The sequence below is a fragment of the Marinobacter sp. 1-4A genome, from assembly GCF_016597725.1.
In the GTDB taxonomy this organism is placed as follows: domain Bacteria; phylum Pseudomonadota; class Gammaproteobacteria; order Pseudomonadales; family Oleiphilaceae; genus Marinobacter.
Genome location: NZ_VCGY01000002.1, coordinates 630,790 through 688,460, shown reverse-complemented (window position 1 = coordinate 688,460; position 57,671 = coordinate 630,790). Strand labels below are relative to the sequence as shown.

General features: G+C 54.7%; 51 protein-coding genes (2 of these 51 only partly in view). 16 read left to right on the top strand and 35 right to left on the bottom strand.

Annotated features, from left to right (window positions below; all coding sequences use genetic code 11):
• On the bottom strand, positions 1–185 hold the start of the coding sequence (locus tag FE845_RS06855) for a histone deacetylase family protein (RefSeq protein ID WP_200362685.1). It extends 871 nt beyond the left edge of the window; only the first 185 of its 1,056 coding nucleotides appear in the window; its start codon is at positions 183–185; the stop codon falls past the left edge of the window.
• A gap of 159 nt (positions 186–344) precedes the next feature.
• Here FE845_RS06855 and FE845_RS06850 point away from each other — a divergent pair, with 159 nt between their 5' ends.
• From FE845_RS06850 to FE845_RS06840, 3 genes are all read left to right on the top strand, one after another.
• Positions 345–635, top strand: a complete 291-nt coding sequence (locus FE845_RS06850) for an encapsulin-associated ferritin-like protein (protein ID WP_200362683.1) — start codon at positions 345–347, stop codon at positions 633–635.
• A 15-nt stretch (positions 636–650) separates the two neighbouring features.
• Positions 651–1,364, top strand: a complete 714-nt coding sequence (locus FE845_RS06845) for an SGNH/GDSL hydrolase family protein (protein WP_200362681.1) — start codon at positions 651–653, stop codon at positions 1,362–1,364.
• Between the two features lie 108 nt (positions 1,365–1,472).
• Positions 1,473–2,999, top strand: a complete 1,527-nt coding sequence (locus FE845_RS06840; protein WP_200362679.1) for a flavin-containing monooxygenase — start codon at positions 1,473–1,475, stop codon at positions 2,997–2,999.
• Between the two features lie 20 nt (positions 3,000–3,019).
• Here FE845_RS06840 and FE845_RS06835 read toward each other — a convergent pair whose 3' ends face one another.
• Positions 3,020–4,087 (bottom strand): transporter substrate-binding domain-containing protein, encoded by a 1,068-nt coding sequence (locus FE845_RS06835; protein ID WP_200362677.1) that lies wholly within the window; start codon positions 4,085–4,087, stop codon positions 3,020–3,022.
• A 334-nt stretch (positions 4,088–4,421) separates the two neighbouring features.
• Here FE845_RS06835 and FE845_RS06830 point away from each other — a divergent pair, with 334 nt between their 5' ends.
• Positions 4,422–5,729 carry a DEAD/DEAH box helicase gene (locus FE845_RS06830; protein ID WP_200362675.1) on the top strand — a complete coding sequence of 436 codons (1,308 nt, stop codon included), beginning with the start codon at positions 4,422–4,424 and terminating at the stop codon, positions 5,727–5,729.
• 91 nt (positions 5,730–5,820) lie between these two features.
• Here the strand turns inward: FE845_RS06830 and FE845_RS06825 are convergent, their stop codons facing one another.
• Both FE845_RS06825 and FE845_RS06820 read right to left on the bottom strand, forming a co-directional pair.
• Positions 5,821–6,546 (bottom strand): OmpW/AlkL family protein, encoded by a 726-nt coding sequence (locus FE845_RS06825; RefSeq protein WP_200362673.1) that lies wholly within the window; start codon positions 6,544–6,546, stop codon positions 5,821–5,823.
• Positions 6,547–6,703: 157 nt separating this feature from the next.
• Positions 6,704–7,174, bottom strand: coding sequence for a winged helix-turn-helix transcriptional regulator (locus FE845_RS06820; protein ID WP_200362671.1), 471 nt, complete (start codon positions 7,172–7,174; stop codon positions 6,704–6,706).
• 141 nt (positions 7,175–7,315) lie between these two features.
• On the opposite strand from FE845_RS06820, the gene FE845_RS06815 reads away from it, so the two are divergent.
• Positions 7,316–8,428 carry an NADH:flavin oxidoreductase gene (locus tag FE845_RS06815; protein ID WP_200362669.1) on the top strand — a complete coding sequence of 371 codons (1,113 nt, stop codon included), beginning with the start codon at positions 7,316–7,318 and terminating at the stop codon, positions 8,426–8,428.
• A gap of 97 nt (positions 8,429–8,525) precedes the next feature.
• On the opposite strand, the gene pntB is transcribed toward FE845_RS06815, so the two are convergent.
• Together pntB and FE845_RS06805 are read right to left on the bottom strand one after the other, a co-directional pair.
• Complete coding sequence (gene pntB, locus FE845_RS06810; RefSeq protein WP_200362667.1) at positions 8,526–9,920, bottom strand: Re/Si-specific NAD(P)(+) transhydrogenase subunit beta; 1,395 nt, start codon at positions 9,918–9,920, stop codon at positions 8,526–8,528.
• 12 nt (positions 9,921–9,932) lie between these two features.
• Positions 9,933–11,510 (bottom strand): Re/Si-specific NAD(P)(+) transhydrogenase subunit alpha, encoded by a 1,578-nt coding sequence (locus tag FE845_RS06805; RefSeq protein WP_200362665.1) that lies wholly within the window; start codon positions 11,508–11,510, stop codon positions 9,933–9,935.
• 157 nt (positions 11,511–11,667) lie between these two features.
• On the opposite strand from FE845_RS06805, the gene FE845_RS06800 reads away from it, so the two are divergent.
• Both FE845_RS06800 and FE845_RS06795 read left to right on the top strand, forming a co-directional pair.
• Positions 11,668–12,306 (top strand): MarC family protein, encoded by a 639-nt coding sequence (locus FE845_RS06800; RefSeq protein WP_200362663.1) that lies wholly within the window; start codon positions 11,668–11,670, stop codon positions 12,304–12,306.
• A 9-nt stretch (positions 12,307–12,315) separates the two neighbouring features.
• Positions 12,316–12,879 (top strand): gamma-glutamylcyclotransferase, encoded by a 564-nt coding sequence (locus FE845_RS06795; protein ID WP_200362661.1) that lies wholly within the window; start codon positions 12,316–12,318, stop codon positions 12,877–12,879.
• A gap of 119 nt (positions 12,880–12,998) precedes the next feature.
• Here the strand turns inward: FE845_RS06795 and FE845_RS06790 are convergent, their stop codons facing one another.
• Positions 12,999–13,916, bottom strand: a complete 918-nt coding sequence (locus tag FE845_RS06790; protein ID WP_200362659.1) for a DMT family transporter — start codon at positions 13,914–13,916, stop codon at positions 12,999–13,001.
• Between the two features lie 123 nt (positions 13,917–14,039).
• Here FE845_RS06790 and FE845_RS06785 point away from each other — a divergent pair, with 123 nt between their 5' ends.
• From FE845_RS06785 to FE845_RS06775, 3 genes are all read left to right on the top strand, one after another.
• A complete protein-coding gene (locus tag FE845_RS06785; protein WP_200362657.1) occupies positions 14,040–14,987 on the top strand; it encodes a LysR family transcriptional regulator in 948 nt (315 codons plus the stop codon).
• A 118-nt stretch (positions 14,988–15,105) separates the two neighbouring features.
• Positions 15,106–16,497 (top strand): D-arabinono-1,4-lactone oxidase, encoded by a 1,392-nt coding sequence (locus tag FE845_RS06780; protein WP_320159672.1) that lies wholly within the window; start codon positions 15,106–15,108, stop codon positions 16,495–16,497.
• 37 nt (positions 16,498–16,534) lie between these two features.
• Entirely contained in the window at positions 16,535–17,827 is a 1,293-nt protein-coding gene (locus FE845_RS06775) for a DSD1 family PLP-dependent enzyme (RefSeq protein WP_200362653.1), read from the top strand.
• 68 nt (positions 17,828–17,895) lie between these two features.
• Here the strand turns inward: FE845_RS06775 and FE845_RS06770 are convergent, their stop codons facing one another.
• The 3 genes from FE845_RS06770 to FE845_RS06760 form a co-directional block, all read right to left on the bottom strand.
• On the bottom strand, positions 17,896–20,397 hold the full coding sequence (locus FE845_RS06770) for an acyl-CoA dehydrogenase (RefSeq protein ID WP_200362650.1): 2,502 nt from the start codon (positions 20,395–20,397) through the stop codon (positions 17,896–17,898).
• 128 nt (positions 20,398–20,525) lie between these two features.
• Positions 20,526–21,416 (bottom strand): prenyltransferase, encoded by an 891-nt coding sequence (locus FE845_RS06765; RefSeq protein WP_200362648.1) that lies wholly within the window; start codon positions 21,414–21,416, stop codon positions 20,526–20,528.
• A gap of 11 nt (positions 21,417–21,427) precedes the next feature.
• The gene (locus FE845_RS06760) at positions 21,428–22,375 is read right to left on the bottom strand and encodes an AEC family transporter (protein WP_227714121.1); all 948 of its coding nucleotides are present in this window, start codon (positions 22,373–22,375) and stop codon (positions 21,428–21,430) included.
• Between the two features lie 147 nt (positions 22,376–22,522).
• Here FE845_RS06760 and FE845_RS06755 point away from each other — a divergent pair, with 147 nt between their 5' ends.
• Complete coding sequence (locus tag FE845_RS06755; protein WP_320159670.1) at positions 22,523–23,716, top strand: PatB family C-S lyase; 1,194 nt, start codon at positions 22,523–22,525, stop codon at positions 23,714–23,716.
• Here FE845_RS06755 and FE845_RS06750 read toward each other — a convergent pair.
• Both FE845_RS06750 and FE845_RS06745 read right to left on the bottom strand, forming a co-directional pair.
• Complete coding sequence (locus FE845_RS06750) at positions 23,709–24,089, bottom strand: hypothetical protein (RefSeq protein ID WP_200362644.1); 381 nt, start codon at positions 24,087–24,089, stop codon at positions 23,709–23,711. The genes FE845_RS06755 and FE845_RS06750 overlap by 8 nt on opposite strands.
• Before the next feature lie 53 nt (positions 24,090–24,142).
• Entirely contained in the window at positions 24,143–25,567 is a 1,425-nt protein-coding gene (locus FE845_RS06745; protein WP_227714120.1) for a succinylglutamate desuccinylase/aspartoacylase family protein, read from the bottom strand.
• A gap of 183 nt (positions 25,568–25,750) precedes the next feature.
• On the opposite strand from FE845_RS06745, the gene FE845_RS06740 reads away from it, so the two are divergent.
• Entirely contained in the window at positions 25,751–25,909 is a 159-nt protein-coding gene (locus FE845_RS06740; protein ID WP_200362641.1) for a YqaE/Pmp3 family membrane protein, read from the top strand.
• Between the two features lie 49 nt (positions 25,910–25,958).
• Here FE845_RS06740 and FE845_RS06735 read toward each other — a convergent pair whose 3' ends face one another.
• Positions 25,959–27,614, bottom strand: coding sequence for an MBL fold metallo-hydrolase (locus FE845_RS06735; RefSeq protein ID WP_200362638.1), 1,656 nt, complete (start codon positions 27,612–27,614; stop codon positions 25,959–25,961).
• Positions 27,615–27,803: 189 nt separating this feature from the next.
• Between FE845_RS06735 and FE845_RS06730 the strand changes: the two genes are divergently transcribed.
• Positions 27,804–28,229, top strand: coding sequence for a thioesterase family protein (locus FE845_RS06730; protein ID WP_200362636.1), 426 nt, complete (start codon positions 27,804–27,806; stop codon positions 28,227–28,229).
• On the opposite strand, the gene FE845_RS06725 is transcribed toward FE845_RS06730, so the two are convergent.
• The 5 genes from FE845_RS06725 to FE845_RS06705 form a co-directional block, all read right to left on the bottom strand.
• Positions 28,215–29,507, bottom strand: coding sequence for an MATE family efflux transporter (locus tag FE845_RS06725; protein ID WP_200362869.1), 1,293 nt, complete (start codon positions 29,505–29,507; stop codon positions 28,215–28,217). The genes FE845_RS06730 and FE845_RS06725 overlap by 15 nt on opposite strands.
• Before the next feature lie 310 nt (positions 29,508–29,817).
• Positions 29,818–30,315: a thiol peroxidase gene (gene tpx, locus FE845_RS06720; RefSeq protein WP_200362634.1), complete on the bottom strand. Its 498-nt coding sequence runs from the start codon at positions 30,313–30,315 to the stop codon at positions 29,818–29,820.
• Positions 30,316–30,413: 98 nt separating this feature from the next.
• Positions 30,414–31,634, bottom strand: a complete 1,221-nt coding sequence (locus tag FE845_RS06715) for a Bcr/CflA family multidrug efflux MFS transporter (RefSeq protein WP_200362632.1) — start codon at positions 31,632–31,634, stop codon at positions 30,414–30,416.
• A 219-nt stretch (positions 31,635–31,853) separates the two neighbouring features.
• On the bottom strand, positions 31,854–32,765 hold the full coding sequence (locus tag FE845_RS06710; RefSeq protein WP_200362630.1) for a LysR family transcriptional regulator: 912 nt from the start codon (positions 32,763–32,765) through the stop codon (positions 31,854–31,856).
• Between the two features lie 46 nt (positions 32,766–32,811).
• Positions 32,812–33,963: an alpha/beta fold hydrolase gene (locus FE845_RS06705; protein WP_200362628.1), complete on the bottom strand. Its 1,152-nt coding sequence runs from the start codon at positions 33,961–33,963 to the stop codon at positions 32,812–32,814.
• Positions 33,964–34,130: 167 nt separating this feature from the next.
• Between FE845_RS06705 and FE845_RS06700 the strand changes: the two genes are divergently transcribed.
• Complete coding sequence (locus tag FE845_RS06700) at positions 34,131–35,024, top strand: acyltransferase (protein ID WP_200362867.1); 894 nt, start codon at positions 34,131–34,133, stop codon at positions 35,022–35,024.
• A gap of 15 nt (positions 35,025–35,039) precedes the next feature.
• Here FE845_RS06700 and FE845_RS06695 read toward each other — a convergent pair whose 3' ends face one another.
• From FE845_RS06695 to folE, 10 genes are all read right to left on the bottom strand, one after another.
• Positions 35,040–37,073, bottom strand: a complete 2,034-nt coding sequence (locus FE845_RS06695) for a ribonuclease R family protein (RefSeq protein WP_200362625.1) — start codon at positions 37,071–37,073, stop codon at positions 35,040–35,042.
• 70 nt (positions 37,074–37,143) lie between these two features.
• Complete coding sequence (locus FE845_RS06690; RefSeq protein ID WP_200362623.1) at positions 37,144–38,862, bottom strand: diguanylate cyclase domain-containing protein; 1,719 nt, start codon at positions 38,860–38,862, stop codon at positions 37,144–37,146.
• 175 nt (positions 38,863–39,037) lie between these two features.
• Complete coding sequence (locus FE845_RS06685; RefSeq protein WP_200362621.1) at positions 39,038–39,487, bottom strand: DUF411 domain-containing protein; 450 nt, start codon at positions 39,485–39,487, stop codon at positions 39,038–39,040.
• Positions 39,488–39,628: 141 nt separating this feature from the next.
• On the bottom strand, positions 39,629–42,256 hold the full coding sequence (locus FE845_RS06680; protein WP_200362618.1) for a heavy metal translocating P-type ATPase: 2,628 nt from the start codon (positions 42,254–42,256) through the stop codon (positions 39,629–39,631).
• Positions 42,257–42,262: 6 nt separating this feature from the next.
• Positions 42,263–42,694 carry a MerR family transcriptional regulator gene (locus tag FE845_RS06675; protein WP_200362616.1) on the bottom strand — a complete coding sequence of 144 codons (432 nt, stop codon included), beginning with the start codon at positions 42,692–42,694 and terminating at the stop codon, positions 42,263–42,265.
• A 223-nt stretch (positions 42,695–42,917) separates the two neighbouring features.
• Complete coding sequence (locus FE845_RS06670; protein WP_200362614.1) at positions 42,918–43,238, bottom strand: hypothetical protein; 321 nt, start codon at positions 43,236–43,238, stop codon at positions 42,918–42,920.
• Positions 43,239–43,306: 68 nt separating this feature from the next.
• Positions 43,307–45,475 carry a putative bifunctional diguanylate cyclase/phosphodiesterase gene (locus FE845_RS06665; protein ID WP_200362865.1) on the bottom strand — a complete coding sequence of 723 codons (2,169 nt, stop codon included), beginning with the start codon at positions 45,473–45,475 and terminating at the stop codon, positions 43,307–43,309.
• A 192-nt stretch (positions 45,476–45,667) separates the two neighbouring features.
• The gene (locus FE845_RS06660; protein ID WP_200362612.1) at positions 45,668–46,105 is read right to left on the bottom strand and encodes a CoA-binding protein; all 438 of its coding nucleotides are present in this window, start codon (positions 46,103–46,105) and stop codon (positions 45,668–45,670) included.
• Positions 46,106–46,140: 35 nt separating this feature from the next.
• Positions 46,141–46,515 carry a dihydroneopterin triphosphate 2'-epimerase gene (gene folX, locus FE845_RS06655; RefSeq protein WP_200362610.1) on the bottom strand — a complete coding sequence of 125 codons (375 nt, stop codon included), beginning with the start codon at positions 46,513–46,515 and terminating at the stop codon, positions 46,141–46,143.
• Positions 46,516–46,539: 24 nt separating this feature from the next.
• Entirely contained in the window at positions 46,540–47,109 is a 570-nt protein-coding gene (gene folE, locus FE845_RS06650) for a GTP cyclohydrolase I FolE (RefSeq protein WP_200362608.1), read from the bottom strand.
• Between the two features lie 210 nt (positions 47,110–47,319).
• Here folE and FE845_RS06645 point away from each other — a divergent pair, with 210 nt between their 5' ends.
• Positions 47,320–48,243 carry an alpha/beta fold hydrolase gene (locus tag FE845_RS06645; protein WP_200362606.1) on the top strand — a complete coding sequence of 308 codons (924 nt, stop codon included), beginning with the start codon at positions 47,320–47,322 and terminating at the stop codon, positions 48,241–48,243.
• Here FE845_RS06645 and FE845_RS18790 read toward each other — a convergent pair.
• Positions 48,240–49,307 (bottom strand): sensor domain-containing diguanylate cyclase, encoded by a 1,068-nt coding sequence (locus FE845_RS18790; RefSeq protein WP_200362604.1) that lies wholly within the window; start codon positions 49,305–49,307, stop codon positions 48,240–48,242. The genes FE845_RS06645 and FE845_RS18790 overlap by 4 nt on opposite strands.
• A 206-nt stretch (positions 49,308–49,513) precedes the next feature.
• Here FE845_RS18790 and FE845_RS06635 point away from each other — a divergent pair, with 206 nt between their 5' ends.
• Positions 49,514–50,596, top strand: coding sequence for a patatin-like phospholipase family protein (locus tag FE845_RS06635; protein WP_200362602.1), 1,083 nt, complete (start codon positions 49,514–49,516; stop codon positions 50,594–50,596).
• 19 nt (positions 50,597–50,615) lie between these two features.
• On the opposite strand, the gene znuB is transcribed toward FE845_RS06635, so the two are convergent.
• The 6 genes from znuB to FE845_RS06605 form a co-directional block, all read right to left on the bottom strand.
• Complete coding sequence (znuB, locus tag FE845_RS06630) at positions 50,616–51,440, bottom strand: zinc ABC transporter permease subunit ZnuB (RefSeq protein WP_200362599.1); 825 nt, start codon at positions 51,438–51,440, stop codon at positions 50,616–50,618.
• The gene (znuC, locus tag FE845_RS06625) at positions 51,427–52,215 is read right to left on the bottom strand and encodes a zinc ABC transporter ATP-binding protein ZnuC (RefSeq protein WP_200362597.1); all 789 of its coding nucleotides are present in this window, start codon (positions 52,213–52,215) and stop codon (positions 51,427–51,429) included. The genes znuB and znuC overlap by 14 nt, the downstream gene beginning before the upstream one ends.
• The gene (locus tag FE845_RS06620; RefSeq protein ID WP_200362595.1) at positions 52,208–52,699 is read right to left on the bottom strand and encodes a Fur family transcriptional regulator; all 492 of its coding nucleotides are present in this window, start codon (positions 52,697–52,699) and stop codon (positions 52,208–52,210) included. The genes znuC and FE845_RS06620 overlap by 8 nt, the downstream gene beginning before the upstream one ends.
• A gap of 76 nt (positions 52,700–52,775) precedes the next feature.
• Positions 52,776–53,234: a chemotaxis protein CheW gene (locus FE845_RS06615; RefSeq protein WP_200362593.1), complete on the bottom strand. Its 459-nt coding sequence runs from the start codon at positions 53,232–53,234 to the stop codon at positions 52,776–52,778.
• 11 nt (positions 53,235–53,245) lie between these two features.
• The gene (locus tag FE845_RS06610) at positions 53,246–54,298 is read right to left on the bottom strand and encodes a chemotaxis protein CheB (RefSeq protein WP_200362591.1); all 1,053 of its coding nucleotides are present in this window, start codon (positions 54,296–54,298) and stop codon (positions 53,246–53,248) included.
• Positions 54,298–57,671, bottom strand: partial view of an Hpt domain-containing protein gene (locus FE845_RS06605; RefSeq protein WP_200362589.1) — the 3' end only. Its footprint extends 4,132 nt past the window's final position; 3,374 of the gene's 7,506 nt are visible here — the last part of the coding sequence; its start codon lies off the right edge, out of view; it ends in the stop codon at positions 54,298–54,300. The genes FE845_RS06610 and FE845_RS06605 overlap by 1 nt, the downstream gene beginning before the upstream one ends.

Genomic DNA, 57,671 nt, shown 5'->3' with positions numbered 1-57,671 from the left:
ACCCGCTTTACAGGGTCCAAACCAAACTCTTCTGGTTCAATCACCTCGCCCAGAGTTTGTGACCTCACTCTGGCCAGAATGGTCTCCGCACGGGATGGCTTTTCATGGGGTTCGATCAGGATTCCGCCATCCAGCTCGGTTTTAGCGGAGCGTAGGCTGTGCAAAGGTGAGAAAACAGTTTTCATAGGGTGCTGTCCGGATCAGTTTGGTGTTCGACTTTGCCATAGCTTTTGCGGTGGCTCAAACTAAGCTAAGGTGTTTTGGTGGCGTATTTTGGTCTATTGTCAGAGCGTACAAATATGCTGAGAATTACCTCATTCACTATTGGATAAAAGGTTTCTTTTATGGCGAACGAGAGTTATCACGAACCTGTTGGCGAATTGACTGATGAAACCCGCGAGATGCACCGGGCCGTAAGCTCCCTAATGGAAGAGTTTGAAGCGGTAGATTGGTACAACCAGCGGATGGACGCTTGCAAGGATCCGGAACTAAAAGCAATTCTTGAGCACAACCGCGATGAGGAAAAGGAACACGCCGCCATGGTGCTGGAGTGGATACGCAGAAGAGATCCGGTGATGGACAAGCACCTACGTGAATTTCTGTTTACCGAAGGCCCGATTGGCCACCACGACTGAACGGGCGTAGTCGCTATGTTGTACCCCTTGTCGACGCTTGCGCTGGCACCGGTGCTTATCGGCCAGGGGCGCTATGTACGCCGGGTAACGCCGAGCTTGCAGGAGCCTGAAGGGGACCGTCAGGGTAGCCTTGGCGAAGGACCGGAACTTCGCCTGCTTATTCTCGGGGACTCGGCTGCCGCCGGGGTGGGCGTGACTACTCAGCAGGATGCGCTGGCGGGCCAGTTGGTTCGCGAGCTTGCCAGCGATCACCGCGTTATTTGGCGCTTGTTGGCAGAGACTGGCCACAAAGCGGCCGATGTTCTGGCCGCGCTCAATGCGTCGCCTCATAACCATTATGACGTTGTGCTGGTTTCTGTTGGTGTTAACGATGTGACTGGCCGCACTGGTAACAGGCAGTGGCTTACTGCACTCAATGAGCTGTCGGACCGATTAATTAATGGCATGAGCGCCACCCGCGTTATTTTTACCGCTATTCCTCCGATGCATCTTTTTCCAGCCTTGCCGCAGCCTTTACGCTGGTATCTGGGTATACGGGCCAAACAGCTGAACACGTTGATGGAGAACCTCTGTAATAACTGGAACTCTGGGGTGGGCAGCCTTGAGTATCTTTGCATTTCCTTTCCTTTAGAGCCCGGTTTCATGGCTTCGGACGGCTTTCATCCAGGATCGGATGCCTACGGAATGTGGGCCGAGCACGCTGCAGCCAGTATTCGCAAGCTGGCCTAATATCAGGGGTTTTAGACCCCACCTGCCAACCACTATCGGTACCCGGTTGCGCTATCGTGATTCTCAATGTGTTAACTGAATAACGACAGCGAAATCGAGAGGCCGGCTATGAGCGAACAGCACTTTGACGTATTGATTATCGGTGCCGGGGTGTCTGGTATAGGTATGGCTTGTCATTTGAAGCGGGAGTGTTCGGGCAAGACGTTTGCTATCCTGGAGCGGCGCCAGTCACTCGGCGGCACTTGGGATTTGTTCCGTTACCCCGGTATTCGATCCGATTCCGACATGTTTACCTTTGGCTACAATTTCCGCCCGTGGACTGGCGGTAAGGTGCTGGCGGATGGTGCATCCATCAAAAACTACGTTAGTGAAACCGCGCAAGAGCATGGCATTGGACAGCACATCCGTTATGGCCTTGCGGTAAAAACCGCAGACTGGTCGAGTGTGGACAAGCGCTGGAAGCTTACGGCGCTGAATGAAACAACAGGCAAAACCGAAAGCTATACCGCCAGTTTTATGATTGGTTGCACCGGCTACTACAATTACGATCAGGGCTACAAGCCCGATTTTCCCGGCGAAGCGGATTTTAAAGGACAGGTTGTCCACCCGCAGCACTGGCCCGAAAACCTGAATTACACGGGTAAAAAGGTTGTCGTTATTGGTAGCGGCGCGACGGCGATTACGCTGGTGCCCACGCTGGCCGAAAAAGCCGAGCATGTAACCATGCTGCAGCGCTCGCCCACCTATCTGATGCCCCTGCCATCAATAGATAAGGTAACGCTTGGTATTCAGAAGGTGTTACCTGAAAAAGCCGCGTACCGGCTCACTCGGGCTCGTAATATCACCGTTGCCCGGCTGCTTTATCAACGCTCCCGTAAGAACCCGAAATTCATGCGTCGGCTGTTTTTGGGCGTTATCAAGCGCCAAGTGGGTGATCAAACCGACATGCGCCACTTCACTCCGGACTACAACCCTTGGGATCAACGCTTGTGCGTGGTGAAAGATGGTGACCTGTTTGGTGCATTGAAAGCGGGCAAGGCTTCCATGGCGACGGACCACATTGAGCGCTTTACTGAAACCGGTATCCGCCTCAAGTCTGGTGAGCATCTGGACGCGGATATCATCGTTCCTGCAACGGGCTTGGATATTCAAATGCTTGGGGGCATCAAACCGAAAGTGGACGGCCAGGAAGTGGTTCTAAAACACAAGGTTGTCTACAAGAATGTGATGGTGGAGGGCGTTCCCAACGCGGGTATGATTTTCGGTTACACCAATATCTCCTGGACCCTAAAAGCAGATATTGCCAGTGAATACCTATGCCGACTGATAAATTACATGGACCAGCACAAGGTGCGTGTGGCGGTCGCCAAAGATTATGAAAACAGCTTGGGTGAGGATACGGTGATGGGTGCCTTGGACGCAGGCTACGTTAAGCGTGCAGCGGATCGCCTTCCCCGTCAGGGTACCCACGCCCCGTGGAAAGCCGCGCAGAATTATCTGGCGGACGTGAAAATTCTGCGGTTTGATCCGATTGAAGATGGCTACATTGAGTTTGATGGCAGGAAATCCAAGGCCCGCGGAAGCGAGCCCCGTGGTTTTCTCCGGCCTTTGCGCTCAGCTCTGTTTGGATCCTGAGTGTAGAGGGCATAGAGAGTTCAATCGGTACCTAGATAGCTTGCCCGGGTGTCTGCCCAGCTATCCTCTTCTGTTACCCGAAGGATCTGCTGGGATATCGGCGCCCTCAGAGAGCTGCCGTCCGGAAGCGCCAAGGCGTAGAGTTGCTCCGCAAATACACCGGGAAGAACCGTCAGTTTCTGTTGGCCAAGTTGCAGGTTTCGGTATTGCATCAAGGCCCGGTCGTACACAATGGCATCGGTTTCGCCTTCGGCTACAGACACCATGGCGGAAGTGAGATCCGGGTAGGTTTGGTAGCGAATCCGTTGCTCTTCTAGATAGCGCTGGCTGGCGGTATTACCAATGGTAGCTACTACCTTGCCGGGCAGGTCATCCGTGCCTTGAATGCCTGAGCGCAAGTTGCTCACGGTCAAAGAGGATGTGATGGCGGCGGTAAAGCTGGCCACCATAATCAAACCTGCAAACATCCAGATCAGGCCAATCAGCCGGCCTGCGAGAGAAACTGGCGCCTTGTCGCCATAACCTACCGTTGTCATGGTAACCGCTGCCCACCAGAAGCTGGAACCAATGCCTTCTGCGGCAGACCCTCCGAATTGCTCCGGGTTGCGGTGCCGTTCCACCAGCCAAAGCACAAAGCCAACGCCTAATAGAAGTGCGCCCAACCCGAGGACAACGCTGAGAAACTTCCAGCTTATTAGCGCTTTCAGACTGCTCAGCAAGCTTGTTTCCGGAACCGGCGGGACCGCAATCGACAGGCCGGTCTGATAGAAGGGGTGACTGAAATCGAAACGGGCTTCCCGATCGGCCGTCATGGTCAGAGCGCCCACGGCCACATCAATATCACCGTTTTCCACGGCGGCAAGCAGCTCGTTAAAGCTCATGGGAACCCATTTAAACTCCCGCTCCATGCCTGCCGCAACATCTTCCCAAAGATCGATACTGATGCCTTCCCAGCGCCCATCGTTTGCTTGCATAACGAACGGAGGCACTTCGGTAATGCCTATCTTTAAAGGTTGCTCTTGAGCCTGAGTGTGGCTGGCGATGCCCAGTGCAAGTAGAAAAATGCAGGATAGACTTCGTATAAACATAACTGTGTGCGTCCCCAAGGCAGGGTGGCGCTCCTTTTAAGTTAAGTGGGTTTGCGGCGATCAATAAATGTAAACTACAGGATTATCGGTTGTAATTCCTTATGGCCAATTCTATGAAGCTCTGTTACTGTGCACGCATCCTGCCTCTAAGGATTCTGCAGTTTCCGGCTTTATAGCCGCGTTGCGAACCATCCATACGACCTGTCAGAGGACGTCACCCCGATTACCGGCGAGTGACTGTAGTCGTCTAATATTCCATGAATCTTCATGGCATCTGCCCGCATTCGCCTAAAACGGTGTTCGTGGAGGCAGAACAATCAAGAGTTAATCAACTATGAGTTTTTCTTCACTCGGTTTGTCCGAGCAGCTTGTCCGTGCCACCGCCGATCAAGGTTACGATACCCCTTCTCCCATTCAGCTTCAGGCCATTCCTGCCGTACTTTCTGGCAAGGACGTGATGGCGGCAGCTCAGACGGGTACCGGCAAGACCGCCGGTTTTACCCTGCCGTTACTGCAGCGCTTGGCTGAAAAACCCCGCACGGGCAAAGGCCCTCGTGTACTCATTTTGGCACCTACACGAGAGTTGGCCGCACAGGTTCACGATAGCGTTAACCTGTACAGCAAATATGTTCCCACCAAGGCCGCTGTGGTTTTTGGTGGCGTAAAAATCAATCCGCAGATGATGAAACTGCGCAAAGGCTTAGATGTTCTGGTTGCCACCCCAGGCCGCTTGATGGACTTGTATCAGCAGAATGCTGTGAAGTTTAACGAAGTGGAAATTCTGGTTCTGGATGAAGCCGACCGCATGTTGGACATGGGCTTTATTCGCGATATCAAGAAAATTCTCGCTCTGTTGCCCGCCAAGCGCCAGAACCTGCTGTTCTCGGCGACTTTCTCCGGTGAAATTCGCGCATTGGCCCAAGGTCTGCTGAATAATCCGGTTCAGATCGACGTAGCGGTCAGAAACACCACCGCTGAAACAGTTAAGCAGTCTGTGTACGCGGTTGATCAGAGCCAGAAGACCGCTCTGTTGAGCAAGTTGGTTCGTGAGAACAGCTGGGAACAAGTGCTGGTGTTTACCCGCACCAAACACGGCGCCAACCGCCTGACCCAAAAGCTGGAAAAAGACGGCATCACAGCAGCAGCCATACACGGCAATAAGTCACAGGGGGCTCGCACCCGCGCTTTGGCCGATTTCAAACAAGGGCAGGTGCGCGTGTTGGTTGCCACGGATATTGCGGCCCGTGGTTTGGACATTAAGCAGTTGCCGCAGGTGGTGAACTTTGAACTGCCTAACGTGCCGGAAGACTACGTGCACCGTATCGGCCGGACCGGTCGAGCAGGTGAGAGCGGGCATGCGTTGTCGCTGGTAAGCGCTGATGAGCTCAAGATGCTGGTTGGCATTGAAAAGCTGATCAAGAAGCAGTTGCCGCGCAAGGAAATGGAAGGTTTTGAGCCAAAAAACCATGTGGCCATGAAGCCGAAAGCCAAGGCGGATCCGAGCAAGGCTCGTAATCGCAGTGGTGGTAACGGTCGGCCGGGCGGCAAGCCCCGCAGCTTTGGTGATAAGCCGGGCGGGCGTAGCGGTGGACGCAGCCAAAACGGCGGTGGCCAGCGCGGACGTTCAAGCCAGAGTGCGTGAAGAATAGACTAAGAGTGCCTGAAGCCAGATAGGCCTCGGGTAACTGACCAAACAATGCGGAGCTTCGGCTCCGCATTGTTGTTTTCAGGGATCAGAACTTGTAGGTGAAACCTACCATGTAAACCATGGGGTCGATCTCAACTTCAAATGTGTCTGCGTTAGTAACGAAGTTACCTGCGCCATCGTAAACTTTTACGGTAGCGTCAGTGTTGATGTCTGCCCACCAGATCGCCGCGTTCAAACCAAAGTTCTCACTGAGCATATAGTCGACACCAGCTTCAAACGCTACGCCAACGCTGTCATCAAGCTCCAGTTCAGTGGTAGCGCCTGCCAGCGGTACCGTTGCAGCTACCGCACCGTCTAGTGTGCTGGTGGTCTTGGTTTCAAAAAACGTCGTGTAATTCACGCCCACGCCCACAAACGGCTGAAGCGCAGAAGAGCTGTGCATTGGGAAGTATTGCAATGTCAGTGTTGGTGGCAAGTGCTTGGTTTCACCCAGTTTGCCCGCGCCGTAAAGGTCTCCGGCACCATTGATGTTGTGTTTGAACGGAGTCGCGCCCAACACGCCTACGCCCAGATTGCTGGTAAACATGTAGGTGGCACGAATACCGAGTTGGGTGTTGGTATCAACAGAAACACGTGCGTCAGCTCCAAAAATCGGCGCGCCGCCAACTTTAATCACATCGCTTGAGTCATCGGGTGCCACATGAACAGCCCCGGCACGTAGAATGAAATCACCACCCTCAAAAGCTTGGGCTGCGGGCGCAACGGCCATAACGGCGGCTGCCATAACACTAAGTTTGAACGTACGGGACATAAACATCTCCTTAACCTGAATCGTTGTTGTGCTCAGGTTAAAGGCCACGGAGACAGGAAACTTGATATAGCGCAATAATTGCGATTAGGTGATTCGTGTTCCGGCATCAGATTGATGCAACTCAAGAAATAGGTCGGGAGCGTAGTTTTGCGGATTGTCAGGCGGGGTCTTTTTTGCTGCCAAGTGTTGGCTCACCAGATACAAACACATCTCGCACGGTGATTGGCTTGCCTTCGGCATTCTGAACTTCAACCGTTTGAATTGGTTGCCCGGTGGCCCTGTCTCGAAGATCCAAGGGGGCTTCATCGGGCGCAGGGTTCCACTTATCTCCCCATTGGCGCAGCGCAATGACTACCGGGAATAGATCACGACCCTTCTCGGTGAGGCGATACTCAAAGCGAGAGCCGTGCTCACCCACATCTACTTTCTTCAGGACGCCGTTTTCCACCAACCGGGCCAAGCGATCGCACAGGATATTTTTTGCGATGCCCAGTTCCTGTTGAAAATCCACAAAGCGCCGGGTGCCGTACATGGCGTGCAGCACAATAAGCAAGGACCACCAGTCTCCCACCTGATTCAGGGCGCGGGCGACGGAGCAGTTGGAATCATCAAAACGTTTTCTAGCCATGCGCTGAAGTGTACAGAATAGGGTTGCATCTTAAAACCAGATTAAATAAAGTTGCGTTAAGAGACCAAATTAGCAAGGTAGCTAACTTCTGTTGTCAAGTTATTGCCTTTAACGCCCAATGTTGTCAGGGAGTAGTATCGAATGACCATGAATCTCGGCCCCATGTTTGAACCTTTTGAGCTTCACAACCTTACCCTCCGTAACCGCGTAGCCATGGCACCTATGACCCGGAACTTTTCGCCCAAAGGCGTGCCCGGAGAAAATGTCGTGGCCTACTACCGGCGCCGTGCCGAAGCCGGTGTGGGCTTGATCATCACGGAAGGTACAACGGTAAACCACGTCGGTGCCAACGGTTACCCGAATGTACCCGCGTTTTATGGTGATGAAGCGCTGGCGGGTTGGAAGAATGTTGTCGATGCAGTACACGCGGCTGGCGGTGCCATCTTCCCGCAGCTTTGGCACGTGGGTGCGGTGCGCAAGGAAGGCACAGAGCCTGATCCTTCGGCTCCCGGTTATAGCCCATCTGGCCTATTTGCGCCGGGTAAGCCCAATGGCAAGGCTATGAGCAAAGGCGATATCGACGATGTGATCACCGCGTTTGCGGATGCGGCTCAGGATGCTAAAGCGCTGGGTTTTGATGGCGTTGAGATTCACGGTGCCCATGGTTACTTACTGGACCAGTTTCTTTGGGAAGGCACCAACCAGCGTGAAGATGAATACGGCGGCAGCATGGAAAACCGCCTGCGCTTCGTTGTCGAGATCGTGGAGGCAGTGCGCCATCGCGTGGGGCCTGATTTCCCCATTATGCTGCGCTTCTCACAGTGGAAACAGCAAGATTACGACGCAAAACTGGTGAACAGTCCTGAAGAGCTAGAGCAATTCCTCAAACCCCTCGTTGACGCCGGTGTGGATATTTTCCACGCTTCGACTCGTCGGTTCTGGGAACCTGAGTTTGAAGGCTCCAGCCTCAACTTGGCAGGTTGGACGCAGAAGTTATCCGGCAAGCCCACCATGTCGGTTGGCAGTGTTGGCCTAACGGAAGACTTTATTAGCGGCACCATGGCCAGCAAACAAGAGTCGGTTGAGCAGTCTGGTATCGACGAGCTGGTAGAGCGCATGAACAACCACGAGTTCGAACTGATTGCTGTGGGTCGGGCGTTGCTGCAAGACCCGGAATGGCTCATCAAAGTGAAGGAAGGACGGCTTGGCGAGGTAGATGACTTTGCCCGTAAGTCACTTACCAAGCTGTACTGAGCTTAGGCAAGCTATGCCCTCGTGATCGCAAAACACTCCCATCGCTTGAGCAAGCGATGGGAGTGTTTTTATGGAATTCTCACGTAGACTCTATGGCTTATTCCCGCAACCCGCTCACTAACTTGTCGATACTGTCTTTGGCATCGCCGAACAGCATGCGTGAGTTGTCCTTAAAGAACAGCGGATTTTCCACCCCGGAATAGCCTGTTGCCATACCCCGTTTAAGAATGACCACTTGCCGAGCTTTCCACACCTCAAGCACCGGCATGCCCGCGATGGGGCTGCCCGGATCTTCCGCCGCTGCCGGGTTTACCGTGTCGTTGGCGCCGATCACCAGCACCACGTCAGTTGACGGGAAATCCTCGTTGATCTCGTCCATTTCCAGCACTATGTCGTATGGCACATGAGCTTCTGCCAGTAACACGTTCATGTGTCCGGGCAGGCGACCGGCAACCGGGTGAATGCCAAAGCGCACATTCACGCCGCGCTCCCGCAGCAGCTTGGTCATATCGCTCACACCGCTCTGGGCCTGAGCTACCGCCATGCCGTAGCCGGGCACAATAATGACTGAATCGGCGTTGCGCAGCTCTTCGCATACCTCGTCTGCATTGGTTTCCAACGCTGTTTGTTCCGGCCCTGCAGCGGCAGAACTGCCACTGGTCTGACCAAATCCGCCGAGGATAACGCTGATAAACGAACGGTTCATGGCCTTGCACATGATGTAACTGAGAATAGCGCCACTGCTGCCCACCAAGGCACCGGTCACGATCAGCAGGTCGTTGCCCAGCATAAAGCCGATGGAAGCCGCGGCCCAACCGGAATAGCTGTTGAGCATGGATACAACCACCGGCATATCGGCACCGCCAATGGCCATGATCAGGTGCACCCCGAGAACGGCGGCAATAGCAGTCATGAGTACCAGAGCGACTAAGCCTAGCGCCATGCTACCGGTGTTCAAGAACCAGACACCTAACAGAATCGATACGCCTAGGGCGGCCAGATTCATCAGGTGTCGACCGGGCAGGGTAAGCGCCTTGCTATCGATACGACCGTCCAACTTGCCGCATGCCACTAGGGAGCCGGTGAAAGTGACGGCGCCGATAAAGATGCCCACAAACACTTCCACCAGCTTGATGGTGTGTTCGGCACCCGTGCTATGGATCAGCGGATCTATATAACCGGTGAAACCCACTAACACAGCGGCCAGACCTACAAAACTGTGCAGCAGGGCTACCAGTTGTGGCATTTGGGTCATTTCGACTTTGTTGGCGATGACAATACCGATACTGGCACCCGCCAGCACGGCAATCACGATAGCGACAACGCCGCTGTTACTCACGCTGACCATGGTAGCCACGAGCGCAATCAGAATTCCGGCAACACCATAAAGGTTGCCCCGGCGCGCGGATTCTTGATGGCTCAAGCCTCCAAGGCTGAGAATAAACAATACGCTGGCGACCACGTAGGCCACACTGACGAGTCCTGTACTCATGGCGGTGACCCCTTATTTTCGGAACATTTTGAGCATGCGATGGGTGACCCGGAAGCCGCCCCCTACGTTGATGCTGGCAATCAGCACCGCCACAAAGGCCATAATCCCGACCGCGACGTTATCCGCCTGAGCCAGATGCAGAATGGCTCCGATCACGATAATGCCGCTGATGGCGTTGGTGACACTCATCAAGGGGGTATGCAGGGAGGCGGTTACGTTCCACACAACCTGCCAGCCGATAAAGCAGGCCAGCACAAACACAGTAAAGTGACGCAGAAAGCTCTCCGGCGCATGGGCGCCCACGCCATACAGCGCCGCAAGGGTGACAACCAGCACGGCGCCTTTGCCAATCAGGCTACGGCGCTGGGATTCTTTGTGCGCAGCCGCTTTCTGCTCTGCCGAGGGCTCTTCTGTACCGGGCGCTGGCTTAGGGCTGGTTGGTGTCTGGGGTTGCGGTGGAGGCCAGGTTACATCCTTGTCCAGCACTACGGTGAGGCCACGAATCACATCGTCTTCCATGTTCACTTGTGGCTTGCCGTCTTTATCCGGTGTCAGTTCGGTAAGTAGGTGAAACAGGTTGGTAGCGTATAGATCACTGGCCACCTTGGCCATGCGGCTGGGCAGATCTGTATAGCCGATCAGCGTCACATCATGTTGCTCAACGATTTTCCCGGGTTCTGTGAGTTCGCAGTTGCCGCCGCGCTCTGAGGCCAGATCCACAATCACACTGCCGGGTTTCATGGATTTCACCATGTCCGCCGTTATCAGTTTCGGTGCGGGCTTACCGGGAATCAGAGCGGTGGTGATGATGATATCCACCTCTTTGGCCTGCTCTGCAAAAAGCGCCATTTCCGCCTTAATGAACTCATCGCTCATCTGCTTGGCGTAACCGCCGGTGCCGCTGCCTTCCTCCTCGCCAAAATCCAGCTGCAGAAATTCGGCACCCATGCTTTCAATCTGTTCCTTCACTTCCAGTCGGGTATCGAAGGCCCGGACGATAGCCCCCAAACTGTTGGCTGCACCTACCGCCGCAAGCCCCGCTACACCGGCCCCGATCACCATCACCTTGGCTGGCGGTACCTTGCCCGCTGCGGTCATTTGGCCGGTGAAAAAGCGCCCGAAGTGATTGGCTGCTTCTACCACCGCACGATACCCGGCGATATTGGCCATGGCGCTCAGCGCATCCATTTTCTGCGCACGGCTAATCCGGGGCAGACTGTCGATGGCAAACGTGGTGATGTTGCGGGCCGCAAGCTTATTAAGAAGCTCGGAGTTTTGAGCTGGCCAGATGTAACTGACAAGAAAGGCGCCTTCCTTCATGAGGTCGGCTTCGTGCTTACCCAGTGCCGGATTCCGCATGGGCGCACGCACTTTTAGAATGAAATCCGCGTTGTTCCATAAGGAACGGGTGTCTACAGCGATTGTTGCGCCAACGGCTTCATAGGCTTCATCGCGGTAATGCGCCGCTTCGCCTGCTCCGGCTTCAACGGTAACTTCGTAGCCCAGATTGATCAGTTTGTGTACTGAAGGCGGCGTTGCTGCCACCCGCCGTTCGTCGCTAAATATCTCTTTTGGAATGCTAATCTTCATGATGCAAACGCCCTGTGTTTGAGCCGATGAAATGAAGGGGAGCTACACTCAGCCTAGTGCAAATTCGGGACTTTGCTTGCCATACGTCCTGTTGCGTACGGAAGGCATTGCGGATTGGCGCTATGCTTTGCATCTTTTTCCGGACCGGATATTTTTGATGATTGAAATGTTTTTCAGTACCTATGTCAGCAGCACGATTCGCTTCCTGTTTCTGTTGGCGCCCTTCTTTGCCGTCTCTATGTTTATTGCCTTGACCCGAGGGCTGCCTGCGGCTGAAAAAGCCTCGATTATTCGCCGGGCCTGTATCGCGGCATCCGTTATGGGCGTGATATTGTTCTTTGGCGGCCCGGTGCTGTTCAGTGCCATTGGCATTACCTTGAACTCTTTCCGTATTGGTGCCGGTACGCTGCTGTTCCTCACTGCCATCAGTCTGGTCACCAGCGGCACCCGTAACCACGCCACCGGCCTGCCGGAAGAAGAGCGGGATGATATAGCGGTTGTACCCTTGGCCGTTCCGGTGATGATCGGCCCCGCCACCATTGGTGCTATTCTGGTATACGGCGCTGAGCTCAAGAGTGCCCCGGAAGTTGCTGGCGGGCTGCTGGGCCTGCTTTCCGGCCTCCTGATTTTGGGTATTTTGCTGCACTTGTCCGGTTATCTGGAAAAAGCCTTGGGCAAAACCGGCCTTAACATCCTTTCAAAGATCAGCGGTCTTGTACTCTCGGCCATGGCGGCAGAAATTGTGCTGTCCGGCATTACAGGTTTTATCGCCAATTCGGGGTTATTGGGAGCATAAGGAAGAGTAATGTCCACCGACACCACTGAGCACAACCGCAATCGACAGGACTTCTCCGGTATCGATTCGATCTGGTTGTTTGGCTATGGCTCGCTGATTTACAAAGTGGATTTCCCGTATTTGGAAAAATGCCCCGCCTCGATTCAGGGCTGGGCCCGCCGGTTCTGGCAGGGTTCTCACGACCACCGGGGCACTCCTGAAGCGCCGGGGCGCGTAGTGACTCTGATCGAGCAGCCTGAAGCAGTTTGCAAGGGCATGGCGTTTCGGGTTTCACCAAAGGTTTTCGAGCATTTGGATGTGCGGGAAAAGAATGGTTATCTGCGATTCACCACAACTTTGACGTTCGATAACGGCAGTCACGGTGAGGGGCTGGTTTACATTGCCACGGAAGACAACGAAGCCTTTCTTGGCCATGCGCCGGACGGAGACATAGCGCGGCAGATTGCTTCTGCGGTTGGTCCGAGTGGCCCCAATTCTGAATATTTGCTCAGGCTTGCAGAGTCTTTGCGGGCATTGGGTGATGAGTGTACTCATACTTTTGCAATCGAATCGCACCTTAAGCAAAACTCCTGAGCAAGAGCCTTAGCTTCGGGGAAGCAACCGAGGACGGGGCACCTTCCGAAACACGCTGTGAATACGTCCGTGTACGCTTGGCTCCGCACAGTTTCGGGAGGTGCCCGCCCTCGGTTGCGTCAGGCTTTTGCAGTGGCCGCTTGTTGATCATCTCGGGCCGCAGGGTTAAAGCCTCTGGGAGGTGATTTGCGACGCTGGTTCAGGCCGATCATCACCAATGGCACAATAACCATCAAACTGCCCACCAGAAACCACCAGTCCGGCACTTCGTTAAACCAGATCCAGCCGATAGCCACGGCCCAAATCAGCCCAGTGTATTCAGCACTGGTTACCTGGTTTGCATCCACCTGCCTGTAGGCGAGCAAAACGGTGATGTTGTACCCCAGAATAAAAAACGCCGAAGCTGCCGCTGTAAACAGAATTTCTGGGTGCCAAGTAGCACCCTGTTGCCACTCCCATACCGCCAGCAATCCAGACACCGGAATCACCAGCAAGTAGTTGAGAAACAGCTTGTGCACCGTGGTCTGGCCCTTGGGCAGCTTTCGCACCATCACTGCGTTGATTGCCAGTGTGAGGGCGGATCCCAGCGCCGCTACAGCCGCCCAATTGAATTCTACCGGGCGCAGGATAACGATGATGCCTGCAAAGCCGCTGAATACCGCAAGCACACTCAAAGGTGACAGCGACTCCCGGAAGATAACCACCGAAAACACCATCACCAGAATCGGCGCCGCGTAAAACACCGCGTTGGCTGTGGCCAGAGGCAGGTTGCTTAAGGCGACGATCATGCACAGCAGGCCAACCAGATGAACGTGTGCTCTTATGGCGTGAACTCTTATGCCGCCAAACAAGTTGGTGCGGTCGATCTTGCGGGCCAAAGGTAGCAGGAATAAGAGGGTGATCAGGCAACGTAAAAACGCGAACTGAAGAATGGGCGCGCCCGGTTCCATCAGTTTGATAAATACGTCCGATATCAGCGCCATGGCATTGCCAAGCACAAGCAAAAGAATAGCGCTGTTAACCGTTTTACCTGCCATGGTTGGTTTCCTGAATGTCAAAAATGAATAACGTAAAGAAAGATAGAGTGGCAGTTTTAGTCTATCTGCGATTTAATATCCGATAAAATGATGTTTATTAGCCTTCTATTAGATAAATAGATAATGAAACTGCCCCCTCTCAAAGCCTTGCCGGTATTCGAAGCGGTTGCCCGCCTTAACAGCTTTTCACTGGCTGCGGAGGAGCTGGCGGTAACCCAGAGCGCGGTGAGCCATCAAATCAAACAACTGGAAACCTACCTCGGTGAAAAGTTGTTTTGGCGCAGTGGGCGAACTCTCTCGATGACCGACGAGGGCCGCCAGTATCTGGATGCCATTGGTACGGCGTTGTTGCAAATAGAGCGGGCCAGTGAGCAACTTATGGGGCGTGAGGAGTCCCGGCTGCGGTTGGCGCTCTTTAGTTCCTTTGCGGTGCGCTGGCTGGTGCCACGGCTGCCGGATTTGCAGCGCCTGCATCCGCAGGTGGAGTTGGCCTTGGAAATGACCAGCGAAAACCCGGTGCTGTCGGATCGGGTGGCGGATTGCTTTATCACCATCCACCGAGACTCCCCGGCTTACAGTTACGAGCTTTTGTATGTGGAGCGGCTTTTCCCGGTGTGCAGTCAAGACTATTGGCAACGCATCCGAAGGGAGCTGGGGCGGGAAACGGATGTTACCGGGCGCGATGAGCCAGCTATGACCCCCGCCGAGGTAGCGCGCTTCCCTCTGTTATCCACCTACAGCATCTATGATAAAGCCGCTGGAGACTGGGAAGCTTGGTTTCAAACCGTGGCACAGCCCTTGCCTTCCGGCAGTCGCGTTCAGCATTTCAGCCACATGTTGCTGGCTCTGGAAGCGGCGCGCTTTCATCAGGGCATTGCTCTGACCAACGACTACATGTTGAGCACCCGTAAAGACTCTGAAGAGTTTGTGCGCTTGCCTTGTTACCCGCTGGTAACTGGCGATCGGTTCTATTTCGCCTGGAAAACGAGCAGGCGCAGGGAGCGGAGTATTCAATTGCTAAGAGGCTGGCTGGTGGGTGAGGCCATTAGAGGGGGGTTGAGGTCGGAATAGTGTCAATCGTCGGCACTCAATCCGATTTATGAGCGCTAGTACTCTCAAACAATCGTTGTGTAGCCGGTATCCTTGTATCAAGAACAACATAGCTGCCAGAAAGTGCAGTGTGCAAGGAATCCACATGTCGTTAGATCGTCGCCAATTTTTACAAGTCGCTGGTGCCCTTGGAGCTCTGGGCGCCTTTGCCAGCCCGGTTGCGCTCGCACAGGCGCTGAACCCGGAACGCATGAGCCCATGGCGTAACTGGTCCGGTGCGCAGAGCTGTTTGCCAGCGCATCAATTAACGCCAAAAAGTCTGGATGAGTTGGTGAGCATCATTGCCAACAGCACCGGCACCATTCGCCCGGTTGGCGCAGGCCACTCGTTCAGCCCGCTGGTGCCAACCGATGACACGCTGCTTTCTCTGGGTTATTTCAGCGGAATGCTTAGCCATGATTCGGCAACCCATCAGGCAGAGTTTGGAGCCGGTACTTCCATGGCGCTTATGGGCATGGCATTGAATGAAGTGGGTCAGGGCTTTATCAATATGGCGGATATTGATCACCAGACTCTGGGCGGTGCTGTTGCTACATCCACCCATGGCACAGGCATCAATTATGGCTCCTATTCCAGCTATGTAGCGGGTTTGCAGCTAGTGACGGCGGGCGGAGAGGTGCTGGATTGCGACGCTAGCCGTAACCCTGAAATTTTCAATGCTGCCAAAGTATCTATGGGTGCATTGGGAGTTATCACCCGGCTAACCCTGCAAAACCGGCCTGCGTACCGCCTGCGGGAAAACATGTGGGTCGCCAAAACAGAAGACTTGCTGGCGGATATAGACAAGCATGTTTCCGAAAACCAGCACTGGGAAATGCTGGTGATTACCCACTCTGACTACGCTTTGGCGGTTGCATTGAACGAAACCGACGAGCCCGCCACTCCCCCGGTAAACAAGGCGGAAAGTGGCGGCAATGAATTTGTCACCCTGTTGGAAAAGCTCGACAAATACGGCAGTGACTTCCCGGCGGCCCGACGTTTTTTGCTGAACAACCTCCAGCACTTTGCGACCTTTGATGAGCGCATTGGCGAGTCCTACGAGATCTATTCCAACGTGCGCTCCGTGCGCTTTAACGAAATGGAATACTCCGTGCCTGCAGAGCAGGGCCCAGCCTGCCTGAGAGAAATTTTGCAGCTGATCGAGCGCAACAACCTGTCCACCTGGTTTCCCATTGAATATCGCTATGTGAAGGCTGACGATGCGCCATTGAGCATGTTTCAAGGGCGAGATAGTTGTGCTATTTCAGTGCATCAGCATTACAGCATGGATTACCACAACTTTTTTGCGGCCATAGAGCCGGTCTTCTGGAAGTACAACGGCAGACCCCATTGGGGCAAGCTGCACACGTTGAATTCGCGACACCTGAAACAACTTTACCCCCAATGGAGCGAGTTTACCGGGCTACGGCAGAACCTGGACCCGCAGGGGCGATTTTTGAACGGCCACTTACGCAAAATTATGGGGGCGTGAGGGAGGTTTTGAAGGAGGCCTTTAGGGAGAGAGTATCGTGAATCGTCGTGGTTTTCTGTTCACCGGTCTGCTGGGTGGTGCCGCTATGCTGGCCAGTGCTGCGTGGTTGCGCCCTGAAGACAAAGGCAGGCCTTACACGGCCTATTTTCAAGCCCTGAACGCAGAGCTCAAAAGCACCGGGCCTATGCGGCCGGTTTTGCTGGTAGATCTCGATCGGCTTGATCACAACATTGATGTGGTGACTGCCTCTGTGCAACGCAGTGGCAAAGCCTTGCGTCTGGTTGAAAAATCACTGCCTTGCCGGGGCCTGTTGCAGTACATTGTTAGCCGCACAGGCACAGACAAACTGATGTCCTTCCACCAGCCTTTTTTGAACCAGACTGCCGAGTATTTCCCGAAAGCAGACATTTTGCTGGGTAAGCCGCTGCCAGCCCGCTCGGCTCAGGTGTTTTACCAACAGCATCAGGGGCAGGATGAGCCAACCGCGCGCATTCAATGGCTGATTGATTCTCCCGAGCGGTTGCAGGAATACCTACAAGTAGCGCAAGCGCGTAACAGCAAGTTCCGGATCAATATTGAGCTGGACGTAGGCCTGCATCGCGGTGGTGTGGCCGATAACAACACGTTGGATGCTCTGCTTGGCCTGATTGCAAGTAACTCGGAGCATTTAGAGTTCGCAGGCTTTATGGGTTATGACCCCTTTGTCGGCATGGAGTTGCCATCGGTTCTCGGTTCTCCAGAAGCACTCCTTAGCAAGGTAATGGCGCGCTATCAGGGCTTTGTCGATTTCACCCGAAAGCAATATCCGGCACTCTGGCTGGAAGGTCTTACACTCAATACTGCAGGTAGCCCCAGCTATCGACTGCACGAAACCGAAACCCTGAGCTCGGAGTTGGCGGTGGGCTCTGCCATGGTGATGCCCACGCACTTTGATTTGCCATCATTGAGTGATCACGTGCCTGCGGCATTTATTGCCAGCCCGGTTTTGAAATCCACGGGGCCGGTGAATATTCCGGCGCTGGACGGCAAATCAAAAATCTTCTCATGGTGGGATGTAAACCAGCGTGCCAGTTATTTTATATATGGTGGCAACTGGCTGGCCGATTTCGTCGCGCCAGAAGGCTTACAGAGCAACAGCCTGTATGGCAGGAGTTCCAATCAAGAGTTGGTTAACGCCTCACCCGGCGTGGGGCTGGAAGTGGGCGATCAGGTGTTTTTACGACCGCAGCAGAGCGAGTCGGTGTTGCTGCAGTTTGGCGATATATTGGCTATGCGGAAGGGCAAGATTGTGGAGCACTGGCCAGTGTATCAGGAAGGCTCCAGAGCATAGCTATCGAATAATAGAGTTGGCGGCCAGCGCCTGAAACACTGGCCGCCAACAATACTGCAGAGTTTGTACTACTCTGCTGCAGGCCTTTCAACCACTTTGCGTTTACCTTTGGCGCATCGAGACAGCGCCTTCAGGCCCTCTTCATCAAACGCATCTACCCGGATAACGTCATACAAAGCCGTTAGTGCTTCTTCAAGTTTTTCGCACTCATCGGCTTTCACAACGCCCTCGGCGCAAGCCCAGTCCACCAGTTCTTTACGCTGGTGGCCCATCAACAATGCGATACCGTCGAGGTCGTTTTCATCACGATTGCGAATAGCGTCGTGAAGGCGGCTGCGCATGTCGGCAGTTTCGTTTGCCAGTTTGTAGGCATTCAAAACCCGTCCCAGAGAATCCTCCGGGTCCATGGTGGTGTAGGCACCTCGGCTGATGCGCTGGCGTAGTGGGGTGTCCTTAACAATACTAGCGGCTACGCGGGTGCCCAGCTTGTCGTCTGGCCCGTTAAGGCCTGTGGCACCCAACGGGAACACCAGCAGGCGCAGCGGCCAGCGCAGAGCCGGTACCGGGAAGTTGATAATCGCTTCGCGCATGGAGTCTTGCAGGTCGCGCAGGCAGGTTTGCAGGCACCACTCCACCACCGGGAGTTGGTCATCCGGGTAGCCTTCTTCGTGCCACTGTTTGATAACTGCAGACGCGTAGTACAACTGCACGAGGCAGTCTGCCATTCGCCCAGAGAGGCGTTGCTTGGCTTTAAGGCCTCCGCCTACGGAGAGCAGAGTGACATCGGTCATCAACGCAAATGCGGCTGAAAAGCGCGCCAGCTGGCGGTAAGATGACTTGATATTGCCCTGTGCGGGAACCGATTCAAGCAAACCACCGGTAAGGCCTAGAACCAGAGCCCGCAGAGCATTCCGCGTGGTGTGGGCCAGGTGGCGGTAGAAGATACTGTCGAATTTTTTCGCGGCCTGATCTTCGTCTTCCATACCGGCGGCGGCAATTTCTTCAACGATAAACGGATGACAGCGAATGGCGCCCTGGCCAAACACCATCAGGCTGCGGGTCAGAATGTTTGCACCCTCCACCGTAATACCGATGGGCACCGCATTGTAGGCGCGGGCCATAAAGTTGCGGGGGCCGGTAATGACGCCACGGCCTGCGACTACGTCCATGGCGTGGTTGATTACTATGCGCATTAGATCGGTATTGCGGTACTTCAGAAGTGCCGAGGGCACGGCTGGCCGAACGCCTCGGTCTAGCATGCCGGAGGTGAGCAAGCGAGCTGCATCCATCATGTAGGTGTAGCCTGCGATAGGCTCCAGAGCTTCCTGAACACCCTCAAATTGACTGATGGAGCGACCGAACTGCTCGCGCGTATAGGCGTAGGAGCCGGTTGCCAGGCTGGCAACCTTACCGGCCCCGGTACCCAAAGCGGGCAGGGAAATGGAGCGGCCAATGGACAGGCACTCCAGCAGCATGGTCCAGCCTTTACCGAGCATTTCCTGACCACCGATAACCTGATCCATGGGGATAAACACCTCTGTGCCCCAGGTGGGCCCGTTCATGAATACGGTATTCATCGGCAGGTGGCGAGCGCCTGCGTGTACGCCTTCCGTATCACGGGGAACCAGAACGCAGGTTACGCCTATGTCGGCGTTCTCGCCCAGCAGGCTTTCGGGATCGTAAACCTTGATGGCTAGGCCAATCAGCGTAGCAACTGGAGCTAAGGTGATATAGCGCTTGTTCCAGGTGACTTTCAAGCCCAAGACTTCTTTGCCGTTCCATTGGCCTTTGCACACGATGCCTTTATCGGGAATGGCGCCCGCATCAGAGCCAGCAATCGGCGAGGTCAGGGCAAAGCAGGGGATTTCTTCACCGCCTGCCAAACGGGGCAGGTAGTGTTTTTTCTGCTCATCGGTGCCGTAGTGCATCAACAACTCACCCGGGCCGAGGGAGTTTGGAACCATAACGGTAACGGCCGCAGACACACTGCGGGTAGAAATCTTCATCACGATTTCCGAGTGGGCCGTGTTGGAGAATCCCATACCGCCGTCTTCTTTCGGAATCACCAAGCCGAAAAAGCCGTTTTCACGGATAAACTTCCAGGCTTTTTCCGGCAGGTCGTAGTGTTCGTGGGTGATTTTCCAGTCGTCCAGCATGGCGCAGAGTTTTTCTACCGGGCCATCGAGAAACGCCTGCTCTTCGCTTGTTAGGTGCGCAGGTCTGGCATCCAGTAGTTTGGACCACTCTGGCTTGCCGGAAAACAGTTCGCCGTCCCAGTCTACAGAGCCGGATTTCAGTGCTTCTTCTTCTGTGGAGGAGAGCTTCGGAAGGCGGCTGCGAACCCAGCCCAGCAGGGGGCGGCTAAATTTGTCGAGGCGCAACTCGCTTGGAATAACCAGAATCAGGGCCAAAGCTAAAAAAAGACCGCCAAACAGAACACTGGCAATGTGCCATTCATCCTGAAACACCCCAATCAGGGTTGCGATGGACATCACCACAGCGGCGGTGGTGCCGCCAATTCCCACATAAATCAGAATCAGGGCACTAATGAGCAGTAAAAGTACACTCATGGGTAGACCTCCGTATCGTGAATGAAATTAGAAAATTTCGGGGTTAAAGAACCTCTAAATAACCTTCGGTCAAAGTCGCTTTACTTGCAAGGACAATGCCGCAGCGCATAGATTGCCATTGCGTTAGCTTAGAGGCTCAAACCAACAATCAGCAGGGCCAAGGTGGCTAGAAGGATGGCCACATTGGTGCCCAGCAGTGTGTTGAGCGAATCCGGTTGGTTGAGTGCGCCCGGAAGCTTCCAAACCAGCCAAAGTGCAAAGGGTGCGGTTGCTAATGACAGTATAGACGGCAGTGGCAGCCAGCCGGTGACTATCCCCACTACCAAAACAGCATACCCCGAGAGGAACAATGCAGATACCAGACGGGCAGCGGCACGGGTGCCAAGGGTAATAACCAAGTGGCGACGGCCTATTTTGCGATCGGCCTCGGCATCGGGTATCTGATTGATAAGCAGCAGTTCGCTCACCAGCAAAAGGATGGTCACCGATACGGTGATGGCCGTGGCATCAAGCCTAGCCCCTAGTGCCACCAGAGTGCCTAAAATCATGACCGGCCCGAAACCCATTCCCGGGGCAAAAAGGCACAACAAAGGGGAGCGGGTAATCCAACGGGTGTAGGTAAGCACAAGTACAACACCGGCAGTGCCCAAAACCAACATGGGAAGCCCGCGCTGGCAGAGAAAATACAGGCCGATGAGGACAACCAAGGCCAGAGTGCCGAGGGCAGCTACCAACACGCGCTTTGCCGCGCCGGGAGTCTCCGGGAGTGCTCCGCTGCCACCGGAGAAGGGTGTGCGGGAGGTAATCAGGTCGAGCCCGGAGACAAAATCCTCATATTCGTTGAGCAGATTTACCGCCGCGTGGGCCAGCAGTGCGCCAACAAAGACCAGCAGTGTATCCAGCAATGCCGGTGGCGAACCCTGTTGCCAGGCCGCTGCAACGCCCAGCCCAACGCATAAAGGCGCAAGAATTAGAAAGTTAGGGCGGGAGGCGCGCAACACCGCAACAGTTTCAGACATTCGTTATTTCCTCAGATATAACCGGCAGCAAAAACCAACCCGAGCACAATCGGCATAACAATAAGGCTGCCAAGATTACTTATTAGTACGAGAGAAGCCACCTTATGGGGCTCTTGTTGGTATTGCTCTGCCACCATGTAATTGAGCACCGCAGGGGGCAGGGCGGCGAACACCCAAAGAGAAGCGATTTGCAGGCCGGGTAGATCAAGCAGTGCAATCATGGGCCACGCCAGCAGCAACCCACTGACCGGGCAGGCAATGGCGCCGAGCATACCCAGTTTCCAGTCGCTAAAGTCGATATCCAGCATGCGCACGCCCAGCGTAAACAGCATGAGTGGTATGCAGATTTCGCCGAGCATATTCAGGGAGTGTAACAGCCAACCGGGTAGAGCAATGCCGCCAATGTTCACCGCCAGCCCTGCGATACTGGCAAACACAATGGGCAGTCTCAGGCGCTGTAAAATGGACGTGTGTGGGTCTAGCATGTATAGCCCCACGGAGAAGTGCAGCAGCATTTCCACAATAAACAGCACAATCGCGGCTGGCAAAGCCGCTTCGCCGAAGGCCAGAACCAACAACGGAATACCCATGTTGCCGGAGTTGTTGAACATCATCGGCGGCAGAAAAGTTTTTAGATTCAGGTTGAGAGCCCGCGCCAGTGGGTATAGCACAATTCCCGAGCCTAGAACGACAACCGTTGCCGCAAGTGCAAGTCCGGCGTAGTCCTGTAGCGGTGCCTGCTGGTCGGCCAGCACTGCAAAAACCAACATGGGAACAAACAGTTCCATGTTCAGTACGTTCAGCCCCCGAATATCCGGGGTGCGAAACCGACCGTAAAGGGCGCCGCAACCAGCAATAAGAAATACCGGCAGCAAGGTAGAAAGAATCTGGCCAATCATTAAAAGCTCCAACGGGCGCGGGGTGATGGTGTGCAGATAAACGGTTAGGTTCGCAAGCATTTCGGTACTACCGCAAGCATTATTGCACTGAACTCGACCAAAGCAGAATGCGCCGGCTCAGAACAGGACACCTTGGTTGCGATGGTGGCGGTAGCCACTCACAATAAGCCGAACTATTTAATTGCTAACCGGTTGTGGAGTTCGCCAGTGACAGTCCCGTTTGATCAACCGCTTAATCGCGAGAACACCCGTTCGGTAAAATTTGATGCCCGCAAGGCCGTGTTTGGTCGTGAGGACGTGATACCGGCTTGGGTGGCAGACATGGATTTCCCTGTGCCAGCGGCCATAACCAAGGCGTTGTCGGAGCGCGCGGCGCACCCGGTTTACGGCTATACCCTATTCCCCGAAAGCGTGTACCAATCAATAGTGGATTGGTTTAGTGAGCGGCATAGCTGGAAAATTCAGCGCGAATGGATTTTGATGGCGCCCGGTGTTGTACCCTCTTTGCATGCGGCGTGCATGGCTTACGCTCGACCGGGCGAGGGTGTGATTGTTCAGCCACCGGTGTATCCGCCGTTTTTCAGTTCTGTGCGTTTAAGTGGCCGGGCTCTTATTGAAAACCCCTTGATACGCGATGAGCAAACCGGGCATTACCGGATGGATCTGGACCATTTGGAAATCTGCGCAGCGCGCGCCGATGCCCGTTTACTGATGCTGTGTTCACCCCATAACCCGGTTGGGCGAATTTGGTCAGAGCAGGAGTTGGAGGCAGTTCTGGACATTGCCCGCCGACATGATTTGATAGTGATTTCCGATGAAATTCACTGCGACCTAACCTTTGCCGACAAGCCTAGGCACCGGATGCTGGCAACGCTCGCTCGACCTGATGACGCACTTGTTACGGCCGTAGCCCCAAGCAAAAGCTTTAACATACCGGGGCTTGGGTTATCTGCGCTGGTCATTCCGGATAAGAATCGGCGTAATGCCATGAAGGCCGTATTCGACTCCATGCACTTGCCCCAGTGCAATCCGTTTAGCATTGCTGGGTTTGAGGCGGGTTACCGCCACGGTGGACCTTGGCTGAACGATTTGATGGCCTATTTGCAGAAAAACCGTGATTTTGTGCTGGCAACGGTCAATGCCCGTCTACCCGGTATTCAAGCCAGTTCACCTGAAGGTACTTATCTCATGTGGCTGGATTGTCGAAACTTGGGGCTGGATGATGCCGCGTTGAAACAGTTTTTTGTGCAAGATGCCGGAGTGGGCATGAACCCCGGCATCTCGTTCGGTGATCAAGGCAGTGGTTTTATGCGTCTCAATATTGGCTGTCCCAAAGCGGTGCTGGCCGAGGTGCTGCAACGCATCGAGAAGGCGTTACAGGATCGCAACGCTGCTAATTAACCACGGAACAGTGGTTTTTTATCTGCTCCCAGAAAGCCGGCTCGTTCATCCCCGGCATATCGCCTTTGGTGGTTTTAATGGCTTTCCACACCTTGCCCCCGTGGCTTGCCATCTCGCCTTCTTTGTAGGTTTTTGCATAAAGCCAATGCTCTGGCTGTTCGCATAGGCCCGTGGTGGTCTCTCCGGTGCTGCTCGTTGGCACGGAGGTTGGGCTTGGGGCTAGGTCTACATCCACAATCTCGTCAGGCATTTGTAGCTGTGGGGCCTCGTCACCCTGAGCGCTGGCAGCACTAGCAAAAGCCATGATAAGCAGTGCCAGCAAAGAGGAGGCCATTAGAGGGTGGCGAGATTTGAACGTTTGATGTTTGAGCATAGTAGGCTCCTTAGAAGGTATATCAGACCGTTCTAGCTAAAAACGATAGGATACTATTCTCCGGGGACTTTTGCCTCCGTGCCTATGTGATAGGCAGCAAAACCCGCCATGACCACCTGATCCACAGCCATGCCAATGATTCTGCCATCGCTACTGGAGTGGATAGGGTATTGGGCGTTGGTGATGGGATCTGCGATGTAGCCAAGAATCTGACCCTTGGAAACTTTGGCGCCCAATTTGACCTCACTGAACAGAATGCCGCCGTGGTTTGCTCTAACCCAAGCCGAGTTGTAGTAAACAGGCTGGGGATCGCCCCATACGAACATCCGCGAGATCATCACCTGTTTTTCCATCAAGCTGGTTAGGCTGTTTACACCGGCATCAATTTGGTGCTCTTGGATGCGATGAGACTCACCGGCCTCGAGGGTAACGGCGCGAATGCCAGCATTCACAGCTGCAGTGCGAAGCATCCCGGGTGATCCGGTACTGTGCACCACAGCCATGCGATCAAACCCCCGGGTAAATTCTGCGACGGTGGGATTGTTCATGTCGGCGCGAAGCTGCGGCAGGTTGGTTCGCTTCAGTGAACCTGTGTGGATATCCACCAGCATGTCGCAGTGTCGGATGATGTTCTCGAAAAGCGAGTGGGCGATGCGATCTGCCAAGCTGCCATTCGGGCGGCCGGGGAAGTGCCGGTTTAAATCGCGGCGGTCTGGCAGGTAACGGCTACCCTGCTGGAATCCCGGCAGGTTTACTATGGGAATGCCCACCACGCTGCCACTCAGTTTTTCCGGATCAAGATCGTACATAGTCTGGCGGATGATTTCGATGCCGTTAAGCTCATCACCATGAATGGTGCCTGTCAGGCACAGGGTAGGGCCTGCATTAACGCCGTTAACCACCAGCACGGGTGTGGGCTGGGACAAGCCTGCAATCTGAATATTGGATGACCAAGCCAAGCGTGTGGATGTGCCGGGCAACACCTCGCTACCGAGCAGAACCAAATTATTGGCGGGTTGCGGTTCGCTCTTTTCCGGCTCGGGTGTTTGCTTTGCAGGCGTCTCGGTTGCTGGAGCGGCTGTATCGTTTTCCGGCGTTTCGTCTACTACCTGCGCATCGCTATCCGAGTTGTCCTCACTAGCCGGATCCTTGGGCGGCTCGGGAGACGGAGCGGGCGCGACCTCCTTGAGGTCAATATTGGGCGCTACCTTTTTTGCTTTGGGCTTAGGTTTGGGCTTTGCCTTTTTGACAGGAGGGTTGTCCTCGGTATGGGCCTCTTGCAGAGGCTCTGAACGCTCTACATCTTCAACGTTTTCGTCTTCAGCCAGCTGGGCCAATAGCGCATCCTGAGAGGGCTGTGCCTTGCTTTTGCTGTTATTACCGGAGGGCTCCGCCAACGTCATTGAAGGCAATACCAGCAGGAGTGTGCTCAAGGTGATTGAAAGGGCGGTCAGCGCTTGCGGCCTGTAAAACAGCATGATTCCTCACAGGTTAATTACGAGGGCCCAAGGATAAAGGCCAGCCGGTGGTCATGGATATGGCAATAACAAAGGTTTAATGCCATCTTCATGATGTAGCCACCAATAATGCGGCTATGGATAGTATGGTTGTGGAGTGTATTCGAACCTTACCCGTTATATCCGACACAAGGAGTTATCTGTATGGACTTTTTGCGAATTATTATTGCCATTCTGTTACCGCCGCTGGGCGTGTTCCTGCAAGTGGGCCTTGGTAAACACTTTTGGATCAACATCTTGCTGACTATTTTGGGCTACATTCCCGGTATAGTGCACGCGGTGTACATAATCGCTAAAAAGTAGCCATTGTTGCCGCTGGCAGATGCGTGGGGCATTTGCCAGTGGGCATGGCTTAGGTGGTTGGTGTTGCACGCCAGACACCGTCTGTGTGCAAGGCTCGGCCATCGGCCTCTAGCTTCAGCAGGTGCGCCAAAGCGGAGCGGGCAGCAAGTCCGTGAATGGCGGTGGGCACATCGCCGTAAGCCTTGCTGGTGAGGTCTTTTAGATTTACGGGTGAAAGCTTGTCGAGCGCACGTGCAATCTTGTGTTCTCTGGCCAATCGGTGGGTGATTAGGTAATCGATGATGGCTTCCGGTTGGCCCATCAAAAAGCCGTGCGCCGGAGCAATGAAGCGGATCGGCTCTGCCAGTAGATCATAGAGTGATTCTAGGTAAGCTTTCATGTCGCCGTCGGGTGGGTTTATAACCACCGTTGAACCCTGCATGATGTGATCCCCTGAAAACAAAAGCTCTTGGTCCCTTAACAGAAAACATAGGTGGTTAGAGGCATGCCCCGGCGTGTGCAGTGCTTTGAGTGAGCCCGCATCGGTTTCGATAATATCGCCATGTTCAGGCTGTTCATCCGGGGCGAATGCCTGATCTTGCGAGGCGCCTTCTGGGGCCTTCCGGCCATACACTCGGCATCCGGTTCTTTCTTTTAAGGCCCGGGTACCGGGGGAGTGGTCTAAATGCGTGTGGGTAACCACCACTGCATCAATTTTGCCACCCGTTATCTCCAGAATCTGCTCAATGTGACCGGTATGGTCTGGGCCCGGATCCAGCACGGTGAAGCGCTCGTGGCCCAGAATATAGGTATTGGTACCCGGGCCGGTCATCATGCCGGGGTTGGGTGCCGTAAGGCGGATCACGCCCGCGGCAACCTCAATAGGCTCACCCGAAACAATCTCTGCTTTTGTGGTGCCTTCGCCTTCTGGGTCTAGCTTAACGGCCTCATCGTAGGCGGGCGAATCCGGCTCCAAAAACACCGGCTTGCCACGACGAATCGCTGGCCAAGGGTCGCTAGGGTAGGACTCTGGCGGATTGGCCCAGGCGTAGCGCATCAGGGTTTCCACAGAATCGAAATCGCGCAGAACCCGCAGCGTTCTGATGGTGGGTAATGTCATCAAGCGCTTGCCAGCCCGGTGTTCCTCCAGTGCCTGCGCCGGGCTGAGCCATACGTGATCTATGGTTTCCTCGCCATCATGGCTCACAAGCTGGCTCTCGGGTGCTTCTGTAACGAAGAACCGAGTATCAAAGCGCCGGGGAGGGCCGGGCGGGGTAACCCAGTGGCTGAGATAGGCCAGCCTATCGAGTGGGATGGTCAGCTTATGGCGTTGGCAAAGGTCCGCGAGCGAGAGCTCGCCTTTGAACACCGCCGTGCGATCGGCATGAACCGCATGATCTCCGGTTATTGTGTGCCTATCCGCATCCACCGCCAGCAGCACGCCAGCCTCTTCAAAACATTCCCGAACGGCAGCCAGCATGTAATCCGCTCCGCCTTCGCTCAGGCTCATGGTGTGGCTGATCTCAGTATCTTCTGGCCCCATCGCGTGTTCGCGCCCGTGGGCTTCTTTCTGGTCGACCGCCCCACCGGGGAAAACGTAGTAGCCGGGTAGAAAAACGGCGTCCCAAGTGCGTTGCAGCAGCAGTATCTCAATGCCACCGGGAGTGTCTCTCACCAGTGCCAGAGTGGCCGCAGGGCGAATATCCGTAGAGCTCTTATTGTTCAAAACCGTAACCTCCGCTTGCCTTTACATCCAACGCAGTTACCAAACCTAATGCACAAAGACTGGGTTTAGCGCTAAAAGACCTACAACGAAGATAACCGATTTTTGCGGCAAGATCTTGAGGTGAACACGGCCGTGCTAAAGAGTATCATCCACTGCCGCACCCAAAATTTTGCTACACAGGTATCTGAAGTGGCCCGAATTAAACTCTCCTTCCCCGATGACGTTTTCTGTTTCGAAACCCTTATGCAGGTTCGTACAACAGACATTAACGGCGCCAACCATCTGGGTAACGACGCTCTGGTTTCGATGCTCTCGGAAGCACGCGCCCAGTTTTTGATTGGTTATGACATCCCTGAAAGCGATAGCGGCGGCAAGGGCATTATTGTGACCGACTTAGCCACCATGTATCAGTCGGAGTCTTTTTTTCCGGAGATGCTGCGCTTTGAAGTGGGGGTGATGGACTTCAATAAGTACGGCGGAGACTTTGTGTTCCGTGTAACCAAGTTGGAGAGCGGCCAGCCTGTTGCTTTGGCAAAGTATGGGTTTGTGTTTTTTGACTACCTACAAAAGAAGGTGGTGCCCATGCCGGAGAGCTTTCGGTCACGCTTTGCCTGATTCGTTTCTGCTTTTGCGGAGGCGCTTCATGCCGGTCCGGTAGAAGCTGTACGCCATAATGCCGGCAAACAGGTTACCCACCAATGCACCACTCATCAGCCCATAAATGCCGTTGAGTTGGCTACCCAGCCACAGCAGCGGTAGGAAGCACAGAAACAGCCGCAGGGATGAAACCAGCAATGCCCGCAAGGCAAGGCCAAGGGCATTGCACACAGACACCATCAGCATGCACACGCCAAGGCCGCTGTAGCTGAGCGGCACGCGCACCAGATAGGCCCCCAGAATATCCTGCACCTGTTGATCGCTGCTGAATAGATCAGAGACTAGACCAGAGGCGATTAGCCAAAGTAGGCCAATGGCCAGTTGCCATCCCACCACAAAACGCACTGCAATCCGCACCAGTTTGCGGATTTGCTCTATTTCACCAGCTCCCAACATGCGGCCGATCATGGGTGGCATGGACATGGTGAGTGCGAGTACCACTACAATGGAGAAAAACTCCAAACGTGTTCCCAGCCCCCAGGCGGCAACGGCAGCCGAGCCGAAGCCTGCGACCATGGCGGTTGCCAGCATGGCAGAGACGGGGGGCATGAGTTGGCTCACCATGGCGGGGGCCATGATGCTGTTGAGTTGTTTCAGTGCGCTTCCCAAGGCGAGTTCGCGAAGGTCAAAGCGCGCCCAGCCACGTTTGAGCAGTTTGCGGTATATGAATAGGCAGCCGATTCCAAAGGAAGTCACTGTGGCCCAGGCGGCACCGGGTAGGCCCCAACCAAAAATGAAAATATACAATGGGTCCAGAGCGATGTTGGCGAGGCTGGTGGCGACCATCATGTAGCCGGGCAGTTTGGTGTCGCCATGGGAGCGGCAAATGCTGTAACCGAAGTATAAAAATGCGCCGATCCAGGCTGAGAATAGCCAGGGCACCCAGTAGCTGCGCACCATTGGGAGCAGGGTGTCGTCTGCGCCGAGTGCGGTCATGATGGGGGTTTGGAAAAGCCATAAGATAATGCAGAGCACAAATACCAGTGCACTGCCAACGGTGATGACCAGCCCGCCTAGGCGAAACGCCCTGAGTTCGTCGCCTAATCCGAGTGTGCGTGAAATGATGGCGGTGGTGGCAATACCCAGCCCTACCTGTAGCCCTATGATGAGTTGGTGCATGGGCAGTGTGAAGCCCAGAGCAGCCAGCGGGTCTCGGCCAAGCTGCCCAATAAAGGCGCTGTCTGCGAGCTGGAATGTCATGAGTGAGAGCGCGCCAAACAGCATGGGCCAAGTCATGTTGTAGAGCTGGCGGGGGAGGCTGGCGGTTTGGGTGGTGTTGCTCACGGGTATGGGGTGGTGCCTTGGTGTTGGATTGGGATTGGGAGTCTAACAGGTTTGTTCTTTGTATTCGGTGTAGGTCCAGCGGGCAGGCAGGCTTTCCCAGACACGCCGTGAACCCATCCTTGGGGGCTTGGCATTGCCATCCTTGGCAATGCACAGTCTGGGAAAGCCTGCCCGCCCGCTGGACTTCGTGCCCTGCTATAGCCTACAGAACGCTACTTTCTAAAGTGCTTGGGCCAGTTTCAGGCTGATTGAAGATTCGCGGTTATAGAACCTTCAGTGCTGCGTCGTAATCCGGCTCGTCGTGGATTTCGCTGACGAGTTGGCTGTGGATGACTTTGTTGTCTTCATCCAGAACTACCACAGCGCGGGCGCAGAGTCCGGCCAGAGGGCCGTCTTGGATGGCTACGCCGTAGTCTTGCTGGAAGCTGTAGTTGCGGAAGGTGGAGAGGGTAACCACGTTTTTAAGGCCCTCTGCACCACAGAAGCGGGCTGCCGCGAAGGGTAGGTCTGCAGAGATAACCAGTACAACGGTGTTGTCCAGTCCACTGGCTTTCTCGTTGAATTTACGGGTTGATGCAGCACATACGCCGGTGTCGATGCTGGGGATGATGTTCAGGATTTTGCGTTTGCCAGCCCAGCTTTCGAGTTTTACTTCTTCCAAGCCGCTGTTGGTGAGCGTGAACGGTTGTGCTGTTTCACCGTTCTGCGGAAATTTTCCGCTCAGTTCAATGGGGTTGCCTTCGAGAGTGACTGTGCTCATGAATTGCTCCTTTGATGATACGGATATGTTCGGTAACAGCTTACTCTGTTTAGTTCATTTTGGATGAGTTTGCATCCCTTTGAACAGTATCAAGGTAACTATCTGCTGGATACCGTTTGCGGTTCGAAGCCGGGAGCTGGGTGACGTTGAACCAGTAGCAGGTAGCTGCCGAGAGACGAAGCGGCACAGGAGGCAATGATGGCTGCCATCACCAGTGAGGTGCCGTCATGCAGGTGGCCCACGAGTACGCCTGCGCAGGCGGCAATGGCCATTTGGGCAAAGCCGAACAGGGCGGAAGCGGAGCCTGCCATGCGCGGGAAGTTGGCCATGGCACCTGCCATGGTTTGGGGCATCACCATGCCGGTGCCTGCCATAAACACAGCTTGCGGGAGGATAACAGCCCACACACTGAAGACTTCGGCCAGCGCCAAGGCCACCATTAAGCTGCCTCCTGCAACGGCAATGACCAGCCCGCGCACCAGTATTTGATCTGGCACCAAGCGGCTGCCAAGGCTTATGGCTGCGAGGTTGCCGGTTATATAGCCAGCTACGATGCCAGCGAAATACAGACCGAACCGTTGCGGCGGCACTTCAAGGAAATCAATCAGCACGAACGATGAGCCGGAAAGAAACGCAAACAGCCCGGAGAACAGTAGGGCGTTGGTCAGGGTATAACCAAGAAAGCTGATGTCGGTGCCTATGGCGCGATAGTTTCTTAGCAGGCTGCAGAGTTTCAGTGGCTGGCGGTATTCTGGGCGCATGGGCTCAGGTATGCCGAAGGCAACTACGACGGCCATGATTAGGGCGTAGCCACCTAGTGCGAGGAATATTGAGTGCCAGCCCAGCCCGGCTACCATTAGGCCGCCTAGCGTGGGTGCTATGGCGGGTGCTAATGCCATGATGCTGGCAAGGAGTGCCATGATTTTTGCGGCTTCGCGGGGTGTATAGATATCGCGGATGGCTGCGCGGCCCAGCACTGGCCCGGCGGATCCGCCAAGTGCTTGTAAAAAGCGGCAGAGGATTAAGGTTTCGATGTTGTTGGCGAGTGCGCAGCCGATGCTGGCGATGGCGAACAACACGAAGCCGCCAATCATGATGGGTTTGCGACCGAAACGGTCAGCTAGAGGGCCACACACCAACTGCGCTATGGCAAAGCCAGCCATGTATAGGCTCAGTGTTAGCTGAACCTGACTGGTACCGGTGCCAAAGTCGCTGCCGATTTGCGGCAGTGCCGGCAAATACATATCGGTGGCCAGCGGCCCGAGAGCGACGGCGGCAGCGAGTAGTATGGTTGTCCATATACTGGTGAGTGCTAGCATCTACTATCCATACCTTGGGGGTGGCGATTGAGGGGGCGAGGCTTCCAAAACACGCTGTGAATACGTCCGTGTACGCTTGGCTACGCCATCCATGGCTCCGCACAGTTTTGGGAGCCTCGCCCCCTCAATCGCAGTCAACTTTGGAGTGGATTCTAGGGGGAGGCTTGCGAAAAAATAACAGGGGCGCTGCTCATAGCATATATGAGCAAAACAGATGGGTTAGTCGTTCAGGCCATTCATGGTGGCGGCTACGGTGTTTATCTGGTTTCTCAGCCAGCGGTGCGCCGGGTCGTTTTGGTTGCGGCGGTGCCACACCATCAGCAGGGTAAAAGGGTTGAAAGTGAAGGGCAGAGGTACCCAGGAAAAATCCCGAAGTAAGTGTTTGCTCATGCGCTCAGGCGCGGTAACCAGCATGTCAGTGCCCCGGAGGAATTCCGGTAGGCCGGAGAAGTTGGATACGGTAATAACGTTACGGCGGGTTAGGCCGCGGGCAGATAAACCGGCTTCTAGGGCGGGCTTTTCTCCGGTGCCGAATACCAATGCTATGTGGTCGGCTTTCAGGTAATCGGTAACTGTTTCCGGCGCTTCTCGCTGGCTTGGGTCGTAAAAAACCACCATGCGGTCGCCCATCAGCCCTCGTTGCATAATGTCGGTGGCTTCCGGGGCGTGGGGGGAGATGATCAGGTCGCAGATGTTTTTGCGCAGCATGTCTGCCGTGGGAATACCGGAGGCAATGACCTGCAGCGTAACGCCAGGCGCTTGTAGGCGCAGGCGCTGCATGAGTTTTGGAAGCAGCATGTCTCGCTCGTAGTCGTTGGCGGCGATGGTGAACGAGATTTCGGTGGTTTCTGGCGTGAAGGGTGGGCCAGAGGACAGGGAGTGCAGGTCATCCAGAATCTGGCGAATGTGGGAGCCGGCTTGCACTGCATAGCGCGTGGGTGTGATGCCGCGCCCGGATTTAACGAATAGAGGGTCACCTAAAGCTTTACGCAGGCGGTCCAGAGTATGGCTTACAGCCGACTGGCTAACACCAAGCTTAACAGCCGCCCGCGACACACTGCCCTCATCAAGAACCGTGACAAAGGTATGGAGCGCGCGGATATCAAGATTGAATGTATCAATAAGGTTCATGGGTAGCAGTGTAATCCACAACCATCGTTGCCGGAACCTAATGTCATCAATCTGAACGTAGAGCCAACCACTCTGCGATTTCCAGCCAGCTTTCAGCGGGCGCTTTGCTACCAGCCAGAATGCCCATGTGTCCGCCGTGGGTTACGCGGAAGGTCTTGTCCAAGGAGCTAACATGATCCATCAAGCTCTTCGCCGCATCGGGTGTCACCATGGTGTCTTCGCTGCCTGCTACGGCAAACAAGTTGGCGCTAAAGTTGTTCAATTGTACTCGATCATCCCCAATCTGAACTGTGCCCCGGGACAACTGGTTGTCGATCCAAATACGAACAACGGTGTCCTGAACCACGCCGCCAGGGTAGGCCACCATGCGGTCAAGAAAGGCAGAGGTTGTGGCGTGGCTGGTTACAAACTCTCGATCTCCCAGCCGCACGATCAGCTCCCAGTAACCCATAAAGCTGCCAATAGGGTTAGTGAGCTTGAAGCCAATCGTATTGGCCCAACCAGGGCTGTGAAACCAGTGCGGCCGGAGGTTGTGAAGTCGGAATCCGGTGCGTTTGTGAATCGAGTTGGAGACATCGGCCAAGCGCTGATTCAGCAGTCCGAGAATACCCGAAGCATGGCTGTCGATAGGTGACCCCAGCACGATGGCGTTACGCACATGCTGGTCTTTGCTCAGGGCCGAATAAAACAACGTAAACATGCCGCCCATGCTCCAACCGTGCAGCGATAATTCCTGTTGGCCACTGTGCTCACGCACTCTGTCTAGAGAGGCGGGCAGGAGTTCTGCTACGTAGGTGTGGAGATTGTAATGGCTGTGCGCACGCGTGGGTTTACCCCAGTCAATAAGGTACACCTCAAAACCTTTTGCGCGCAGAAACCTCACCAAACTGCGCTTGGGGAAAAGGTCGTAAATCAGCATGTTCACAGCCAAAGGCGGAACAATAACTACAGGTGTTCGATGACTTTTTCTTTCAACAGGAATCGTTATGTCATCCAGTTCGATGAAATCTTCCTGTAGAGGGGGGTAGTAACGCAGGCTAACCAGCCCATCGGTATGGAGCATTTCGAAAGGCGTTTGTCCTGCCTGCACGAGACTGGAGGCGCGAAATACGCGGTCGAACGCATTGCCAGCATAGTGCGTTGTTTGCTTAGCCAACTCTGCTGCTTTCTCGGTCGCGGCTTTGATAAAGTCAGGCATTAAAAGAATCCATGGTAAAAAAGTGAGGCTATCGCGCAGCGTTTGGCTGCGCTATGGCAGTGCTGTCACTTCTGGCTGGCAACCTGGTCACAATCAGCCACTGCCCATCACAGGTGGTGATTGGTATGATTGCCCACCACTGGTTAAATAATCACAACAGGAAACCTATGCTCAGCTTCCTACCCGCTCCCGTTATCGGCGTCATCAATTCCATTCTGTTGGCAATCAATACGCTGTTTTGGTGTCTATTGCTCTATATTCCGGCGCTGCTGAAGCTCATTATCCCCCATAAGGGCTTCCGGGTTCTGTGCACCCGCATCATTATCTGGATTTCGGAATCCTGGGTCGCATGCAATACGGGTTGGATGAAGCTAACCCACGGCACGCAATGGCAGGTTACCGGCGCGGAAAACCTGCGCCGTGAAAGCTGGTACCTAGTGCTCAGCAATCACCAAAGCTGGGTTGATATTTTTGCCATGCAGCGAGTATTTAACCGTCGTGCGCCTTTTTTGAAGTTCTTTTTGAAGCAGCAGCTTATCTGGGTGCCGGTTATCGGGCTGGCTTGGTGGGGGTTGGATTTTCCATTCATGAAGCGGTATAGCCGAGAGTATTTGATCAAACACCCGGAGAAACGCGGGGAGGATCTTAAAGCCACTCGTCGTGCTTGCGAGAAGTTTCGCTACACCCCGGTGAGCGTCATGAACTTTGTGGAGGGCACCCGGTTTACCCCGGCAAAACACGAGAAACAAAAATCACGCTACAAGCACCTGCTTACCCCCAAAGCCGGTGGTGCCGCTTTCGTGCTGGACACCATGGGCGATTCGATTCAGACGCTGGTTGATGTAACCATTGCCTACCCGGGCGGAGCACCGTCATTCTGGGACTTTATTTGCGGCCGGGTGAAGGAAGTAAAAATGGAAATTCATACTGTAACCATCCCCGAGCACCTCAAGGGGCGGGATTATGCAACCGATGCAGAGCACCGGCGTAACGTGAAGAACTGGCTGACGGAGCAGTGGCAGGCTAAGGATGCCCGCCTTGAGGAAATGCTCCGCCCATAGCCCTCGTAAGCGGCGTCAGCTTTTGCTGTCGCCGCTCTCCAGTGCATTATCCTGCGCTTCGTCGTTTGTGCCTTCCGTACCAGAGGCTGTCGGCTTTTCGTCCGCTTCTACAAGCTTGAAATTGATCTGCCGACGCTCTTCTTCCACGCCCGAAAAGCTCACTTTAACCGCCTGTTCAAGCTGGAAAATGCGTCCGTTTTTGTTGTGAGTCAGGCGCAGTGTGACCGGATCAAAGCTGTACTTGCCATTAAGATCTTTGCAGCTAACAAAGCCTTCGAGACCATTGGCTTCCAGGCGAACAAAGAAACCTGCAGGGATGGTTCGGCTGATGACACCATCCATAGGTTCATCACTGAGAGTTTTGGCGAAGTCGCTCTTCAGCCAGGTTTCCAGATTATTGGCCGCCTGACGCGCCTTTAACTGGGTCGCCTGAAGCGCCAGCAGTTGTTCGCTGCTGAGTGTCTTCATGGGCGTGTCCCAAAGTGCCGCTTTGATCACCCGGTGGACATACAGATCAGAATACTTGCGCAAGGGCGATGTAAACGTGGTGTAGGCATTCAGCCCCATACCTTGGTGGGGCCCTGCGGCAAACGCCAACTCCGCCCGCGCCAATTGGCGTGAAAGAATGGCCTTAACCGGCACGTCCGCTTCCAAGTCTGCTGTTTGTTTCATGAGCGCTTTGAAGCCTTCCGGTTTGGTGGCATCTATATCCGCCAAGTGCGGTGCATAGCCTTCGATCAGCGCTCGAACATTGTCGGCACGATCGTCCCGCAGCCCGGGGTGTTGGATGAACAGGCCTGAAGGTTGTTTGGTCAGAAAGTCAGCAGCGCAGCGATTAGCTGCAACCATGCATTCTTCTACCAGACGATGGGCTTCGTTCTGGATGGTAGGTTCGATGGCGCGAATACGTCGGTTTTCATCCAGCCTTAGGCGGAACTCTGGCCGGTCGCCGCTCAGCAGAGCGTGCTCGCTGCGCCATTTTCGCAATGCCGTTGCAGCCTGGTGTAGCTGGTCCAGGCTGTTACACACTGAGTCTGGCAGTGCTTTTATATCTTCGTCCTCACGCCCCTCAATCAGGTTTGAGACCAGATCGTAGCTGAGTTTGCCATGTGAACGGATAACGGCTCGATGGAAGCTGTAATCACCCAAGCTGCCATCGTTGTTGACCTGCAAATCGCACACAAGCGCCAGCCGCTTCACGTCTGGCATGAGTGAGCACAACCGGGTGCTGATGGCGTCTGGCAACATGGGCAGAGGTTCGCCCGGGAAATAAATGGCAGTAGCGCGCTTGAAGGCTTCAAATTCCGCCGCACTTTCCGGCCCAATCACTGCAGACGGATCGGCAATAGCGATAGACAGCGCCCAGCCTGTAACGTTTGGCTCTGCCAGCAGCGCGTCGTCCATGTCTTGGGTGGCCGGGCTATCAATCGTTACATAGGCGCGGTCTGTGCGGTCTTCACGATCTGTTTCGAGGGCTTCAATGGCTGCTTCGTTTAAGCTTTCTGCCTGCTCCGTTACGGCTGTCGGCCAAGCGTCTGCCAAATCGAAGGTTGCAAGAGTCAGAGCACGCTCAATACCTGGCTCACCAGCTTTACCGATAACCCGTAGAACCTTGGCTTGGCCTTTCCCGTCTTTGATGGGGTGCTTGTGCATGCAGCAGTATAGATAGTCATCTGGCTCGGCGTTCATGCGCTCTTTTGGCGGAATGAAAATCCAGCGATTGATACCGGGGGTTTCCGGCACCACAAAATGCCCTTTACCTTTTACCAGATAGCGCCCAACGAAGGTGGTTAAGCGGCTTTCAATCAGCTCGTCTATTAAACCTTGGGTTTTACCTTTTTCGACTTCCAGCTCGGTGACATTAACTCTGTCACCCGGGAGCACTTTTTGCATTTCTTCCGGTGGCAGGAATAGATCCCGCCCTTCATCCAGTGCGACGAATCCGAAGCGGCCGTTGGTGGCTTTAACCGTTCCGGGGAAAACAACTTTGTTTTCCTCAATGTCAGACTTTAGCTGGCGCAACTGGTTTAGAGCGTCGGCATTGAGCATGGGTTAACCTGACTGAAAAAATGAATGTTGGGGCGGAGTATAACGGTTATGGCGGTACGAGTCAGACCCGTTACACGGAGCTAACTTCTGTATTTTCCGGAGTGTTGATGCAAACCCGGTTGCGGCCTTCGCTCTTGGCCCGGTACAGGGCTTGATCTGAATATCTCAAAACTTTGCCAATGTCGTCTCCGGGCTTTGAGAAATAGCCTCCAACGCTGACCGTTACCGGAGTGCCTGTTTTGCGGCTTTCCTGTTCAACGCTTTCACGAATGCGTTTGGCGATGTGTTCCAGCGTTGCTGGATCGCATGGGGAGAGCAAAATGACAAATTCATCACCACCCCAGCGCCCCGGATGGTCATAGGAGCGCAGGCAGGCCTTTAGCCACAAGGCCACCCGGCAGAGAATCTCGTCGCCAGCCTGATGGCCAAGTTGGTCGTTGATTGACTTGAAGTGGTCGATATCGAGCCAGATCACGCCAAAGCCCTTGCCCGATCGCTCTGCCAGATAAATTTCCTCATCTAGAGCTTCATCCAAGCCCCGGCGGTTTTTCAGGCCGGTGAGGGGGTCAACCCGCGCCAGTTCATGCAGTTCATCGGTTCGTTGGGCAACCTTGTTTTCCAATTCCCGGGTGGAGTCGCGCAAGCTGACAGTCATTTTTTCAAAATGATCAACAAGTCGACCGATCTCGTTATCGGGTTTGTCCAAACGCGGTAGGGTGAAGCTCCCGCTGCGAACCTTCTCCACTGCCGCTTCCAGCCCGACAATGGGTTTTACGATGCGCGACTGGATAATGAGGTGGAAGACAAGCAACGTGATTAGAAGACTGGCGATAAATACCGCCACTAGAGGCCAAAGATAGCTTTGCGGCAGCAGGGTATTGAGGTCCAACAGGGTGATTTCAAACCAACCAATAGCAGGTAAAAACGCCACGCCAGCCAGATGCTCGCGGCCTTCTACAGTAACAAAACCGCTTTCGACATGGCCTGCCTTGTCGGAGTTTTTCTTCAGTAGCTGTAGCATGCCAAGAATCTTCTGTTTATCTTCGGGGGCTTCAAACAGCAGGTCGACGGTGTTTTTCTGGCCTTCGGGTTTTACAACACTGGCGAAATCAATGTAATTGCGATCCCGGTAGAGCTGAATGGCGCCATTGTAGTCGACAAATAGGGTGGTGATGCCCTCCTGATTGATATCGACAATATCTTGCAAAAACGTATCAAGATTCATCCCTGTGCCAACCATACCCACGATCCGCTTGTCAGCATCACGCATGAGAACATCGATCCAAAGCTTAGTGACGCCCAGTTCTGTATCGGGGTTCACATTGAGATGAAAATCTCGGCCCTCTTCGATTAGCTGGTAGAACCAAGCATCGTCAGGCTTTTCCGGATCCAAAACGTAACGGAACTGCCGGTTTGCAAACTCGTTTTTTTCATTATTGAAGTAGTAGCGGCCGCTTTCCCTGAGTGCAACGAAATAGCTGTTATCCCGAAAATTGGCGCGGAAGCTCTCCATTTCGTAAATAGCATTCGCTTTCAGGGTTTCGTTCTCGGGGGCGGTTGCCCAGTTAATCAGTGCAGTCGAGTCGGCCATTTGCCGGGCGAGGCCGATCTCGCGTTCCAGAGATTGCAGTAGCCGAGCGCTGTCGTAGCGCACCTGTATTTCCGCTACCTGACGTCCCCAGCGTTCAATCAAATCGGCAGAAAGCTCTCGGTAGGCCAGCCAGGAAGCGCATGCAGAGACAATGATCAAGCCTGCGGCGAGGCTGAGAAACCGGGTTTTAAGGCTCAAGCAGTTCTGGCTCCGTTTTCCGGGGTGTCGGAGTCAATAATAGTGCACAGTTAGCCCCGTGTGTAGATAACTAGGCCAGAAAACACTGAAAACCTGTTGCAGGTCATCACCGGTGCTTTGGGGCACCGGCGCGCGTAAATTTAAGTGCTCGTACTTTTGAGCCCCGGTCTAGGCGTCAGTTGTGCTCGGAAAATACCTTGGTTTGCCCGTTATCGTTGAACATCAGCACTTGGTAATGGTCTTTGCGGTCGCCCATTTCCATACCCGGGGAGCCTGCGGGCATACCGGGAACAGCTAGGCCTCTGGCCTTTGGGGCGTCGGCGAGAAGCCGCTGAATATCGCTAGCGGGCACGTGGCCTTCAATCACATAGTCACCCACGAAAGCGGTATGGCAGCTCGCCAGATTGGGGCTAAGCCCAGCTTCCATTTTGACACGGTTCATGTTGTGGGTGTCGGTGACCTCCACATCAAAACCGTTGCTTTCCATATGCTCAACCCAGTCTGTACAACAACCGCATGTTGGCGACTTATAGACATGGATACTCTGTGCAGCGCCTGCTGCCAGTAGAGGGGTGCTAAAGCCGAGCGCGCCGACCAGAGCCATTCCGAGAATCTGTTTTTTCATGGTTTTTCTCTCTTTAACGTTGTGTTCAATGGTGGCTGTGATCCTGTGCCTGCGCATCGCTATCCGTTGACGAAAGCCAGAACCACCATACTGTGGCGGCCATCAGAGCAAGTCCTACGGCATTGACCAGTATTGCTTCCATCAGTTCCGCTCCTCTTTCGGTGCTCGGGTTGCCGCTTGGGCCGGTTTATGGCTGGTTTTAAACAGGCGTAGCCGGTTGGCGTTGGTAACAACGGTTACTGAAGATAGCGACATGGCTGCACCAGCCAGAATCGGGCTCATCAGAATGCCCCAAACCGGATACAGCAGACCAGCGGCAACGGGAATGCCTAGCGTGTTATAAACAAACGCGCCAAACAGGTTTTGATGAATGTTTTTTACGGTAGCCCGGGAGATTTCTATGGCATCCGGCACACCATGCAAAGAGCCTCGCATCAGCGTAATGGCCGCGCTTTCGATGGCGACGTCTGTGCCTGTGCCTATGGCGAAGCCCACATCGGCAGCCGCCAGCGCAGGAGCGTCGTTGATGCCGTCGCCCACCATGGCAACCGTATAGCCTTTGCCGCGCATTTCATTCACCACACCGGCCTTGTCTTCCGGTAGAACTTCGGCGCGGTAGTCGTCGATACCCGTCTTTGCGGCAATGGCTTTGGCGGTGGCGTCTATGTCGCCAGTCACCATCATTACCCGTATGCCCGCATCGTGTAGGCGCCGGATGGCGGCTTCTGAATCCGCTTTAATCGCATCGGCAACGCCCATAACGCCCAGCAATTCCGTGCCTCGGGCGAGAAACAAGGGCGTGCCGGCTTGCTCTGTAATGGAGTTCTCTGCATCACTCAGGCTATCCAATGATACGCCTTCGGCTTCCAGCCAGCGGCGGTTACCCAAGCGAATCTTGTCACCTTCATACTCGCCTGCCACGCCTTTGCCATTCAGCGCTTCGAAACCAGTCACTTTGAGTGGCTGTGCGCTTTGCTCTTTTGCTTTGTTAACAATGGCTTCCGCAAGCGGGTGCTCGGAGTGCTGCTCCAAACCCGCAGCTAGCGCCAGAAGCTGTTGTTCATCGCCATTTACCGCATGCACGCTGGTCACCGCAGGATGACCTTCGGTGATGGTGCCGGTTTTATCGAGAATCACTAAATCCAGCTTGCCAGCTGTTTGCAGAGCGTCTCCCTGACGAATCAGGGCGCCGTACTCCGCTGCTTTACCAACACCCACCATCACCGACATAGGCGTAGCCAGCCCCAAAGCACAGGGGCAGGCAATAATCAGTACGGTGGTGGCTGCAACCATCATGTGCACAACCGCGGGCTCAGGGCCAACGTTGTACCAGACCAGCGCGGCGGCGATAGCAATCAACATAACACTGGGTACGAACACCGATGATATTTTGTCTGCCAGCCGCCCGATGGCAGGTTTTGAGCCCTGCGCCTTCTTCACCAAATGAATGATCTGAGCCAACGCAGTTTCACTACCCACCCGAGTGGCCTCATAGACAATTCCGCCGTGGGTGTTGAGCGTACCGGCGGAAACGTCATCATCCACGCCCTTGCTTACCGGCATGGGCTCACCCGTTAGCATGCTCTCGTCAATACGGGTGCTGCCTTCAACAACGCGCCCGTCTACGGGTAAATTCTCACCGGGGCGAACCCGAATGTGGTCGCCTTTGCGCACCTCCTCCACCGGGATATCTTGCTCCTGCCCATCACGGATAACCCGCGCGGTTTTTGCCCGCAAATCCAACAGCCGACGCACAGCCTCGGACGTTTTGCCTTTTGCCCGCAACTCCAAAGCCTGACCCAGATTGATCAAGCCGATAATCATGGCCGAAGCTTCAAAATACACATGCCGAGCCATCTCGGGTAAAGCATCGGGAATACTCACCACCGTGATGGAATACAACCAGGCAGTTCCTGTGCCCAGTGCAATAAGCGTATCCATATTGGCGTTATGGTGCCGGAAGGCCTTCCAGGCACCGCTGTAGAAATGCCCACCTGTGCCTGCCATGACCGCTAACGTGAGCAAACCCAAACCCAACCAAATGCCTTGATTCGATTCGGTGACCGTCATGGAGCCAAACCCCATGCCGTAGATCATCATGGCAACGCCTAGCCCCAAGCTAATCGCCATCTTCACCAGTAGAGTTTTATACCGCTTCTTGTCCTCTTCTTGCTTCTTATCATCCGCGGCATCCGCATCTTCAATCACACTGGCGCCGTAACCAGAGCTTTCGACTGCCTTGATCAGAGCCTGTGCATCCGACACCCCGGTCGCCGTAGCCGTATTATCCGCAAGATTCATATGGGCACGGGTAACACCAGGTACCGATTTCAGTGCCTTCTCAATGGTATTTACACAGGAAGCGCAGGTGGCACCGGTGACAGCCAGATGCACCTCATTATCGCCGCGAGCCGGTTTCGGCTTTTCAGGTGCGCTCTCCGGAGCCTTAGCTTGGCCGCCTTCATCTATCGCTTGGTCTAACGGTGCATCAGCGGTGGCAGCCTTGTCAGCTTTGGAAGCGCAGCAACTGGCAGGCTTCTTAGCCTCAGCCACCGGCTCTGCCGGGTATCCCGTCTCTGTCACAACCCGGGCCGCCTCTTTGGCATCGACGCCCTCTGGCAAGGACACCGTCTGATCCTCCAGATTAACCTCAACCAAACCAACATCGCCGGTGAGTGGCTCCAGAGCATTACGAATCTTCTTGGCGCAGCCCTGACAAGTAGCGCCGGAAATACTCAGAGTAGGCTTCAACACAGATGCTTCGCTCATAATGATTTACTCCTCAACCTGCTTTGTGGGAGCCTTGTCATCCCAATGCTCAATCAACCGACAAATGGTGTGACCATCCGGCGTACCGTCGGGCATATCCTGCCAGGCGGCCAATGCTGTTTTCATACGCTTACGCAACTGCTGCAACTCATCAATCTCGCGCTCCACGTCCGCCAGCCGCTGCTGAAACACATCCCGAACCATGGGGCAGGGCGAGTGATGATCATCCGCCTGATCCAAAATCTGCCGAACCTCGGGCAATGAAAACCCCAACTGCCGCGCCTTGCGAGCAAAACGCAAACGCCGAAGATCCTCAGCGTCGTAATGCTGATAATTGTTATCCGGATTCCGAGTAGGTTTGAGCAGCCCTTCCCGTGTATAAAAACGCACGGTGTCCGGATTAACCCCAGCAGCAGTAGCAAGTTCTTTAACTTTCATATTGAGTAGCACCGCCAAATTCCAAGGAGCGGCGGTGTGGAAGGCCTGTCCGAAAATGCTCGGAGCCAGGGAAGGCGGAGAGCAAGCGTACATGGACGTATTCACAGCGGTTTTCGGACAGGCTTTCCACACCGTCGCGGCTATCACCGAAGTAGGATAGCTGAGCGTATAGAAGATTTAAGGATAGCCTAAAACCTGTGACCTACTCACAGGTCAAAGGTTTTCAGGAAGAGGAGCTTTTCGCCCGAAGGAGGGTACCGCAGCTTTTGCATTGATCAGGTGCCATCAACTTGGCCTGCCAGCCAATCTTAACGCCACAAGCCGGGCAGGCCAGACGCAACTGCAAAATAATAATAGGAGTAACCAAAGCCACAAGCAGAAACCCTAAAGGCCCCCAACTTTCGCCACTGGAAAGCCCGAGCTGACTACTGAACACCAGAATAATAACCAGAGCCACAAACGCAAAAATGAAATAATTCCGATTCCAGCGCTCCCAGCGGCGAAGCTTGGCATCCTGTTCCGACGTTAAATAACCCGTGGCCATAAAATCTCACCTAAAAAATCAATCACTGCCAACGCAATGGTGGGGATCACAGAAAACAATTACAAACCTCAATCGACCATCGCACACTTTTCAAGCTCGCCGCTGGCCAGCGCTTTTTCCAACTCCGCCGCCGGAACAGGGCGGCTGATCAAATACCCCTGAGCTACATTGCAACCCTGACTTTTAAGAAAATCCAACTGCGCCTGAGTTTCCACACCCTCGGCAACCACCCGCAAGCCCAGATTGTGGGCGAGATTAATCACCGCCCGGGTGATCACGGCATCATCGTGGCGCTCAGTCACCTCCGTAATGAACGAACGGTCGATTTTTAGAAGATCCACCGGGAAGTCTTTCAAATACGCCAAAGAAGAATATCCCACCCCGAAATCATCAATTGCCAGTTGCACTCCTAAATCATGCAAACGGAACAGCTGATCCCGATTGTGCTCAATGTTCTGAATGAATATCTCCTCCGTAAGCTCAACTTCCAAACGGTCAGCCGGAATACCCTCGCCATTCAGGGTATCGCGTATGTGATCCACCAAATGCTCCTCATCCAATTCCCGTCCGGACAAGTTCACCGCAACCCTAAGATGCTCAAAAGGTGTGCCCTTCCAGGCCGCTAATTGACGGCAGGCAGCCATAACCACCCAGTGCCCGATATCGGTAATCCGGCCACTTTCCTCTGCCAGCGGGATAAACTCTCCCGGCGCTAGAAGGCCTCTACGGGGGTGCTGCCAGCGAATTAGCGCCTCAACGCTGGTGATCTTGCTGCTGTTCAGGTTCAACTGTGGCTGGTAGTGCAGCACAAACTCATTGTTGGCAAGCGCCTGACTCAGATCTTTTTCCAGCTCCAGACGCATGACCTCCCGCTCCTGCATACCCTCGGTATAGAACTGATAGGTATTACGGCCCTGATCCTTAGCCCGGTACAGGGCAATATCGGCGTTGCGCAGCAGGGTATCTGCGTCCAAACCGCTATGGGGGTAAACGGCAACGCCTAGGGTTGCGGTAATGCTATGAGTTTCATTCTGAACCACGTAGGGCATTGCAAAACACTGTTTTATTTGGCCTAGCAAGTGAATGGTATCGTCAATATCCTCCACATACTGTTGGCAGATCATAAACTCGTCACCGCCGGAATAGGCCACTGTAACGCGCTCGTCACTGAGTTGATTCAGGCGTCCGGCAACCTGAGCCAGTAACTCATCGCCAAACTGGTGCCCCAGAGAGTCGTTCAGCATCTGAAAGCGGTCGAGATCCAGCATCACAAGTGCCACTTGCCGCATCTGGCGATCCGCAATTGTCAGCGCATGGGCCAAGTCTTCCATAAAAAAGCGTCGGTTCGCCAAACCGGTGAGAACATCGGTGGATTCCAGCCGCACCAAGTCTTGCTGCATAGCTTTGCGCTGGGCAATTTCTCCATCCAGCACCCGACGCGTCGCCAGCAAATCCCGATTGCGTTTGAGTGTGAGTTGCAAGAGAAGTGTTGCGAGACTGGCCACCAATCCTGTAAATACCAGCGTAATGAAGGTCCAGCGCGGCCACGGGCTGGTTTGCTTGTTCACCCATGCCGGTGAAGGCTCAAGCGTTAACTGCCAGTCCAGAGTCGGCAGATCGATTTGTACGGTGTGGGACATGGAATCACCGGCGCTTTCGAAAGCGCTCAGTGCATAGACTTGAGTGCCTTTACTCAAGAGCTCAATGCGGAACATTGCCGGTTCCCGGGTTGCCAGCAGCTCGCTGGCCAGTGTCTCCATTTCGAAGACTGCGGCAATAAAACCATTGTTGTCTGGCCCGGCCCCCACCGGTGCATAGATAACAACGCCTTTGCCGCCTTGACGTAGCTCCAGTACGTCGGAAATATCGATGTCACCCGAAAGCTTCGCAGCCTCGAGAGCCGTTCTCCGTTGTTCGTTGAAGGCAACGTTGAAGCCAAGGATTGTACTATTCAGCGTAGGCGGCTCAATCCAGCGGATAACATTGCTGCTATCGATCCATTCGATCACAGAATAAATGCGATAGTCTTTGAGGTAACTGCGGGCATCCCTCCGCCATTGGTTTTCCGGCATCGTGGGATCTACTAACAGTCGGTCGGCCATTCGTTGGATGGCTCCGGCATGAGCCAGAAACTCCCGCTCCAGATTGTTGGCTATGAGCTTGGTTTCGTTTTCGAGGTTGGCTTGTATCTGCCCGGTATATTGGTGAACCAGACCCCAGCGGAGCCCAGATGCCATGGCGAAAAATAGAAGAAAGATCACCCCTGGAAATATGGGATGCAGCAACCGCTTAGCCAAAGGCCCGTGCTTTTGGGGTGATTGTTTCAATACGTGCACCGTTTAACATTAACCCAACGTATCAGTGTAACGGCTGCTTATAGCAAATAATAAATCAATTTTCGCTAAAAATATGCCCAGCTGCATAGTCGGTCATGTTCTGGAATTTGCTGCGGGGATACCCAGCCGCGGAATCTCTTGCTTAGGGCACTTGTCCATCACCACCTTTAACCCGGCAGCTTCCGCCCGCGCGGCTCCGGCTTCATTGATCACGCCAATCTGCAGCCAGACAACCGGAATATTGAGTTCTATCGCCTGATCAATTACTGCGTCCGTGCGCTCTGGCGCAAGAAACAGTTCCACCATATCGACCGGTTCCGGCAAAGAGGCAATGTCTGCGTACACTGTCTCGCCCAGCACTTTTTGACCGGCAAGGTGGGGGTTAACAGGAATCATCCGGTATCCGTGGCGCTGCATATATTCCATGACCTCGTGAGACGGTCTGTGGGTTTTCTCGCTGGCACCTACAAGAGCAATGGTGCGAACGCTTTCAAGAATTGCGCGCATTTGATCGGGTTGATTGCTTGGCATGGTGATGGCCCCTATGGTGCGTTAACGGTATTGAATCAACGGTGCGCCTCAAGACAAACAGACACAGATTCCGCATAGCGTAACGCGTGGGGCTTGTCGATTTCCACTTGCGCCCACTGCACCGCTCCATGCTCCATAACGATACTGAGCACCTCATGAGTCAGGCGCTCCAGCAGCGCAAAGCGGTTGCCGTCCACATGACCGATAATCTGCTTGGTAATGGTGCGGTAATTGAGCGCCGCAGTGATCTCGTTACGGTTGATTGCCTCTGTTGCATCGTAAGTCAGGCACACATTAATGATTACATCCTGCTGGTTGTTTATTTCCTCTTCCTTAATGCCTATGTAGGCTCGCAGCAGCAAATCCTTTATTTGTACTCTTGCCTTGTGGTCGCAGGAAACTTTTGTCATACCGCCTCCATCAGACTGTCGCGATTAGCGATTGCCGCTGATCAAATTGAAAAACTCTGTGCGTGTTGCCTGAGACTTGCGGAACTGGCCTAGCATCATCGAGGTCTTCATTTTTGAGTTCTGTTTCTCCACACCGCGCATCATCATGCACATGTGTTGAGCTTCGATAACAACGGCGACGCCTTTGGCACCGGTAACGTTCTCAACCGCTTCAGCGATTTGTCGGGTCAGGTTTTCCTGAATCTGCAGGCGGCGGGCGTACATATCCACAATGCGTGCAAACTTCGACAACCCCAAAACACGGCCTTGGGGTAGATAGGCGATGTGACACTTGCCGATAAACGGCAGGACGTGGTGCTCGCACATGCTGTAAAGCTCAATGTCTTGCACCACAACCATTTCGTCCATCGAGGATTCAAAGACCGCGTTGTTAACAAGGTCGCTGAGATCCTGCTGGTAACCTTGGGTAAGGAACTGCATGGCTTTGGCGGCGCGCATGGGGGTATCCTGCAGACCTTCACGGTTGGTGTCTTCACCCAGCCCGTTGATGATGGCGCGGTAGTGCCCCGCGAGGTCGTCAAGGAGTTTGGTCATAGTGATATCCGGTTCTCTTAATGGTGCGGAGGTGGGGTATAAGGGCCAAAGCTTAAGTGAATTTGCCCTTTATCTCTACGATTTACGACCATGGGCACGGAAAAGACCAATCACTGATAGTAGTTTAAAGGCCACTGCTGCGCCGCTCTGGCAGGAGGGGCGGGTTTATTCTAAAGTCGCGGGCTATAAAGGTATTATCGGGGACAACGCATGGACAAGGACAAACCGGGCACCCGGGGCCAAGTGGTCTCTGGTTGCGAGGTGGTTGCACTTGAAGAATGGCAACAGGGAGGCAAGTGGTTTACCTACGAGGGCCATGCAATATTCAGCCGCATGGCGGGTCAGGGTGAGCCGCTACTTCTTATACATGGGTTCCCCACGGCAAGTTGGGACTGGAACCGGCTTTGGCCCATGCTGCTCCAGAATAACCATTTGCTGGCTTTGGACATGCTTGGGCTCGGTTTCTCCGACAAGCCCCGCAAGCACGCTTACAGCATTGAAGACCAATCCGACTTGATGCAAGGGTTGCTGGAAGGGCTTGGGCTCAAGTCGGTGCACCTGCTTGTTCATGACTATGGTTGCAGCGTCGCTCAAGAACTTCTGGCCCGTGAGCAGGAAGGGGTTTTACCCTTCAAGATTGCCAGTGTCTGCTTTTTAAACGGGGCGTTGTTTCCAGAAGTGCACAGTCCCCTAATGATTCAGAAGTTACTGCGTAGCCCCTTGGGTGGGTTGCTCGGTAGGGGGCTGACCCGGCGCAGCTTCGAACGGAGTTTTCTAAAGCTGTTTGGCAGCAAAAATCGTCCAAGCCCTCAAGATACAGACGATTTTTGGCATTTGCTTACCTACAACAATGGTCGCGGTATCCTGCACCAACTTATCCATTTTATGGAAGAGCGCCGGTGCCACCGCCACCGTTGGGTGTCGGCGTTGCAGAATGCCAAACAACCCATGCGTCTTATCTCAGGTGCCGCAGACCCGGTATCGGGCGCGGCCACGGCCCGGCGATATCAGGAGTTGATTCCCGAGCCCGACGTGGTGCAGTTAAGGAATGTTGGGCACTACCCGCACTTTGAGAGCCCTTGGGAGGTATTTGCCGCCTACAGGGAGTTTCGCAAGCGCCACGCGGGACATTAACTTGCTATGGGTGTTGGGGAGTTATCCGGATCATGGGGCTCTGACGACGGGTGACTGCTTGCACTGACAACCTGATTGCGCCCCCTTGATTTGGCCTTGTAAAGCGCCTGATCCGCTCTATTCAGCCACACAGACCAAGTTTCGCCTTTGCTAACCTCGGCGATACCGGCACTGGCGGTCACTTTAATATTCTCAAGAAACGGCCGGGCGTTGATGCTGGTCAGCAGCTGTTGTGCTAGGAGGTTGCACTCATGCTGGTTGGTTTCAGGCAACACGATCATGAACTCCTCACCGCCGATTCGGAACAGTTTGTCGCTTTCCCGGAGGCGCTTACGCAATCTAAGAACCATCTCCTTAAGCACCTTGTCTCCCGCGAGGTGCCCCCATTGGTCGTTAATGAGTTTGAAGTGATCGAGGTCCAGTAGAATTAGGCTAGACACGCGTTCATAGCGTTCACGCATCTGGATTTGGCTGTTCAGAATATCTGCCAACTGCGATCGGTTGAGGCACCCCGTTAGAGGATCGGTAGTTGCCACACGGCTGAGCTCGTTCTGGAGCTTTCCCACCAGCCAGGCAAAAATCATGGAAAACACACAGGTAAGGCCGAGCGAAAAGGTAATACGCCAGAAGTCGGCCTCGGGAAACTTCAGGAAAGAAACCACAGCCATAGTGGTGACAAAAATGATGTTGCTGGCTATGGCCTCCCGTAGAGGCAGCAAAAAAAACAGGGCTGATGCCGCCGGATAGGCCCAGTACAGGCCTGCATGTCCGTTAATGGCCGTTGAATAGGCGGCACTCGCAACGGCGAGTAGCGGGAACAGCCTGCCTTTCAGAAAATAGGTGTCACGCAGCCGCAACAGGGCGATCACAGCGAGTGCGTTAATACAGAAGAGAATCAACAGGCCGGAAAGTAGAAAATGATGGTGTTGCCATTGCACGACAACAAGCGGAGCCACGGCAATGAAGGCCCATAAATGCAGGTGGTATACCAATTGACGTTTGAAACCAAGCACGGCGAGGGTTGGGTTGGTGGGTGAGTGGGGGATAGAAGAAAACGTGTTCACAGAACACTCCAGCTAGGTTTTGTTTAGTCGCCCCGCGTCTGTTACCGGGCTTGTATTCGAGTCTAGCATGGCTATTCACTTCTAGACCTGAAGTGTTTGTTTATTGGTAGTATGAGTGTTGTTCAGTTGGCCCCTTATGAGCACTCCGTTAAAATATCCGAGCTGCTTGATCATCATTCACACCGAACGCTGATGGAAAAAACTTTATGACCGCTATCCACACTCGCGCTCCGGCACTTACCATCCGGGCGGGTCGCCGAACCCTGCAGCGGTTAAAGGAAAAACCCCTAACGCCGGATGATGTACACGTAATACCCGGAGCCGCCGGAGGTCCCAAGGCTCTCGGTCTTAGTGGTTTGGACAAAGCAATTTTTGGTGAGTGGCTACCTCGGGTTGAGCAGGAGCGCTCTTTGATTGGTTCGTCTATTGGTAGCTGGCGGTTTGCGGCGATTGCCTCTTCGGACGACCCGAGTGCCCAACTGACCCGGCTAGCAGAGCTGTATACAGCACAGCGGTTTGCGAAAGGTGTCAGTGCTGCCGAGGTGACTCGCCAAAGCACTTTGTTTCTCGATGAACTGATCGCTGGGCGGGAGGACTATATCCTTACGCATCCCTGGTATCGTTTGAACGTGGTCGTTGTGCGCAGTTTGGGCATGCTGGAGCCAGATACCAGAGCCCGGCTAAGCTTTGGCTTGATGACGGCCATCGGAGCCAACGCGGTAGGTCGGCGGCATCTGGGGCGTTTTATGGAGCGTGGGATACTTCATGACGCCAGATTGAAAGCGCCCTTGTCGCCGCTGGCTGACTTTCGCAGCTACGAAGTACCCTTGAGCCGTGAAAACTTGCTGCCTGCTCTGCTTGCATCTGCGTCCATTCCCATGGTGATGTCCGGTGTTCGGGATATTCCGGGCGCCCCGAATGGTATCTATCGCGATGGTGGGCTGCTGGACTACCACCTTGATTTGCCATACGAGCAGCCGGGCGTGGTTCTATACCCGCACTTCACCGACCGCGTGGTACCGGGGTGGTTTGATAAAACCTTGCCTTGGCGTCGAGGCGATGCAACTCGCTTGCAGGACGTGCTGTTGGTGGCGCCTTCTAAGGACTATCTGGAGCGCCTGCCGGACGGCAAGCTGCCAGACCGTAAGGATTTCGAAACCTACTTGGGAAACGACAGCGGTCGGGAGCGCGCATGGCGTAGAGCCATTGCCGAGAGCGAGCGCCTGGGAGACGAGTTTCTCGAACTGTTAGAAACAGGCCGTCTGGTGGATGCTCTTCAACCGTTATGACGGCTGGCCAGCTTGCTGCTTAGGCAGAAGGACGCGCTGATAACTGGCCAGCGCTGCCATAAACGACTAGAAACGTAGCGAAAGCCGTGACCACAACGGAGGGGCCTGCTGGCGTGTCCAAATGCCACGACAGGCTTAGACCACCTGCCACCGCAATAAATCCGAACACGACGGCTAGAGCCGCCATTTGTTCCGGGGTGTTGGCTAAGCGACGCGCCGTGGCTGCCGGAATAATCAGCAAGGCGGTAATCAGCAGAACGCCCACCATCTTCATGGCAACCGCAATCACGAGCGCAAACATCAGCATCAACAGCAGGCGCAGGCGCTCGACGGGTACGCCTTCCACCCGGGCCAACTCTTCGTGGATAGTGCTCATGAGCAAGCCGCGCCAAAGCACGGTTAGCAGCGATAGAATCAAAATAGCACCGCCGTAAATCCACAGCAGGTCGTTGCGGTTCATGGCCAGTAGGTCGCCAAACAAAAGGCCGGTCAGATCGATCCGCACGCTCGGCATAAAACTGAGTGCAACCAAACCGATGGCCAGAGCGCTGTGGGCGAGAATGCCTAACAGTGTGTCGGTTGCGAGTGTTTTATTGCGAGAAAACAACATCAAAGCCATGGCCAAAATAACACTGGTAATGATCACCCCGAGATGCAGCGGAACACTGATCAAAAAGCTCAGGGCTATTCCCAGTAGTGCCGAATGGGCCAGAGTATCTCCGAAATACGCCATTCTGCGCCACACCACAAAACAGCCCAATGGCCCGGCGATCAGCGCAACACCCAGACCGCCAATAAGTGCGCGCCAGAAAAAGTCATTCAGTAGCGTATCAATGATGCTCATGGCTGCACTCCTCATGCCCGGTGGCTGAATGGGAGGTGCCCGAGCCAACAACGTTACCGTGCAGGTCATGACTGTGGTTGTGATGGTGGTGGTACACCGCCAGCGACTCGGCCACCGGTCGGCCAAAGGTTTCAATAAACGCCGGGTCGTGCGAGATGTCGGCGGGATAGCCGCTGCAGCATACGTGTTGGTTCAGGCAGATAACCTTGTCGGTAGCAGCCATAACCAAATGCAGGTCGTGGGATATCATAATAACGCCACAGTTAAGCTCGTCTCTTAGCTGGCGGATAAGATCGTAAAGCGCGGCTTGACCGTTGATATCAACGCCCTGAGCTGGCTCATCAAGCACCAGAAGGTCGGGTTTTCGCACCAAGGCTCTGGCCAGTAGAAGGCGCTGTTGCTCGCCCCCGGACAAGTGGTGCACCGAGGCTTTGAGCAGATGGCTAACGCCGGTTCTCGCGAGAGCAGACTCACACTCCGCAAGCGGTTGACCACTGAGCAACATAAAACGTTTGACGCTCAGGGGCAGGGTTGATTCCAAACTTAAATGTTGGGGCACATACCCGATAACCAGATTCTGTGCACGCATGATACGACCGCTGGTTGATACCTGTATGCCCAGAATGGTTTTGATCAACGTGGTTTTACCCGCACCGTTAGGGCCGATGATGGTAATGATGTCGCCCCGGTGCAGCGATAAGTTCACCCGGTCAACAACCAAGCGGTCGCCAAACCTCACAGTAAGGTCTTCGATGGCAACCAGTGCTTCACTCATGATGCTGGTCCGTCTGACAACCGGGGCACAGACCTGCTACCTCCAGTGTTATTGCTTCGGGTTGAAATGCTTCAGCACTGGCGGCATTCTCGATGGCGGTGGTTACAGACGATTCCATCAACTCGAGTACGTTGCCGCAGGCACGGCAGATAAGGAACATCCCAGTGTGGTGTTCACCGGCATGAGTGCACCCAGTGAAAGCGTTAAGGGATGCTATCCGGTGCACCAGACCGTATTGCTGAAGAAAATCCAGAGCCCGGTAGACCGTTGGTGGCGCAGCGTTATGGCCTTCGGAGGTCAGCTTTGCCAGCACGTCGTAGGCACCGAGCGGCTTGTGGGATTGCCAGATGAGTTCCAGAACCCGCTCGCGCGTGGGCGTCAGGCGGGCATTCTGCTGTTGGCAAATGGCTTTGGCTTCAGCCAGCGCCTGACTCACACAAGCAGCGTGGTTGTGAGGGCGGTACGGGAGCGCGCGGGAAGACATAGTCGGAATCCTGCAAGATTTGCAACATTATAACATTTGCAGGCGCCCAGATGCCAAGACGGTAACGACTTAGAGCTTAGGCCGCGGATTCGTTGGCAAGGGTTTCCAGATAATCCAAATTGGGAATCCAAGCGGTTTCGCCATCGACGTCTACCAGCATTAAGTCGGCTGGTCCGTTTTCGGCCTCGATTTGTTTGATCTGCTCTTGCCCAATACGGACTTGGCTGGGAATGCCCTGAGTAATCAAAGCCATAAAACGAAGCTTTTTATTGGGGCTAACGCTGTTGAGCACCACAATCCGGCCACGGTTTTCGCCGGGCACAGTCAAATTGCCGCCATTAGCCGCATCGTAGGAGACAACCGGCAGGCTAAGCCCCCTCCACTCGAGGTAGCCCGCAAGCCAGTCGGGTGCCCCGGTGCCAGCATCGTTGCTGGCATAATCCACCACCTCGGCAATGGATACGTTAGGCAGTATAAGCTGTCGCCCGATCACGGGAATCATGACGCAGGAGAGGGTTTGGCTGTTGTCATTCATTGCTTGTGTCCTCAGGCGGAGCCCCGTTTCTGCCTGCCTTTGAGCAAGCAGGATTCTTCGATGGTTTTAACCAGTTCCCGGGCCAGTTGCTCGGGGGTGCCGCAGAAGCTGGCGCAGCCGGTGGCGGCGACAGAATCCGGCATTGAACTGTTGCCACAACTGGTGCTTTCCTGCACCCAGATTCGGCTTCCATAAGCTTTTAGCAGCGGCGCTGCGATGGCACCATCATTACCCATGCCGGAAAACAGGATTGCATGGCAGTGAGCGCCGTAATGGTCGGCCGTATTCAGTAGCACCTTGTCAATAGAGGGGCTATAGGGCCCGGGCCAAGGTGTGTCCTGCTCTGTCAGTACACCGGTCGTATCAAACGTCCATTCGTGCTCAACCGGCATCAGCACCACATCGCCATTTTTCACCCTGTAGTTCTCTTCCGCATGCCGCAGCTTGTAATGGGCATGGCGGCCAAGCACCCGGGTGAGCACTTCGGCAAAATTACCGTCAATATGCTGGGCGTACACGAAACCCACTGGCAGGCCCGGCGGCAGGCTGTCGAGAAAAGCTTTCACCGCGGCCGGGCCACCAAGCGAGGCACATAGCACCCAGATTTCGTCCGCCACAGAGCCCGGGGCTGCCGGTGTGAGCCACTGTGGCAGTTCGGATGATACCGGGCGTTCCGGAACCCGCACCTCAAGTTCTTCGATGCTGGCTTTGGAATCCAGCTGGGCAAGATCTCCCAATTGCTGCTCGAGCTTGCCCAGTAACCTCCGCTCCCAGCGAAAGTAATTTGTGGTGCCGGAGCTGGGTGCTTGATCCAGCCCGAACAGAACCGGCGCTTCGGTATTATCCAAAAGGTAATCAAACAGCGCCGGGTGGTCTGCTTCGTCTTCCAATGTTACCAGCCAGAGCCCGGCTTCCGGGAAGTCGGGGTGGTTCTGCAATCGCTCCGGGTCTCCGGAGAAACAAACATCAAGGCCGAACTTGGCGGCGGCTGCCTGCAGCCGATGCCGCTGCAGGACAATGTCCGACACGATTCCAACCTGAGCCCGACCACCATGGCCGGTCATTACTGCTTACCGGTTAGCCGTTCAATGGTCTTCAGCAACTCGGTCTCCTGGAACGGTTTGCCGAGATATTCATTGACGCCGATAGCCAGTGCCCGCTCTCGGTGCTTTTCGCCGGTTCGGGAGGTGATCATACAAATTGGCATATCGCGCAGGTTGTCATCGTGCCGCACGAAGCTGGCAACCTCAAAGCCATCCATACGCGGCATTTCAATGTCCAGAAGCATGATGTCCGGCTTGTGATCCTGCAATTGCGCGACCGCATCCAGACCATCTTTTGCGGTGATAACTTCCATACCGTTACGTTCAAGTAGGCGCGAGGTAACCTTGCGCACGGTAACCGAGTCGTCCACCACCATGACAACGGTGGCCCGTTCTTCAAAGCGGGCGGATTCCCGAACTTTTTCCAGTTCGGTTAGCCGCTGGCGCTCAGACAATATATCGGAACGGATCATGGCTGGCAGATCGAGAATCACCACCACGTTACCGTCACCCAGAATGGTGGCGCCGGATACGCCCCGAACAGTACCGAATTGCGGCCCTAGCGATTTAACAACAATTTCTCGGCTGCCCATCAGGTTGTCTACCTGAAGTGCCATGGGCTGTTCTGCTCCACGAACCAGAATCACCGGCAGCGGCAAGGCTTGGCCTTGTAGTTTGGGGTGGTGGTCGCTGTTCAGCAGACTGCCCAAATACTGCAAGCGGTACTCCTGGCCTGCGTATTCGTACATAGGGGCATCCGGCTTGTAATATTCCTCAAGCTCGTAGGTGCTAACCCGGACGATACCTTCGATGGTGTTGAGGGGGATGGCGTAGAAATCTTCACCTGTGGAAACCATTAGAGCGCGGTTTACTGAGACGGTGAACGGCAGTCGAACGGTAAATACAGCACCTCTTCCCACCTGCGATTCAATTTCTAGGCTTCCACCGAGCTGTTTGATCTCACTGGCCACCACGTCCATGCCAACGCCGCGGCCGGAAATCTGGGTCACGTTTTGGGCGGTTGAGAAACCGGGTTGTAAGATAAACTGGAGAATCTCACGCTCGGAGAGATCTTCATCCTCCTGCAACAGCCCCTGACGAATAGCCTTGTCCCGGATCACGTCAGACGGTATGCCAGCACCATCGTCCACCATGCGCAGCACTACATCGCCGCCTTCGCGGGCCAGAGACAAGGTAACTTCGCCTGCTTCTGCTTTACCCTGTTTCTTACGGTCAGCCGGGCTCTCGATACCGTGGTCGATGGCGTTGCGCAACATGTGCTCCAGCGGCGCAATCATACGCTCCAGAATGTTGCGATCCATTTCGCCTTCGGCATTGCGAACATCAAACTCGACTTTTTTGCCCAATTCGCCACTGATCTGACGCACGATTCGGCGTAGGCGCGGCACCATGGAGGCAAATGGAATCATTCGGGTCTTCATCAGACCTTCCTGAAGTTCGGTATTGATACGAGATTGCTGAACCAGCAGTGTTTCTGTATCGCGAACCCTGTCAGCCAGCGTCTCACGCAAATCCGCAAGGTCTGAGGAGGATTCCGTTAGCGCCCGCGATAACTGCTGGATGGATGAATACCGGTCCATTTCCAGCGGATCGAAGTCGTCTCCGTAATCCGGGCCATGTTCTTTCTCGGCACTGAACAGGATTTGTGCCTCGGTTTCAATTTCCATCCGGCGCAGCTGTTCCCGCAAACGTTCGATGGTCGCGGCCATTTCATCCAAGGTGTGGCCGAAATCACTGCTTTGCTGTTCCAGTCGGCCACGGGTAATACTGGTTTCACCGGCCAGATTAACCAGTTCATCCAGCAATGGTGCGGATACCCGTATGGTTTCCTGAGCGGCACGCTGAGCGTCTGCCGCTCTATCCCGAGCCCTCGCCCGGGCAGGCTTAGGTGCAGGTTTAACCTGAACCTCTGGCTGCGCCGGGGTTTGAACCGCAGGTGCCGCGTCGGCCTCAGGCTCAATAGTTGCTGCATTCGATTCGTAGCGCCCGCGTATATCCGCAACCAGCGCAATAATGCCATCATGATCCTCGGTAATGGCTTGCCACTGATGGTCATCAGGCACCTTGCCACCCAGATCAATCAAGCGTGTTTCGAAGCTGTGGGCTTTGTCACCCAATTGGGAGAGCTGGGATAAACGGGCGCCGCCTTTCAGAGTATGAAGTGCGCGCTGTGCTTCCTGATTAAAATGGCTATTGGCCGGGTCTTTGCGCCAGTCGGCAAGAAGCTGCTCCAGCTGGTCCATGATCTCGCCAGCTTCCTCCAGAAATATCTCTAGAATCTCCGGATCGATGGCGTCTTGATCGGCGCTGGCCTCTTCTTCCTGAGGCGTCTCCTGGCTTTCGGTGTCCAGTGTCTGGGCGCTGCTGAACGCTGCAAGTAGGTCAGCCTCTGCTGCCGGCTCCTTCCCTTGCGCCAGCTCATCAAGCATGGCCCTTAGGTTATCCAGCCCGCGCCCGCTCAGAGTGAGCAGAAGCTTCTGGTTGCCCGGGGTCGACATGAGTAGATCGAGTGCGCCTGCCCAGGCTTCCGCCAATTCTGCAATGGGGTCAACATCTGACAGCCGGGCGCCACCTTTGAGGGTGTGCAATTCTTGCTGAAGCTGTGCAGCGCCATTCATCGCCTGAGGATCTTCACGCCATTGGTCTAGGCATTCGCTGATGGCATCATGGATCTCATGGCCTTCATCCAGGAAAATGCTGGCGATATCGTTGTGTTCACCTTCACCTTCACCTTCGGCGTCCGCTGGCGTGATTTCAGGAAGGGCAGCAGGAGTCTCGATTTCCGCAGACTCTGCTTCGGTGGGCACAGATTCGCCACTGAGAATGGCCTCGACCTGATTCACCAAATCGACGGCGGGCGGGCAGGGCTTTTGAGTAGCAACCTGCTCAACCATTTGCGCTAGGCGGTCGTGACAGGCAAACAGCAGGTCGTTCATGGCGCTGCTGGCTTCTAGCTGGCCTTCGGCCACTTTCTCGAATAGATCCTCGAGCACGTGGGTCAGGTCACCGATGGCCTCAACGCCAGCCATGCGAGCGCCACCCTTCAGGGTGTGAACGTCGCGCTGAAGTTCTGCGGCAACTGAACGGTTGGATGGATCTTCACTCCAGGTGTGCAGAGCACTGCCCGTTGAGTTGATCAGGTCATAGGCCTCTTCTAGGAAGATGCCTATGAGTTCCGGATCCATGTGTGAGAGATCGGTTCCAACTTCTTCCGCTTCCGGCGCTTCTGTTTCTTCAAGCTCCAGCACCGGCGGCAAGATATCTTCGGATTCGATGCTGTCCGGCTCATCGGGCAGCGCCACATCTGTAACTGGCCGCGAGCTGCCAGTGTTATCCATGTAAGCGTGGATTTCACCGATGAGATCCGGCGCAG

Excerpts from the sequence above, each read along its gene's own strand:
- FE845_RS06835 (WP_200362677.1), bottom strand. The coding sequence starts at position 4,087 with ATGTTTATACGAAGTCTATCCTGCATTTTTCTACTTGCACTGGGCATC.
- FE845_RS06710 (WP_200362630.1), bottom strand. The coding sequence starts at position 32,765 with ATGAACCTTATTGATACATTCAATCTTGATATCCGCGCGCTCCATACC.
- FE845_RS06665 (WP_200362865.1), bottom strand. The coding sequence starts at position 45,475 with ATGGCATCTGGGCTCCGCTGGGGTCTGGTTCACCAATATACCGGGCAG.
- FE845_RS06675 (WP_200362616.1), bottom strand. The coding sequence starts at position 42,694 with ATGAAAGTTAAAGAACTTGCTACTGCTGCTGGGGTTAATCCGGACACC.
- pntB (WP_200362667.1), bottom strand. The coding sequence starts at position 9,920 with ATGAGTACAGGACTCGTCAGTGTGGCCTACGTGGTCGCCAGCGTATTG.
- folE (WP_200362608.1), bottom strand. The coding sequence starts at position 47,109 with ATGACCAAACTCCTTGACGACCTCGCGGGGCACTACCGCGCCATCATC.
- FE845_RS06615 (WP_200362593.1), bottom strand. The coding sequence starts at position 53,234 with ATGAATGACAACAGCCAAACCCTCTCCTGCGTCATGATTCCCGTGATC.
- FE845_RS06795 (WP_200362661.1), top strand. The coding sequence starts at position 12,316 with ATGTCCACCGACACCACTGAGCACAACCGCAATCGACAGGACTTCTCC.
- FE845_RS06645 (WP_200362606.1), top strand. The coding sequence starts at position 47,320 with ATGGACAAGGACAAACCGGGCACCCGGGGCCAAGTGGTCTCTGGTTGC.
- FE845_RS06745 (WP_227714120.1), bottom strand. The coding sequence starts at position 25,567 with ATGCTGTTTTACAGGCCGCAAGCGCTGACCGCCCTTTCAATCACCTTG.
- FE845_RS06635 (WP_200362602.1), top strand. The coding sequence starts at position 49,514 with ATGACCGCTATCCACACTCGCGCTCCGGCACTTACCATCCGGGCGGGT.
- FE845_RS06790 (WP_200362659.1), bottom strand. The coding sequence starts at position 13,916 with ATGGCAGGTAAAACGGTTAACAGCGCTATTCTTTTGCTTGTGCTTGGC.
- FE845_RS06620 (WP_200362595.1), bottom strand. The coding sequence starts at position 52,699 with ATGTCTTCCCGCGCGCTCCCGTACCGCCCTCACAACCACGCTGCTTGT.
- FE845_RS06770 (WP_200362650.1), bottom strand. The coding sequence starts at position 20,397 with ATGAGTGTACTTTTACTGCTCATTAGTGCCCTGATTCTGATTTATGTG.
- FE845_RS06850 (WP_200362683.1), top strand. The coding sequence starts at position 345 with ATGGCGAACGAGAGTTATCACGAACCTGTTGGCGAATTGACTGATGAA.
- FE845_RS06845 (WP_200362681.1), top strand. The coding sequence starts at position 651 with ATGTTGTACCCCTTGTCGACGCTTGCGCTGGCACCGGTGCTTATCGGC.
- FE845_RS06670 (WP_200362614.1), bottom strand. The coding sequence starts at position 43,238 with ATGGCCACGGGTTATTTAACGTCGGAACAGGATGCCAAGCTTCGCCGC.
- znuB (WP_200362599.1), bottom strand. The coding sequence starts at position 51,440 with ATGAGCATCATTGATACGCTACTGAATGACTTTTTCTGGCGCGCACTT.
- znuC (WP_200362597.1), bottom strand. The coding sequence starts at position 52,215 with ATGAGTGAAGCACTGGTTGCCATCGAAGACCTTACTGTGAGGTTTGGC.
- FE845_RS06815 (WP_200362669.1), top strand. The coding sequence starts at position 7,316 with ATGACCATGAATCTCGGCCCCATGTTTGAACCTTTTGAGCTTCACAAC.
- FE845_RS06715 (WP_200362632.1), bottom strand. The coding sequence starts at position 31,634 with ATGCTAGCACTCACCAGTATATGGACAACCATACTACTCGCTGCCGCC.
- FE845_RS06740 (WP_200362641.1), top strand. The coding sequence starts at position 25,751 with ATGGACTTTTTGCGAATTATTATTGCCATTCTGTTACCGCCGCTGGGC.
- FE845_RS06610 (WP_200362591.1), bottom strand. The coding sequence starts at position 54,298 with ATGACCGGCCATGGTGGTCGGGCTCAGGTTGGAATCGTGTCGGACATT.
- FE845_RS06765 (WP_200362648.1), bottom strand. The coding sequence starts at position 21,416 with ATGTCTGAAACTGTTGCGGTGTTGCGCGCCTCCCGCCCTAACTTTCTA.
- FE845_RS06785 (WP_200362657.1), top strand. The coding sequence starts at position 14,040 with ATGAAACTGCCCCCTCTCAAAGCCTTGCCGGTATTCGAAGCGGTTGCC.
- FE845_RS06750 (WP_200362644.1), bottom strand. The coding sequence starts at position 24,089 with ATGCTCAAACATCAAACGTTCAAATCTCGCCACCCTCTAATGGCCTCC.
- FE845_RS06840 (WP_200362679.1), top strand. The coding sequence starts at position 1,473 with ATGAGCGAACAGCACTTTGACGTATTGATTATCGGTGCCGGGGTGTCT.
- FE845_RS06800 (WP_200362663.1), top strand. The coding sequence starts at position 11,668 with ATGATTGAAATGTTTTTCAGTACCTATGTCAGCAGCACGATTCGCTTC.
- FE845_RS06805 (WP_200362665.1), bottom strand. The coding sequence starts at position 11,510 with ATGAAGATTAGCATTCCAAAAGAGATATTTAGCGACGAACGGCGGGTG.
- FE845_RS06820 (WP_200362671.1), bottom strand. The coding sequence starts at position 7,174 with ATGGCTAGAAAACGTTTTGATGATTCCAACTGCTCCGTCGCCCGCGCC.
- FE845_RS06660 (WP_200362612.1), bottom strand. The coding sequence starts at position 46,105 with ATGCCAAGCAATCAACCCGATCAAATGCGCGCAATTCTTGAAAGCGTT.
- FE845_RS06700 (WP_200362867.1), top strand. The coding sequence starts at position 34,131 with ATGCTCAGCTTCCTACCCGCTCCCGTTATCGGCGTCATCAATTCCATT.
- FE845_RS06680 (WP_200362618.1), bottom strand. The coding sequence starts at position 42,256 with ATGAGCGAAGCATCTGTGTTGAAGCCTACTCTGAGTATTTCCGGCGCT.
- FE845_RS06830 (WP_200362675.1), top strand. The coding sequence starts at position 4,422 with ATGAGTTTTTCTTCACTCGGTTTGTCCGAGCAGCTTGTCCGTGCCACC.
- folX (WP_200362610.1), bottom strand. The coding sequence starts at position 46,515 with ATGACAAAAGTTTCCTGCGACCACAAGGCAAGAGTACAAATAAAGGAT.
- FE845_RS06695 (WP_200362625.1), bottom strand. The coding sequence starts at position 37,073 with ATGCTCAATGCCGACGCTCTAAACCAGTTGCGCCAGCTAAAGTCTGAC.
- tpx (WP_200362634.1), bottom strand. The coding sequence starts at position 30,315 with ATGAGCACAGTCACTCTCGAAGGCAACCCCATTGAACTGAGCGGAAAA.
- FE845_RS06685 (WP_200362621.1), bottom strand. The coding sequence starts at position 39,487 with ATGAAAAAACAGATTCTCGGAATGGCTCTGGTCGGCGCGCTCGGCTTT.
- FE845_RS06705 (WP_200362628.1), bottom strand. The coding sequence starts at position 33,963 with ATGCCTGACTTTATCAAAGCCGCGACCGAGAAAGCAGCAGAGTTGGCT.
- FE845_RS06760 (WP_227714121.1), bottom strand. The coding sequence starts at position 22,375 with ATGCTTGCGAACCTAACCGTTTATCTGCACACCATCACCCCGCGCCCG.
- FE845_RS06825 (WP_200362673.1), bottom strand. The coding sequence starts at position 6,546 with ATGTCCCGTACGTTCAAACTTAGTGTTATGGCAGCCGCCGTTATGGCC.
- FE845_RS06725 (WP_200362869.1), bottom strand. The coding sequence starts at position 29,507 with ATGACTTGGCCCATGCTGTTTGGCGCGCTCTCACTCATGACATTCCAG.